Annotated in this window: 59 protein-coding genes and 2 pseudogenes (1 of these 61 running past the window's edge); 24 read left to right on the forward strand and 37 right to left on the reverse strand. The window is 73.0% G+C overall.

The genetic code is table 11. The features are described 5' to 3' along the window. Window positions 1-215 precede the first annotated feature (215 nt). Window positions 216-2,039, reverse strand: a complete 1,824-nt coding sequence (locus ABZX67_RS24385) for an IucA/IucC family siderophore biosynthesis protein (protein WP_355363591.1) — start codon at window positions 2,037-2,039, stop codon at window positions 216-218. Between the two features lie 211 nt (window positions 2,040-2,250). Between ABZX67_RS24385 and ABZX67_RS24390 the strand changes: the two genes are divergently transcribed. After that, window positions 2,251-3,786 carry an MFS transporter gene (locus ABZX67_RS24390; RefSeq protein WP_355363593.1) on the forward strand — a complete coding sequence of 512 codons (1,536 nt, stop codon included), beginning with the start codon at window positions 2,251-2,253 and terminating at the stop codon, window positions 3,784-3,786. 171 nt (window positions 3,787-3,957) lie between these two features. Here the strand turns inward: ABZX67_RS24390 and ABZX67_RS24395 are convergent, their stop codons facing one another. Together ABZX67_RS24395 and ABZX67_RS24400 are read right to left on the reverse strand one after the other, a co-directional pair. After that, window positions 3,958-4,437 carry a hypothetical protein gene (locus ABZX67_RS24395; RefSeq protein ID WP_355363595.1) on the reverse strand — a complete coding sequence of 160 codons (480 nt, stop codon included), beginning with the start codon at window positions 4,435-4,437 and terminating at the stop codon, window positions 3,958-3,960. Continuing rightward, window positions 4,434-4,676: a hypothetical protein gene (locus ABZX67_RS24400; protein WP_355363597.1), complete on the reverse strand. Its 243-nt coding sequence runs from the start codon at window positions 4,674-4,676 to the stop codon at window positions 4,434-4,436. Before ABZX67_RS24400 ends, ABZX67_RS24395 begins: the two co-directional genes overlap by 4 nt. Window positions 4,677-4,784: 108 nt before the next feature. Between ABZX67_RS24400 and ABZX67_RS24405 the strand changes: the two genes are divergently transcribed. From ABZX67_RS24405 to ABZX67_RS24415, 3 genes and pseudogenes are all read left to right on the forward strand, one after another. Continuing rightward, window positions 4,785-5,543: a GntR family transcriptional regulator gene (locus ABZX67_RS24405; RefSeq protein ID WP_355363599.1), complete on the forward strand. Its 759-nt coding sequence runs from the start codon at window positions 4,785-4,787 to the stop codon at window positions 5,541-5,543. 88 nt (window positions 5,544-5,631) lie between these two features. After that, a pseudogene (locus ABZX67_RS24410) lies at window positions 5,632-6,158 on the forward strand (HD domain-containing protein); the annotation flags it as partial. 13 nt (window positions 6,159-6,171) lie between these two features. Beyond that, window positions 6,172-6,315 (forward strand): DUF6879 family protein, encoded by a 144-nt coding sequence (locus ABZX67_RS24415; RefSeq protein WP_355363758.1) that lies wholly within the window; start codon window positions 6,172-6,174, stop codon window positions 6,313-6,315. A 406-nt stretch (window positions 6,316-6,721) separates the two neighbouring features. Here ABZX67_RS24415 and ABZX67_RS24420 read toward each other — a convergent pair whose 3' ends face one another. Beyond that, complete coding sequence (locus ABZX67_RS24420) at window positions 6,722-6,997, reverse strand: hypothetical protein (RefSeq protein ID WP_355363601.1); 276 nt, start codon at window positions 6,995-6,997, stop codon at window positions 6,722-6,724. Between the two features lie 263 nt (window positions 6,998-7,260). Between ABZX67_RS24420 and ABZX67_RS24425 the strand changes: the two genes are divergently transcribed. After that, on the forward strand, window positions 7,261-7,578 hold the full coding sequence (locus ABZX67_RS24425) for an Imm51 family immunity protein (protein WP_355363603.1): 318 nt from the start codon (window positions 7,261-7,263) through the stop codon (window positions 7,576-7,578). A 26-nt stretch (window positions 7,579-7,604) separates the two neighbouring features. On the opposite strand, the pseudogene ABZX67_RS24430 reads toward ABZX67_RS24425, so the two are convergent. From ABZX67_RS24430 to ABZX67_RS24455, 6 genes and pseudogenes are all read right to left on the reverse strand, one after another. Continuing rightward, window positions 7,605-7,715 (reverse strand): annotated as a pseudogene (locus tag ABZX67_RS24430) (IS630 family transposase); the annotation flags it as partial. Between the two features lie 161 nt (window positions 7,716-7,876). Beyond that, complete coding sequence (locus ABZX67_RS24435) at window positions 7,877-8,335, reverse strand: hypothetical protein (RefSeq protein ID WP_355363605.1); 459 nt, start codon at window positions 8,333-8,335, stop codon at window positions 7,877-7,879. Between the two features lie 143 nt (window positions 8,336-8,478). Then, window positions 8,479-8,787 (reverse strand): hypothetical protein, encoded by a 309-nt coding sequence (locus ABZX67_RS24440; RefSeq protein ID WP_355363607.1) that lies wholly within the window; start codon window positions 8,785-8,787, stop codon window positions 8,479-8,481. Window positions 8,788-8,797: 10 nt separating this feature from the next. Continuing rightward, window positions 8,798-10,894 carry an iron ABC transporter permease gene (locus ABZX67_RS24445; protein WP_355363609.1) on the reverse strand — a complete coding sequence of 699 codons (2,097 nt, stop codon included), beginning with the start codon at window positions 10,892-10,894 and terminating at the stop codon, window positions 8,798-8,800. Further along, complete coding sequence (locus ABZX67_RS24450) at window positions 10,894-11,898, reverse strand: iron-siderophore ABC transporter substrate-binding protein (RefSeq protein ID WP_355363611.1); 1,005 nt, start codon at window positions 11,896-11,898, stop codon at window positions 10,894-10,896. The genes ABZX67_RS24445 and ABZX67_RS24450 overlap by 1 nt, the downstream gene beginning before the upstream one ends. 61 nt (window positions 11,899-11,959) lie before the next feature. Then, window positions 11,960-12,778: an ABC transporter ATP-binding protein gene (locus tag ABZX67_RS24455; RefSeq protein ID WP_355363613.1), complete on the reverse strand. Its 819-nt coding sequence runs from the start codon at window positions 12,776-12,778 to the stop codon at window positions 11,960-11,962. Window positions 12,779-13,030: 252 nt separating this feature from the next. On the opposite strand from ABZX67_RS24455, the gene ABZX67_RS24460 reads away from it, so the two are divergent. From ABZX67_RS24460 to ABZX67_RS24475, 4 genes are all read left to right on the forward strand, one after another. Continuing rightward, on the forward strand, window positions 13,031-13,474 hold the full coding sequence (locus tag ABZX67_RS24460) for a hypothetical protein (protein WP_355363615.1): 444 nt from the start codon (window positions 13,031-13,033) through the stop codon (window positions 13,472-13,474). A gap of 162 nt (window positions 13,475-13,636) precedes the next feature. Further along, window positions 13,637-13,993, forward strand: coding sequence for a PRC-barrel domain-containing protein (locus tag ABZX67_RS24465; RefSeq protein ID WP_355363617.1), 357 nt, complete (start codon window positions 13,637-13,639; stop codon window positions 13,991-13,993). A 33-nt stretch (window positions 13,994-14,026) separates the two neighbouring features. Next, window positions 14,027-14,197, forward strand: coding sequence for a hypothetical protein (locus tag ABZX67_RS24470; RefSeq protein WP_355363619.1), 171 nt, complete (start codon window positions 14,027-14,029; stop codon window positions 14,195-14,197). Window positions 14,198-14,245: 48 nt separating this feature from the next. Then, window positions 14,246-14,695, forward strand: a complete 450-nt coding sequence (locus ABZX67_RS24475) for a hypothetical protein (RefSeq protein ID WP_355363621.1) — start codon at window positions 14,246-14,248, stop codon at window positions 14,693-14,695. Between the two features lie 7 nt (window positions 14,696-14,702). Here the strand turns inward: ABZX67_RS24475 and ABZX67_RS24480 are convergent, their stop codons facing one another. Together ABZX67_RS24480 and ABZX67_RS24485 are read right to left on the reverse strand one after the other, a co-directional pair. After that, window positions 14,703-15,587: a universal stress protein gene (locus ABZX67_RS24480; RefSeq protein WP_355363623.1), complete on the reverse strand. Its 885-nt coding sequence runs from the start codon at window positions 15,585-15,587 to the stop codon at window positions 14,703-14,705. A gap of 44 nt (window positions 15,588-15,631) precedes the next feature. Continuing rightward, window positions 15,632-15,811 (reverse strand): hypothetical protein, encoded by a 180-nt coding sequence (locus ABZX67_RS24485; protein ID WP_355363625.1) that lies wholly within the window; start codon window positions 15,809-15,811, stop codon window positions 15,632-15,634. A gap of 104 nt (window positions 15,812-15,915) precedes the next feature. Here ABZX67_RS24485 and ABZX67_RS24490 point away from each other — a divergent pair, with 104 nt between their 5' ends. Then, window positions 15,916-16,266: a J domain-containing protein gene (locus ABZX67_RS24490; protein WP_355363627.1), complete on the forward strand. Its 351-nt coding sequence runs from the start codon at window positions 15,916-15,918 to the stop codon at window positions 16,264-16,266. A 14-nt stretch (window positions 16,267-16,280) separates the two neighbouring features. Here ABZX67_RS24490 and ABZX67_RS24495 read toward each other — a convergent pair whose 3' ends face one another. The 8 genes from ABZX67_RS24495 to ABZX67_RS24530 all read right to left on the reverse strand — a co-directional run bounded on the left by ABZX67_RS24495 (window position 16,281) and on the right by ABZX67_RS24530 (window position 23,219). Next, complete coding sequence (locus ABZX67_RS24495; RefSeq protein WP_355363629.1) at window positions 16,281-16,862, reverse strand: YdeI/OmpD-associated family protein; 582 nt, start codon at window positions 16,860-16,862, stop codon at window positions 16,281-16,283. 44 nt (window positions 16,863-16,906) lie between these two features. Further along, on the reverse strand, window positions 16,907-18,295 hold the full coding sequence (locus ABZX67_RS24500; RefSeq protein ID WP_355363631.1) for an NAD(P)/FAD-dependent oxidoreductase: 1,389 nt from the start codon (window positions 18,293-18,295) through the stop codon (window positions 16,907-16,909). A 14-nt stretch (window positions 18,296-18,309) separates the two neighbouring features. Then, complete coding sequence (locus ABZX67_RS24505; protein ID WP_355363633.1) at window positions 18,310-19,080, reverse strand: TrkA family potassium uptake protein; 771 nt, start codon at window positions 19,078-19,080, stop codon at window positions 18,310-18,312. After that, window positions 19,073-20,428 (reverse strand): potassium transporter TrkG, encoded by a 1,356-nt coding sequence (locus ABZX67_RS24510; protein ID WP_355363635.1) that lies wholly within the window; start codon window positions 20,426-20,428, stop codon window positions 19,073-19,075. Before ABZX67_RS24510 ends, ABZX67_RS24505 begins: the two co-directional genes overlap by 8 nt. Window positions 20,429-20,448: 20 nt before the next feature. Further along, window positions 20,449-21,306 (reverse strand): GNAT family N-acetyltransferase, encoded by an 858-nt coding sequence (locus ABZX67_RS24515; protein WP_355363637.1) that lies wholly within the window; start codon window positions 21,304-21,306, stop codon window positions 20,449-20,451. A gap of 95 nt (window positions 21,307-21,401) precedes the next feature. Beyond that, window positions 21,402-21,647: a hypothetical protein gene (locus ABZX67_RS24520; protein ID WP_355363639.1), complete on the reverse strand. Its 246-nt coding sequence runs from the start codon at window positions 21,645-21,647 to the stop codon at window positions 21,402-21,404. A gap of 68 nt (window positions 21,648-21,715) precedes the next feature. Beyond that, complete coding sequence (locus ABZX67_RS24525; protein WP_355363641.1) at window positions 21,716-22,786, reverse strand: saccharopine dehydrogenase NADP-binding domain-containing protein; 1,071 nt, start codon at window positions 22,784-22,786, stop codon at window positions 21,716-21,718. Further along, on the reverse strand, window positions 22,773-23,219 hold the full coding sequence (locus ABZX67_RS24530; RefSeq protein WP_355363643.1) for a MarR family transcriptional regulator: 447 nt from the start codon (window positions 23,217-23,219) through the stop codon (window positions 22,773-22,775). The genes ABZX67_RS24525 and ABZX67_RS24530 overlap by 14 nt, the downstream gene beginning before the upstream one ends. 160 nt (window positions 23,220-23,379) lie before the next feature. On the opposite strand from ABZX67_RS24530, the gene ABZX67_RS24535 reads away from it, so the two are divergent. Continuing rightward, window positions 23,380-23,745 (forward strand): PH domain-containing protein, encoded by a 366-nt coding sequence (locus ABZX67_RS24535; protein WP_355363645.1) that lies wholly within the window; start codon window positions 23,380-23,382, stop codon window positions 23,743-23,745. Between the two features lie 110 nt (window positions 23,746-23,855). Here the strand turns inward: ABZX67_RS24535 and ABZX67_RS24540 are convergent, their stop codons facing one another. Continuing rightward, window positions 23,856-25,139, reverse strand: coding sequence for an extracellular solute-binding protein (locus ABZX67_RS24540; protein ID WP_355363647.1), 1,284 nt, complete (start codon window positions 25,137-25,139; stop codon window positions 23,856-23,858). 374 nt (window positions 25,140-25,513) lie between these two features. On the opposite strand from ABZX67_RS24540, the gene ABZX67_RS24545 reads away from it, so the two are divergent. After that, window positions 25,514-26,200: a DUF4232 domain-containing protein gene (locus tag ABZX67_RS24545; RefSeq protein WP_355363649.1), complete on the forward strand. Its 687-nt coding sequence runs from the start codon at window positions 25,514-25,516 to the stop codon at window positions 26,198-26,200. 45 nt (window positions 26,201-26,245) lie between these two features. Here ABZX67_RS24545 and ABZX67_RS24550 read toward each other — a convergent pair whose 3' ends face one another. The 3 genes from ABZX67_RS24550 to ABZX67_RS24560 all read right to left on the reverse strand — a co-directional run bounded on the left by ABZX67_RS24550 (window position 26,246) and on the right by ABZX67_RS24560 (window position 28,136). Continuing rightward, a complete protein-coding gene (locus ABZX67_RS24550) occupies window positions 26,246-26,821 on the reverse strand; it encodes a GNAT family N-acetyltransferase (RefSeq protein ID WP_355363651.1) in 576 nt (191 codons plus the stop codon). Window positions 26,822-26,904: 83 nt separating this feature from the next. Then, entirely contained in the window at window positions 26,905-27,273 is a 369-nt protein-coding gene (locus ABZX67_RS24555) for a DUF397 domain-containing protein (RefSeq protein ID WP_355363653.1), read from the reverse strand. An 11-nt stretch (window positions 27,274-27,284) separates the two neighbouring features. Further along, window positions 27,285-28,136: a helix-turn-helix transcriptional regulator gene (locus ABZX67_RS24560; protein WP_355363654.1), complete on the reverse strand. Its 852-nt coding sequence runs from the start codon at window positions 28,134-28,136 to the stop codon at window positions 27,285-27,287. A gap of 160 nt (window positions 28,137-28,296) precedes the next feature. Here ABZX67_RS24560 and ABZX67_RS24565 point away from each other — a divergent pair, with 160 nt between their 5' ends. From ABZX67_RS24565 to ABZX67_RS24580, 4 genes are all read left to right on the forward strand, one after another. After that, on the forward strand, window positions 28,297-28,722 hold the full coding sequence (locus tag ABZX67_RS24565; protein WP_355363656.1) for an ATP-binding protein: 426 nt from the start codon (window positions 28,297-28,299) through the stop codon (window positions 28,720-28,722). A gap of 42 nt (window positions 28,723-28,764) precedes the next feature. Then, window positions 28,765-29,550, forward strand: coding sequence for a DUF72 domain-containing protein (locus tag ABZX67_RS24570; RefSeq protein WP_355363658.1), 786 nt, complete (start codon window positions 28,765-28,767; stop codon window positions 29,548-29,550). A 72-nt stretch (window positions 29,551-29,622) separates the two neighbouring features. After that, window positions 29,623-30,273: an NAD(P)-binding domain-containing protein gene (locus tag ABZX67_RS24575; RefSeq protein WP_355363660.1), complete on the forward strand. Its 651-nt coding sequence runs from the start codon at window positions 29,623-29,625 to the stop codon at window positions 30,271-30,273. A 158-nt stretch (window positions 30,274-30,431) separates the two neighbouring features. Beyond that, window positions 30,432-32,399, forward strand: coding sequence for a protein-arginine deiminase domain-containing protein (locus tag ABZX67_RS24580; protein WP_355363662.1), 1,968 nt, complete (start codon window positions 30,432-30,434; stop codon window positions 32,397-32,399). Between the two features lie 64 nt (window positions 32,400-32,463). Here ABZX67_RS24580 and ABZX67_RS24585 read toward each other — a convergent pair whose 3' ends face one another. From ABZX67_RS24585 to ABZX67_RS24605, 5 genes are all read right to left on the reverse strand, one after another. Beyond that, entirely contained in the window at window positions 32,464-33,087 is a 624-nt protein-coding gene (locus ABZX67_RS24585; protein ID WP_355363664.1) for a DUF1326 domain-containing protein, read from the reverse strand. A gap of 39 nt (window positions 33,088-33,126) precedes the next feature. Continuing rightward, window positions 33,127-35,256 carry a SpoIIE family protein phosphatase gene (locus ABZX67_RS24590; RefSeq protein ID WP_355363666.1) on the reverse strand — a complete coding sequence of 710 codons (2,130 nt, stop codon included), beginning with the start codon at window positions 35,254-35,256 and terminating at the stop codon, window positions 33,127-33,129. A gap of 76 nt (window positions 35,257-35,332) precedes the next feature. After that, window positions 35,333-35,827: a flavoprotein gene (locus ABZX67_RS24595; RefSeq protein ID WP_355363761.1), complete on the reverse strand. Its 495-nt coding sequence runs from the start codon at window positions 35,825-35,827 to the stop codon at window positions 35,333-35,335. 43 nt (window positions 35,828-35,870) lie between these two features. Continuing rightward, on the reverse strand, window positions 35,871-36,644 hold the full coding sequence (locus ABZX67_RS24600) for a hypothetical protein (RefSeq protein WP_355363668.1): 774 nt from the start codon (window positions 36,642-36,644) through the stop codon (window positions 35,871-35,873). A gap of 37 nt (window positions 36,645-36,681) precedes the next feature. Continuing rightward, on the reverse strand, window positions 36,682-38,820 hold the full coding sequence (locus ABZX67_RS24605) for a hypothetical protein (RefSeq protein WP_355363670.1): 2,139 nt from the start codon (window positions 38,818-38,820) through the stop codon (window positions 36,682-36,684). A 209-nt stretch (window positions 38,821-39,029) separates the two neighbouring features. On the opposite strand from ABZX67_RS24605, the gene ABZX67_RS24610 reads away from it, so the two are divergent. Beyond that, window positions 39,030-40,265 (forward strand): serine/threonine-protein kinase, encoded by a 1,236-nt coding sequence (locus tag ABZX67_RS24610; RefSeq protein WP_355363672.1) that lies wholly within the window; start codon window positions 39,030-39,032, stop codon window positions 40,263-40,265. A 67-nt stretch (window positions 40,266-40,332) separates the two neighbouring features. Here the strand turns inward: ABZX67_RS24610 and ABZX67_RS24615 are convergent, their stop codons facing one another. Continuing rightward, window positions 40,333-41,142, reverse strand: a complete 810-nt coding sequence (locus tag ABZX67_RS24615) for a VOC family protein (RefSeq protein WP_355363674.1) — start codon at window positions 41,140-41,142, stop codon at window positions 40,333-40,335. 448 nt (window positions 41,143-41,590) lie between these two features. On the opposite strand from ABZX67_RS24615, the gene ABZX67_RS24620 reads away from it, so the two are divergent. The 4 genes from ABZX67_RS24620 to ABZX67_RS24635 all read left to right on the forward strand — a co-directional run bounded on the left by ABZX67_RS24620 (window position 41,591) and on the right by ABZX67_RS24635 (window position 44,523). Further along, window positions 41,591-42,034, forward strand: coding sequence for a hypothetical protein (locus ABZX67_RS24620; protein ID WP_355363676.1), 444 nt, complete (start codon window positions 41,591-41,593; stop codon window positions 42,032-42,034). Window positions 42,035-42,109: 75 nt separating this feature from the next. Beyond that, window positions 42,110-42,682, forward strand: coding sequence for a toxin (locus ABZX67_RS24625; protein ID WP_355363678.1), 573 nt, complete (start codon window positions 42,110-42,112; stop codon window positions 42,680-42,682). A gap of 24 nt (window positions 42,683-42,706) precedes the next feature. Then, window positions 42,707-43,936, forward strand: coding sequence for an MAB_1171c family putative transporter (locus ABZX67_RS24630; RefSeq protein ID WP_355363680.1), 1,230 nt, complete (start codon window positions 42,707-42,709; stop codon window positions 43,934-43,936). After that, a complete protein-coding gene (locus ABZX67_RS24635) occupies window positions 43,933-44,523 on the forward strand; it encodes a hypothetical protein (protein WP_355363682.1) in 591 nt (196 codons plus the stop codon). Before ABZX67_RS24630 ends, ABZX67_RS24635 begins: the two co-directional genes overlap by 4 nt. Window positions 44,524-44,526: 3 nt before the next feature. Here the strand turns inward: ABZX67_RS24635 and ABZX67_RS24640 are convergent, their stop codons facing one another. From ABZX67_RS24640 to ABZX67_RS24655, 4 genes are all read right to left on the reverse strand, one after another. Next, on the reverse strand, window positions 44,527-45,309 hold the full coding sequence (locus tag ABZX67_RS24640) for a (2Fe-2S)-binding protein (RefSeq protein WP_355363684.1): 783 nt from the start codon (window positions 45,307-45,309) through the stop codon (window positions 44,527-44,529). A gap of 114 nt (window positions 45,310-45,423) precedes the next feature. Beyond that, the gene (crcB, locus tag ABZX67_RS24645; protein ID WP_355363686.1) at window positions 45,424-45,768 is read right to left on the reverse strand and encodes a fluoride efflux transporter CrcB; all 345 of its coding nucleotides are present in this window, start codon (window positions 45,766-45,768) and stop codon (window positions 45,424-45,426) included. Next, complete coding sequence (locus tag ABZX67_RS24650; protein ID WP_355363688.1) at window positions 45,765-46,199, reverse strand: CrcB family protein; 435 nt, start codon at window positions 46,197-46,199, stop codon at window positions 45,765-45,767. The genes crcB and ABZX67_RS24650 overlap by 4 nt, the downstream gene beginning before the upstream one ends. Before the next feature lie 20 nt (window positions 46,200-46,219). Beyond that, window positions 46,220-46,642 (reverse strand): SsgA family sporulation/cell division regulator, encoded by a 423-nt coding sequence (locus ABZX67_RS24655; RefSeq protein ID WP_355363690.1) that lies wholly within the window; start codon window positions 46,640-46,642, stop codon window positions 46,220-46,222. A 210-nt stretch (window positions 46,643-46,852) separates the two neighbouring features. Here ABZX67_RS24655 and ABZX67_RS24660 point away from each other — a divergent pair, with 210 nt between their 5' ends. From ABZX67_RS24660 to ABZX67_RS24670, 3 genes are all read left to right on the forward strand, one after another. Beyond that, the gene (locus ABZX67_RS24660) at window positions 46,853-48,064 is read left to right on the forward strand and encodes a serine hydrolase (RefSeq protein WP_355363692.1); all 1,212 of its coding nucleotides are present in this window, start codon (window positions 46,853-46,855) and stop codon (window positions 48,062-48,064) included. 62 nt (window positions 48,065-48,126) lie between these two features. After that, window positions 48,127-48,513 (forward strand): hypothetical protein, encoded by a 387-nt coding sequence (locus ABZX67_RS24665; protein ID WP_355363694.1) that lies wholly within the window; start codon window positions 48,127-48,129, stop codon window positions 48,511-48,513. An 84-nt stretch (window positions 48,514-48,597) separates the two neighbouring features. Continuing rightward, a complete protein-coding gene (locus ABZX67_RS24670) occupies window positions 48,598-49,533 on the forward strand; it encodes a nucleoside hydrolase (RefSeq protein WP_355363696.1) in 936 nt (311 codons plus the stop codon). A gap of 11 nt (window positions 49,534-49,544) precedes the next feature. Here the strand turns inward: ABZX67_RS24670 and ABZX67_RS24675 are convergent, their stop codons facing one another. From ABZX67_RS24675 to cobN, 3 genes are all read right to left on the reverse strand, one after another. Continuing rightward, window positions 49,545-50,723, reverse strand: coding sequence for a DUF418 domain-containing protein (locus ABZX67_RS24675; protein WP_355363698.1), 1,179 nt, complete (start codon window positions 50,721-50,723; stop codon window positions 49,545-49,547). Window positions 50,724-50,846: 123 nt separating this feature from the next. Beyond that, window positions 50,847-51,563: a GNAT family N-acetyltransferase gene (locus ABZX67_RS24680; RefSeq protein ID WP_355363700.1), complete on the reverse strand. Its 717-nt coding sequence runs from the start codon at window positions 51,561-51,563 to the stop codon at window positions 50,847-50,849. Further along, window positions 51,560-54,023: the 3' portion of a cobaltochelatase subunit CobN gene (gene cobN, locus ABZX67_RS24685; protein ID WP_355363702.1), read on the reverse strand. Its footprint extends 1,130 nt past the window's final position; the window shows 2,464 of its 3,594 coding nt (coding positions 1,131-3,594); its start codon lies beyond the right edge, outside the window; its stop codon occupies window positions 51,560-51,562. Before cobN ends, ABZX67_RS24680 begins: the two co-directional genes overlap by 4 nt.

The following is a 54,023-nucleotide window of genomic DNA, read 5'->3' on the forward strand; positions in this document are numbered from 1 at the left end:
CGGCCCTGGCCTCGGCGACCCCGGCCTCGCGCCGGGGCGCCCGCCGGGAGGGGCCCGGCGGGGCGGCGGGCGGCGCCGGCGGCGTCGACCGCCTCGGTGAGGGTGGCGAGGACCTCGGCGAGGCCCTCGTGGGAGGCGGCGAGCACGGACGGCGGGAAGGGAGAGAGCAAGGGACGAGTGGGTCGGGTCTGGGCCAACGGGGTCACGCTGCCTCCTCAGTCCTCGGCGAGCGGGTTGGGGTGCGTGCCGTTCGGGTACAGCGCGTGGCGCAGGGCGCGGTCGGTGTACCGGGTGACCACGATCCGGTCGCGGTTGAGGCCGTACCGGGGGATCTCCGGGGTGAGCAGGTCGTACTCGGCGAACCGCCCGGCGAGCTCGGGGAACCGCTTCCGGAACTCCGTCTGGAAGTCGAGGATCGTCTGCCGGACCAGCCGCCAGAACGTTTTCTCGGGTACGCCGAGCTGGTCGGCGCAGAGCGGCGCGAGGTAGCGGAAGTGGCCGACGAAGACCTGGTCCATGACGTGCTGCTTGATGATCGAGGGGTGCTTGCGCGGCAGCACGTGGTCGTGCCCGTCGGGCTCGGGGCCGCGCTCCGGCACGTCGGTGAACGACACGCACACGTCGTCCACGAAGTCCTTGAGGTAGAGCCGGACCGGTACGTCGTTCTCGTCGTACCCGAGCAGCGTGTTCTGGCCGTGCGGGTTGAAGGTGACGCCGTACCGGTACAGCACGTGCAGGATCGGCGTGAGCAGCGTGTCGAAGAGGCGCCGCAGCCACTCCTGCGGGTCCAGGCCGGAGGCGCGGACGAGCTCGGCGACGAACGCGTCGCCCGCGCTGTCGACGTGCAGCAGCGAGGCGAAGGTACGCACCCGCTCGCCCTGGTCCTTGCGCGCGGAGACGGAGTCGCGCCAGATGCAGCCGAGGGTCTCCAGGTGCTGGTAGGGCGCGTCCTGGAGTTTCGACAGGTAGGGGTGCTGGACGGTGACGGAGGCGACCTCGCCGAGGAAGACCGTGCGGCAGGTCTCGGTCAGGAACGGGTCGCGCTCGACGAGCCCGCGCAGCCACTGCGTGACGACCGGGGCGCCCATGGTGCAGTGCGGCGGTATGCCGCGCCAGACCAGGGTGTTGAGGATTTTCAGCGGCAGTTTGACGTCGTACCGCTCGGGCGTGGTGGCGTTGGCCATCGTACGGATCGACTGGCCGGGCAGGTACGAGTCCGTGCTCTGTCCCAGCGGGATGATGCGGCGCTGCGCGACGTCGGCGGCGTGCGTGATCTGCACGGCGTGGTCCCACTGCCAGGGGTGCACGGGCATCCACACGTAGCCCTGCGGGTCGACGCCGGCGTCCTCCAGGACGGCGGTGAACCGGGCCCGGGTCTCCGGGTCCAACTCCTTTTCCAGGATGGTCGTTTCGGACAGTTCGGAGGTGCCCCGGAACTCGGCGAGGCCGCGGTGGACGGCGACCCACTGGAGTGTCAGCGGCTGCGCGGACTCGGGGGCGTACTGGCGTACGTCGGTGGCGGAGAAGCCGATCCGGCCCTTGTTGGCGACGAGGAGGTTGTGGCCGGTCATCCGGCACTCCAGCTCCGTGTGGCCCAGGGCGCGCAGCTCGGCCACGGTCTCGCCGCCGTGGGTGAGGCGCGCGGCGTCGACGGCGAGGGTGGCGGAGAGCTCGGTGAAGTAGGTGGCGATGGTGGAGGGGTCGCTGCCGATGGTGGAGGCCGCCTCCATCAGGAACTGCTGGGCGTCCCAGGCCGGTTGGGCGATGGAGTTGCCGAGCATGCTGGTGGCGGTGCGGGTGATCGAGTCCGGGTCGACGCGCAGCCAGCCGAAGGCGCCGGGCGTGGCGTCGAACGCGTACGTGGTGCCGCTGTCGAGGTCGACGCGGTAGCCGCCTTCGCCGGTCTCGACCGCTTTCAGCATGTCCTCGAAACACCACTCGCCGAGCGCTTTGGCGAGGAGGCGGCGGTTGGCCTCGCGCCAGGCCGCGGGGGCCACGTCGGGCAGAGCGGGCACGGGATGGTCGGCGGAAAGGGGCATCAGGCAGCTCCGATGTCTGGCCGGATCATTGCGCTCGAACGTCTGGACGTCCGGGCGGGGCTAGATTAGGTTAGGCTTACCTTACGGACAAGGTCAACTTTCAGCCACGCGGCACGCCACGGGAGTTGACGGTTCGTCAGGTCTGGTTCGTTGCCGCCGCCACGTGGGCTTCCACCCCCCGCCCGGACCCGAATTTTGGAGGTGCTCAGCGGTGCCTTCCCGCCGACGCACGCCCCGATGGACCTTCGCCCTCGTCAGCGCGGGTGGCGTGATGATGACCCTGGACGTGACGGTGGTGAACGTCGCCCTGTCCGGTATCGCCCGCGACCTGGAGAGCGGGCTCGGCCAGGTCCAGTGGACCGTCTCCGCGTACTCGCTGGCCTTCGGCGCCCTGCTGCTCAGCTCGGGCGCGCTGTCCGACCGCATCGGGCGCCGAACCGTCTTCACCGCCGGGATGGCGCTTTTCACCCTCGCTTCGGCCGGATGTGGTCTTGCGCCCGACGTCGGCACGCTCATCGCCGCCCGCGCCGCGCAGGGAGTCGGCGGCGCGCTCGTCTTCGCGCCCACGCTGGCGCTGATCGCCGCCGCCTATCCCGAAGGGGCCCGCCGCCAGGGCGCGATAGCGGCGTTCGCCGCCATCGCCTCCGCGGCGGGGGCCCTCGGGCCCGTGGTCGGCGGGGTCCTCGTCGACCTGCTCGGCTGGCGGTGGATCTTCCTCGTCAACGTGCCCATCGGGGTACTGGTGGTGGCCGGCGCGCTGGCCCGCATGCCCGAGTCGGCCGCCCCACGCGACACCCGGCGCCGCATCGACCCGCTCGGCGCGCTCCTCGGCGTCGGGGCACTGCTGGCGCTGCACTACCCGCTGGTCGCCGGGCCGGAGGCGGGGTGGGCGTCGCCGCAGGTGGTGCTCTCGGCGGCCGTCGGCGTCGGTCTCGCCCTCGCGCTGGTGGCCAGCCAGCGGCGCGGCGACGGCCTCATCGACCTGGCGCTGCTGCGGGTACGGGCCTTCTCGGGCGCGGCCCTGCTGGGGTTCCTCGCCCGGCTGACGAGCCTGGGCGTGCTCGCCTTCGTCACGCTGTGGCTCCAGTCGACGCACGCGTACACGCCGCTCGAAGTGGGCCTGCACCTCCTGCCGTTGACCGGCAGCCTGCTGATCGCGGGTCTCTTCGTGGCACGCCTCCAGCGCCGCTTCGCGGCGGACGCGCTGGTGGCGGGGGGCTTCGCGGCGCAGGGCGCGGGGCTGGTGCTGCTGGCGGTGGCGGGCGCTTGGGGTTCGGCGGGGCCGGGCTCTCCGACGGCGGGCGCGGCCACGGTCATCGGCCTGGTGCTGCTCGGCATCGGCGGGGCGGTCATCTTCCCGCCCCTGATGGGCGTGGCCGTGAGCGCCGTCCCGGCCGACCGCGCCGGCATGGCCTCGGGCCTCACCAACGCCTGCTACCCCCTCGGCACCGCGACCGGCATCGCCGTCTTCGGCGCCCTGTTCTCGGCCCGCGTGGGCGAGGGCCTCGGCCCGGAGGCGGGCGTGCGGGCCGCCGTCGAAACCGGCCGCTTCGAACTCGTCCCCGCCGCCCTCCAGCCCCTGGCCCGCTCGGCCTTCTCGGGCGGCTTCACCGCGGTGTGCCTCGCCGCGGCGCTGGTCTGCGCGGTGGGGGTGCTGGCGGCGCGGACGCTGCGGCCGGAGCCGGAGGTGCCCGTGGACGCCGCCGCCCAGGAGACGCCGTCGGCCCGGATGGCGGAGGCGTCGTGATCAGGCTGTCGTGGCCGGACACGGGGGCGCCCGTGCGCGGGCCGCAGGTCTCGTGCCGGTAGTTGTCCGGGTGGACACCAGATCCAGCCTCGATGGGCTCGATCCGGACGGCCTCGCCCCAGATCGGGCGGTCGCAGTGCACGCAGAACACCCGGCCGGACGCCGCCGCCGTCATGACCGCCCCCGCGCGTACGCCCGCAGCAGGTGGGCACGCAGCAGATCGGAGTCCGTGAGTACGCCGTCGCCGACGGGCGGGTACAACCACGTCCGGCCGCGGCGGCTCATACCCGGCGCCGGGCAGAGCAGCGCGCCGCCGCGCCCGGCGCACACGGTGCCGCGCAACGGCTCCCAGGTGGCAGCGGTGCCGACCGGAACAAGGAACTCGACGGCCTGACGCGGGCGGCAGTACAGCACCGGCCCCAGCGACACAGCCGCGTTGGCCAAGGCATCAAGGGCGCGCACACCCAGGCACTCGGTGGCGCGCACGACGTCGAACCGCACGCCGAGCGGCACCTCCGCGAGGGAGTAGGCGCTGTCGGCCCACGCGGTCAGGATGATCGACGGCGGATCCTTCACGGAGGCGAGCCACATGGCTCCGGGCTCCTCTGCTTGCGGAATCGCCGGCTGGGTGCGGCACGCAGGATCACTCATCGGTCCACCTTGTCCAGTTCGGCCCATACGGTCGTGCGGTTCTCGCGCCGTTCGTGCCCATACCGGTCGGCGCGGTCGAGGGCGAGGAGGATCGCCCGTCTCTGCGTGCCGCCCAGGTGATCGGGAAGGGCGGCCTCGATGCGCACGCGCCCGGGCGCGTCTTCGATGGTCGGCTCGACGCCTGTGGCGGCAATGAGCATGCCGACGATGGCGGCGGTCTTCGCCTTGTCGCTGGGCACAGCTCTCCCTGCAATCAAGGCATCACGCTTCGTGATGCTGAGTATTCAGCTTCGACCTGATGCATTAGCTTTGTCAACATCGACGTGTACGACCCCGGAGCCGCGCATATGCCCCGCGAGACCCACTACCTTCAGGTGGCCGACCAGCTGCGCGCCCGGATCAAGTCCGGCGAGTGGGCCGTCGGCGCCAAGCTCCCCAGCCGCGCCCGCATCGCCGCCGAGTACGGCGTGGGCCAGAACGTGGCCCAACGCGCGATGGAGCGGCTCATCATCGAAGGCCTTCTCGAAGGCCGAGCTGGGTCCGGCACCTATGTTCGTCGTCCGCGTGAGCGCCTCCGGATGGTGCGGTCACGACACCGCGAGCAGCGAGGCGGTAGCCCGTTCCGCGCCGACATGCAGGAACAAGGAAGGGCGGGTACGTGGGAGTCGCACAGCACCGCGCGCGTTCCGGCGCCCGAGCACATCGCCGAGCGGCTCGCCATCGCCCCGGGCGACCTCACCGTGCACACCCACTACGAGTTCCTCGCCGACGGCCAGCCCGTGCAGCTCTCCGAGTCCTGGGAGCCGATGGCCATCACCGACGGAACCCCCATCGTGCTGCCTGAGATGGGCCCGCACGCGGGTGCCGGGGTCGTGGAGCGGATGAGGTCGATCGGCGTCATCATCGACGTGGCCGTCGAAGTACCACGCCCGGCGCGGGCCACGCAGGAGCAGGCCAACCTGCTGGGCATCTCCGTCGGCGATCTGATCACCCAGATCGAGCGCACCTACTACGACGCGGAAGGTCGCCCGGTCGAAACCGCGGACATCATCGTGGCCGATGTGCGATGGGAGATCGCGTACGAGATCGGCATTCAGCACGACTGACCGCGCCCGGCAATGAGGTTGGATGGGCGGGAGCTGGACGGCATCCGGTACGCGATCCGCCTCGCCGAGGCGTGAGAGGAGACGGACGGTGGCTGAAGACCTGTCCGCGGTGGCCCGCTTCCTGTACGAAGCGGGGACGCTCAAGCACGCACGACGCACCGGCTGGTGGATGGCGGGCGTGCGGACCCGGAGAGCGTCGCGGAACACGCCTGGCGCACCTCCCTCATCGCCTCGGTCATCGCCAAGCTGGAAGGCGCCGATCCGGCGCGCGCCGCTCTGCTCGCGGTGTGGCACGACTCGCAGGAGACGCGCACGGGGGACGTCAACTACCTCGGACGGAAGTACGCGCCGCAAGCCGATCCGCAGGCGGTCACTGCCGACCAGCTGACCGGCATGCCAGAGGTGCTCGCCTCGGCGGTACGGGAGCTGGTCGCGGAGTACGAGGGCAAGGAAAGCCGCGAGGCGGTGTGCGCCCGCGATGCCGACAAGCTGGAGTGCATGCTCCAGGGCCTGGAGTACAAGGAGCAGGGGTACGGCAACGCGCAGCGCTGGGTCGACAACAGCCGCGACCGGCTGGTCACCGACACGGCCAAGCGCTTGGCGGAGGAACTGCTGGGCCAGAACGGACCTGCGCTGGAACCACTTCACCGGCGACGGCGCATCAGCCGGGCCGGAGGAGACAGAAGATCCGGTTTGCGCGGAACTATGCGCCTCGGCATTCGAGGCGGTGTGGGAGCGGGCCATCCCGCACGAGCAGTACGAGATCCACTGATCACCGGACAGGCCGGCTCATGCCCATCTCTCCGCCCTCGTCGGCACAGGCAGCGCGCGAAGTAGTCGCGCGACGCCTGCGTGACCTGCGTAAAGAGGCAGCCCCGGACGCCACAGGGCCAAGGAGGTGTCTGGTTAATCGATCTCGTGGCCGGTCGCGGGGAGCTCACGTATGTGGGTGGGAGCAGACCTTTGGCGCGCCGACCGCACCAGCCCGCGGAACGGTCGGAAGCATGGGCCGGCGCCGCCGGGTTCGTCCCGGAATCCGGCAAGCACGAGGAGCTGCCGTCCTGCTCGCCGATGTAGAAATACTCCGCCACTGCGGTCGAGGACACCAGGGCGGTGGGGGCGCGCTCGGTCAACTCATCGGCGAGTGACCGGGCCATCCCACCGTCCTCGGTGTCGTACTACGTTGCGGTGAAGTAGCGGGCGGCTCCGTCGTGCCGCCCCGCGAAGCGGTAGGGCAGGTAACAGTCCGACGGATCGGCCGAGTACAGCGCCTGGATGGCACTGCCGAGGCTTTGCTGGGTGCGAGGGTCGGCGGCGAAGGTCCGGTGCGCTTGGGGACTGGTCCATTGGGCGAAGTTGAGGATGGTCCGGCCGTCGGACCCTGCCAGACAGTGCCGCGCAAGGTACGCGGCTGGCAGCCGGGCCTTCTCCCAGGCATCCATGACGCCGGACATGACCTTCTACTGTTGTTCGAGCCCGCTGATGTGCCATAGCGACGCCAGGATGAGGCCCGCGTCCGGACGGGCAGGATCGGGCAGTGCGACCGGCCGGAGGCCGTCGGCGAGGGCAGTCATGACCCCAGCCTCCATCGACGCGGACCTTGGGTGGGTTCACGGAGCCACAGTCAGCTCACCACGCCCCACCGCAAGATCAATGGAGCGGACAAGGGGTTTTACGGGCCGGTCAGCCTGTGCACCGGGCATGGGAAGATTCCGCCGTGTCTCTCAGACTGAATGACTTTGACGGCGAGCACTCGCTGACACTCGCTGCAGGCGACCTGGCCGCCGATGCTGCAGTAGTTGCCGCCGGGCACGAACCGAATGGGTACTTCTGGGAAGGTCTTGTGCGGTTCGCCTGGCCGGATCTCGCTGAGTGCCTCGACTTCGACAGCGAGGGCGGCATGTTCTGTGCGCTCGGGAGCTTGAGTGACCTCACGCAGCTCAAAGCTGCCCTGGAGCCCGTGATCTCCCATTCCCACGCAGTTCGCGAGATCGTTGCCCGTGCCGAGGCGGCAGGCTTCGAGTTCGACGACTAATGCTGTGACCAGCAGGTCTGCCGGGTTCAGGCCGCAAGCTGGAAAGGTCTGCCGCCCCAGCGGATGTGTTTCTCGCTGCGGGTGCGCGCGCGTTCGCGTCGTTGGGCGGCGAGGACGTCGGGATGTCGGGCGTTCTCAGGAACTGGCGCTTCCCCACCGAACGATCTGCTGCAGCTTCTGCCCCTCCTGCTCGGTCAGCCGGCGAACTCGCACCGGTGCTGCCCTGCCGCCCCCTGCCACAGGCCGTCACCGACACCCAGCACAACGAGCGACCCGGCAAAGGTCCCCGGCCACAACACTAGGAAGCCCCGCGGCGGAAGAAGCGCGCCAGAGTCCGAGGGGACCCGGCGACGACGGCGAGCGCCACGCGCCCGTGCCGCCGGAGCTGGGAGGGGCCCAGAAGCGGTGCCCGCATCACCCACAGGGCGAAGACAACGTGGCCCGTGGCGGGGAAGAGCAGGAGCGGCGGGAAGAAAAACAGAAACCACAGGGGGAGCATCAGGAGCCCCACGAGCGGTCCTCGGAAAGCCATGCCGGTGCGGGTGTTGGCCAGCCCGTAGACGAAGCTGATGAGGAGGGAGGGGGCTCCGATCACTAGGGCGAAGGACGCCCAGTCCTGGAGGATGCCCGGCTCTCCCGGCAGCGAGGCTTCCATGGCCCACAAGGTGAGCGCGAAGACGAGGGCGTAGCGGACCACCAGGTCGACAAACCGCAGCCCGATGACCCCCAGGTTCCGCCACGGTGTACTCGCGTCCACGGATCGCCCCCCTGATGGCATGCCTCGTCGGGGCCACCCGCCAGTGCGGAGCGGCCGTCGGCCTCCATCCTGCCAGCCATATTGAACGCGTTCAATTAGGAGCGTGCACGGACCGCCATCGGCGTACCCTCCTGGGACCGAGGTCAGTGGAGTGCGCACTCCCACGGCTCGAAGTCCGGCTCGCCCGGCGGCAGCTCCCCCGTGCAGTACCGGTAGAGCCAGGCCGCGGCCCGGCGCCCGGCATGGTCCTCGTTGACCGGCTCCCCCTCCTCGTCCAGTTCGAGGACGTGGGCGAAGACGGCGAAGCAGATCTCCATCTGGGAGGGCGACTCGCGCAGTTCCTGCCAGTAGTCGACGCCCTCCGGCATCGGGTGACCCACCGAGCCACGGGTGAGCCACCCGGCGAAGCGCCGGATGGCTCCCGAGGCACCGCGGCTGAGGCGTGCGGGCATGCGGAGAGCCTCACACCTCCCGCGTCCGCCGCAGCAGCCACACCAGGTACGGCGCTCCCACCAGCGCGGTGACGATGCCCACCGGGATCTCCGTCGGGGCCAGCAGCCACCGGCCCAGCGCGTCCGAGGAGACCACCAGGACGGAGCCGAGCACCGCCGCCATCGGCACCATGCGGGTCGTGCCGCTGCCGACGACCCGCCGGGCGAGGTGCGGGGCGACCAGGCCGACGAAGCCGACCGCGCCGACCGCCGCAGCCGTGCCCGCCGCGAGGACCGCGCCGGCGCCGAGGACCAGCAGCCGGGCGCGGCCCAGTTCCAGGCCGAGGGCGCGCGGCAGTTCGTCGCCGAGCGACAGCAGGTTCACCGGCCGCGCGGCGGCCACCAGCGCCACCGCGACCAGCGCGGGCACCGCGAGCCAGGCCAGCGCCGAGAAGTCGCGGGCGTACGTGCTGCCAGCGAGCCAGCCGAGCGCCGCGGAGATGTTCATCTGCGCGCCGACGACCATGATGTTGACCAGGGCCATCGCGGTGGCGGCCGCGCCCAGGCCGACCAGCACCACCCGGGTCGGGTCGAGCCCGCCCCGCCCGCCCTTGGCGCTGCCCCGCGCCACCAGCAGCACGACCGCGAGCATCAGCACGCCGCCGACCGCGGCCGCCGCCGGCAGCGCCACCAGCGGCGCCGACGGTACGACGAGGATGACGGCGACCGCGCCCAGCGAGGCCCCGCCGGTCACGCCGACGAGTCCCGGTTCCGCCAGCGGGTTGCGGACGACGGCCTGGACGGCGGCGCCGGCGACGGCCAGGCAGGCCCCGGCCAGGGCGGCGACCAGGACGCGCGGCAGCCGGTAGGCCACCACGGACTCGGTGATCTGGTCGGCGGTGGAGAACAGCGCGGTGACGAGCCCGCCCCAGCTGATCTGTACGTCGCCGACGCGCAGCGAGACCGCGATCGCCAGCGCCAGCGCGGCCAGCCCGCCGCCGAGGACGACGGCGTACGCCGGAGCGCGCCGCTGGTCGGAGACCGCGACCGCCGCGCCCGTGTCGGCGTCTCCGGTGCTGACCCGGCGCGCGAGCAGCATGAAGACCGGGCCGCCGATCAGCGCCGTGACCACGCCGACCGGGATCTCGGCGGGCTGCGTCGCGGACGGCCGCACGATCAGCTGCGCCGCCGCGTCCGCGCCGAGCACCAGCGCCGACGCCAGCAGCGCCGCCATGGGCATCATCGCCGCGTGCGCGCGGACGCCCAACTGCCGTACGACGACGGGCGCGATCAACCCGACGAAGCCGATCGGACCGGCGAGCGAGACGGCGGCCGCGGACAGCAGCACCGCGACGAGGAAGGCCGCCGGGCGGACGCGCTCGACGCGTACGCCCATGGCCTGGGCGGTCTCGTCGCCGAGCGACAGCAGGTCCAACGGCCGGGCCAGCAGCGGAGCGATCAGCGCGCCGGCGACGACGACCGCGCCGAGGACGAGCGGCCGTTCCAGACCGGACTGCATCAGGGTGCCGTTGCCCCAGAAGAACAGCCCGCGCGTGGCGTTCACGTCGAGCATCTGGAGGAACTCGGCCCCCGCGGTGGCGGCCAGCGCCACCGTCGCACCGGCGAGCAGCACCTTGCCGGGCGTCATGACGCCGCCGCTGCTGAGCGCGTACACGACGGCGACCGCGACGAGACCGCCGAGGAACGCCGCCGCGCCGCCGGGCAGCGGGCCGAGGCTGATGCCGGTGAAGGCGACGAGCACGACGGCGAGGTACGCGCCCGCGTTGACGCCGAGGGTGTCGGGCGCGGCGAGCGGATTGCGGGTGGCGCCCTGGACGAGCACGCCGGAGACGCCGAGGGCGATGCCGACGACGAGGCCGGTCAGCGTGCGCGGCAGACGGCTGCCCATCAGCACGTCGTGGGTGCGCGCGTCGCCGTGGCCGAGGAGCAGGTCCACGATGTCGCCGATGCCCACGCCGGACACCCCGAGACCGAGGTGCACCACGGCGACCAGGCACAGGAGCAGCGACAGGGCGCCGCCCACGAGCAGGGCCCGTGGGCGGCGGCTGCCGAGCGGACGCGGACGCGGACGGGCGGGTGCGTCCGCCGTCAGTCCTTCCCGAGCCATCAGACCTTCAGGGCCTTGCCGGTCTCGTCGAGGATGTGCAGCGCCGACAGCGGGCCACCGAAGAGCCAGGTGCCCGGGTCGAGCGGCAGCGCCTTGTCGTTCGTGACGAACGGCAGGCCCTTCCAGACGGCGTTGTCCTTGAACGCGCCGGTGAAGGGGTTGTCGTTGTCGGCGGCGACGTAGAGGAAGGTGGCGTCCTTCTCGACCTGGGTCAGGCCCTCGACGCCGACGGTGGTCATGCCCCACGCGTCCGGCTGGCCCTTCCAGCCGTTCTTCATCCCGGCCAGGTTGAGCACCTGCGGCGCGATGGCGTCGTCCGTGAGCATGCGGATCGAGGCGGTGCCGTTGGCGGTGAAGCCCTGCGCGAGCGCGTATTTCATGCCGCCCTTGCCGGCCTTGTCGAGGCGCGCCTTGAGGTCGGCGGCCTTGGTGTCGATCTGCTTGGTCACCTCGGCGGCCTTGTCCTCCTTGCCGACCGCCTTCGCCAGCTCGCCGAAGTTCTTCTTCATCGTCTCGAGCTGCGGCTTGGTGGTGTACGTGAACGACAGCACCGGCGCGATGTCCTGGAGCTGCTTGAGGTTCGCCTTGGACCGGTCGTTGTCGATCACGATGAGGTCCGGCTGGAGGGCGCGGATCTTCTCCAGGCTGGGCTCGTTGCGGTTGCCGACGTCGGTGACCTTGCCGGGGAGGGCCGCGCCCTTGGCGGTGATCCAGGTGCCGTAGCCGGCGTTGTCGGCGTTGCCGGCGGGGGTGACGCCGAGGGCGACGAGCTCCTCGGTGTACGTCCACTCCAGCGCCACGACCTTGGTGGCGGGCTTGTCGAGGGTGACCTTGCCCTGCGCGGTGTCGACGGTGATCTTGCCGCCGGCGGCCTTGTCGGCCCCGCCGGTCTTCTTGTCTCCGCCCGCGGTGTCCCCGACCGTGCCGCCGCCGCAGCCGGTCGCGGTGAGTATGAGGGCCACGGCGGTACCGCCGGTCGCGAGGGCGCGCAGCATTCTCTGCATGGTCGAACTCTCCTTGTGCCTTGGGTAAGGGATGACGCGGGCGGTTGAGGAAGCGGCGCTCTCAGGAAGCGGCGGACTCCCCGAGGGACGCCTCGGACCGCTGCGGGAAGCAGGCGAGGTAGCCGGTCTCCGGATCGCGTACGACGCTGACGCGCAGGCCGAAGGCGCGCTCGATGACGTCCGGGGTGAGTACGTCGTCGGCCGCGCCCGCCGCGGCGATCCCGCCGTCCGCGACCACCACGACGTCGTCGGCGTACGCCGCCGCCTGCGTCAGGTCGTGCAGCACGACGCCGCAGGCGATGCCGTGTTCGCGGGCGAGGCGCCGTACCACGTCCAGCACCTCGAACTGGTGGCGCATGTCGAGGTACGTGGTCGGCTCGTCCAGCAGCAGGACCCCGGCCCGCTGGGCCAGCACCATCGCCAGCCAGGCGCGCTGGCGCTCGCCGCCGGACAGTTCGTCGAGCCGGCGCTCGACGAGCGGCGCGGCGTCCGTGACCTCCAGGGCCCAGTCGATGGCCTCGGTGTCCTCGCCGGTGTGCCGGGCGAGGGCGCCCCGGTGGGCGTAGCGCCCGTGCCGTACGAGCTCACGGACGGTCACTCCGGCGGGGGCCTGCGAGGTCTGCGGCAGGAAGGCGAGGCGCTGGGACAGGGTGCGGCGCGCGAACGAGTCGAGCGGCGCGTCGTCGATGCGTATCTCGCCGGCGAGCGGCGGCAGCAGGCCCGCGACAGTGCGCAACAGGGTCGATTTTCCGCAACCGTTGGGCCCGACGAGCACGGTGATCGCACCGGCCCGCAGCGAGAGGTCCACCTGCTTCAGGACCGGACGGCCGCCACCATGCCCGACCTCAAGGTTTTTCGCCACCAGGCGGACATCGCCCATGGACTCCACGTCCCTTCCCCTCGGCCGGACCAACGGCGCCACCATACAACTTAGGTAAGGCACACCTTAGAGATGTCACATGAATCCGGCCGCTTGTGACCATGTCGAAATCTCCCGCACCCCCACGCGCCCCCTCCTCGCCCGTCACCACGCTTGCCCCGCCCGGAACTTGGGTATACGCGGGCGACGGATCGAGCCGCCGTCGCCCAGGGCGCCTGCCGCCGGGACGGCCGGGATTGTAGGGTCGGCCGCATGACGAAGCCTGATGACCTGCTCGTGGACGTCGCGGCCACGGTGGAGTCCCAGCGGTCCAATCAGATGTCGCTGACCGTCGTGGTGAACGGCGCCGTGATCACGGGGCGGCTCGCCCCCGAGGCCGTGTGGCGCGAGCGCGTCGCCGAGGTCCTGCGGGACTCGGACCGGCTGGGCGCGTTCGCCGGCGTGTTCGGCGACGCGGCCGCCACACGCGCCGAAGCCGAAGCCGAGGCCGAGACCGACACCGAGACCGAGACCGAGACCGATGGTGCCGGTGGCTCCGGTGGCTCCCGCGGCTCCGCCCCCTCGCACCTGCACTTCCACGTCGCCCGGATCCTCCAGGGCACGGTCGGCATCCCGGAGACCGGCGGGATGTACCGGGTGGCCATCGAGGACGTCAGCGCGTGGACGGTGGGCGACTTCAGCTACACCGACGGCTGAACGCGCGCTCCGGGCGGGCGCCGCCGGGCTCCGTGTGGCGGCGCCCGGCGCGCCGGGGCAGGCTGGACAGGGAGAGAGCGGCCGTCACGAGCGGGTGCCCGGCACCCGCGTGTCGCGTGGTCGTTCGCCCATGGCCCAGCATCCGCGCAGAGGGCGGCACGCATGATTCGGTCAGCAGACATACGCGAGTGGCGCAACCACGACGTCGTCGACCTCAAGGGCCACAAGATCGGTGTGCTGGAGGCGGTCTACGTGGACACCGGCACCGACGAACCGGCCATGGCCACCGTACGCACCGGCCTGCCCACCCGGCAGCGCCTGGTGTTCGTGCCCCTCGGCGAAGCGATCGCCGGACCGGACTACGTCAAGGTCCCGTACGCCAAGGGCGAGGTCCGCAAGGCCCCGTCCATCGACATGGACGGCGTGCTCCCGGCCGACGGCGAGGAAGCGATCTTCCAGCACTACGGCCTGCCCTACGCGGCGGGCGCCAACGGCGAACGCAGACTCGCCCGCCGCTGACGCCGCCGATCTCCACCAGGAGGTGCTCCACCCATGGCGTTGTTCCTGTTCCTGATCCTGATCGCCATCATCCTCGGCCTCATCGGCGTCGTCGTCGAGGGCCTGATGTGGCTGCTGATCATCGGCATCGTCGTGCTCGTCGTCGACGTCATCTTCTTCGCCGTCCGCTGGTCCCGCCGGGGCCGTACGCGCCCCATCAGATAGGGCAGGCAGGGCATGGAGGGCAGGTAGGCAAAGGCAGGGCTCGGGGCGATGGCCGCGCCGCATCGCCACCGCTTCCACCTCGACCAGGAGGGCCACTCCATCACCGTCCTGCTCGGGCGGGCCGCGCACGACGTCGAGGTCCTGGTCGACGGCAAGGTGGTCGCCGTCCGGCACGAGCACGGCCGCGGCGGCCTCGGCGGCCGGGGCGTCCGCGAGCTGGCCGCCGAGCTCCCCGGCGAGCAGCCCGGCGACCCGCCGCGGCCCTTCACCGTGCTCGTGGAGGACGTGGACGGCACGCCGCTGTGCGTCATGGTGCGCGGCGGCATCCGCTACCTGATGCCGCGCGTGCCCCTGCTGCCCGAGCCGCCGCCGTACGGCCCACCCGGCGCGGCCCACCCCCTGCGGCGGATGCGCGGCCGGGTGCGCCGCTGGGTGCGGCGGCTCCTGCGGCCGGTACGGCGCGGGGTCCGGCACGCGCTCCGGCGCCTGCGGCGCTGAGAACTCCCTAGCCCTCGGCGTCGGCGTCCGCCGTCGGGACCACCAGCACCGGGCAGTGCGCCGTGTGCAGGACCTCCGCGCTGACCGAGCCGAGCAGGAGCCTGCGCAGCCCGGTGCGGCCGCGGGTGCCGACGACGAGCAGCGAGGCGTCGCGCGCGGCCTCCACCAGGAGGCTCGCGGGGCGGGTGTGCTCGATGCGCACGTCGGCCTCCACCCCCGGGTGGCGGTCGCGGCGCAGCTCGGTCTCCTTGCGGAGGAAGGCCTCGGCGCCGTCGTCCATGACCGAGAAGTCGGGCGGCACCATGCCGACCGGCCCGGTCGGGACCATGCCGGGGTGGTACGCGCCGTGCACGACCTCCAGCCGCGCCCCGCGCAACTCCGCCTCCGTGTACGCCAGGTCGAGCGCGGCCAGCGACGCCTCCTCGGTGTCCACACCGACCACGACCCGGTTCTCCCGGGGACCCCCGAGGCCCCCGGACTCCCCGGTCTCGCCCGCCTCTCCCGGGCGTACGACGATGACCGGGCACTCGGCGTGCGTGGCGACCTGCCAGCTGACCGACCCCAGGGGCAGCCTCGGGAAGCCGCCGCTGCCCCGGTGGCCGATGACGATCATCGCGGCCTCGGCGGAGCGCTCGACCAGCACGGCGGCGGCGTGCCCGCGGGGCAGCTCACCGGCCACGGTGAGCTCCGGGAACTCGGACCGCACGGTCCGCTCGTACCGCTGGACGAGTTCCTCCTCCGTCCGGGTGACGGCGTCGCCGTCGGCCCGCACCACGTGGACGATGCGCAGCGCGGCGCCGTGCAGCACCGCCTGGCCCGCCGCGAACCGTATGAGGTCCTCCTGGCCGGGCGAGTCCTCCACGCCGACGACGACCGTGTTCGTGTCGCTCATGTCTGCTCCGTTCTCCATCGAGGACGAGACGGAACGCGTACCCGCTAAGCCCGGCGGGTAAGGCCGGGCCGGCGGGGCGAGCTGCTGAGGCCGGCGCGCAGCCGGTCGTACCGCTCGACGTCGGTCCAGAGGTCGAGCGAGTTCGGGCGCGAGACGTACCAGGCCCAGACGCCGACGCCGACCGCGGCCATCAGGGGAACGAGCAGCCAGACCAGTGCCTCCATGGACGGACTCCCTTCTCACGCGGACTGACACTTGACAAGGGCTCGCTCAATTTTTATATCCCGGAAGTGAGCAGGATGGAACCCGGGACGGGAGGTGAGGGGCGGTGGCGACACCCCCGCGGCGCAATCCCTACACGGTCCTCGGCGTCCCGCCGACGGCGTCGGACGCACGGGTCACCGCCGCTTTCCGGAGGCTCGTCCGCACCCTCCACCCGGACGCGGCCCCCGACGATGGCCCCGACCAGCCGGGCGCCCGCGAGGAGCTGGACCGCGTGGTGGCGGCGTACGCCCTGCTGCACGACCCGCAGCGGCGGGCGGCGTACGACGCCGCTCACGCGCGACCGGCCGCCCGCCCCCGGCCCGTGCTCCGTACCGACCCGCTCGACGAGCCGCCGCTGCGCGCGGGCCCCGTGCGGGTGGAGCCGCTCCGGGACCTCCGTCGAAGAGGCCGGTGAAGCGGTCGGGCCGGTCAGGCCGGTGAGGCGCCCGCCGTACGCAGCGAGGCGAGCGCCTTGTCGAGCCGGGCCCGCCGGCTCTCCGGGGTGGCGGCCTGGAGCAGCGGCAGGATCAGCAGGTACCGGCCCGTCTTGTCGAGCGCCTCGAAGGCGCGCCGGGCGTCGGGGTCCGCGTCGAGCGCGGCCGCGAGGTCCGGCGGAACGGTGGCCGTACGCTGCGACGCGTACGCCGCCTCCCACCGCCCGTCGGCCTGGGCCTTGCGCACCTCCGCCAGGCCCGGCTCGCGCATCCGCCCGGCGGCGATCAGCGCTTCCACCTTCTCGACGTTCACGCGCGACCACAGGCTCCGGGGCCGGCGGGGCACGTACTTCTGGAGGTAGTGGCGCGCGTCGAGGGACCGCCGCCGGCCGGAGATCCAGCCGTAGCAGAGGCCGATGTCGACCAGTTCGTCGGAGGTGACCGACGGAACGCCGGAGCCCTTCTTCGCCACCCTGATCCACACGCCCTCGTGGCGGGTGTGGTGCTCGGCCAGCCAGCGCTCGAACGCCTCGCCGTCCGCGCACGCGATGATCTCGACCCCGTTGATTTCTTCCATGCCTCAGGCTATCCCCGGCCGCGCTCCGCCATGGTGACGGTCCGTCAGCTCATATGGAGGTCGGCGAGCGCACTCTCCACCGCCCGGTGGAAGGTCGGGTACGCGAACATCATGTGGCGCAGCCGCGCCACCTCCACTTCCGCCTCCACCGCGACCGCGAGGCCGTACAGCACCTCGCCGCCCGCCGGGCCCGCCGAGGTCGCGCCGACCAGGACGCCCCGGTCGGCGTCGGCCACCACCTTGACGAACCCTTCGTTGCCCGCCTTGTGGATCCAGCCGCGCGTCGACGACTCCACCCGCGCCATTCCCGTGCGCACCCGCAGGCCGCGCTCGCGCGCCGCGTGCTCCGTGAGCCCCACCGAGCCGACCTCGGGGTCGGTGAACGTCACGCGCGGCACGGCCCGGTAGTCGGCCTCCGGACCCGGTTCGCCGAGGATGTCGCGTACGGCGATCTCCGCCTGGTACATCGCCACGTGCGTGAAGGCGCCGCGCCCGGTGACGTCGCCGACGGCCCACACGCCGTCGGCTCCGACCGCCCGCATGCGCCCGTCGGCCTCCAGCGCGCGGGCGCCCTCCGTGTCGATCCCGACGGTCTCCAGGCCGAGGCCGCCCAGGACGGCCCGCCGCCCGGTGGCCACCAGCAGCCGCCGCGCGTCCACCTCCTCACCCCCGTCGAGCGCGAGCCGGAAGCCGTCCCCGTCATGGCGCACGCCCGTGGCGCGCGCCCCGGTGCGCACGGTGAGCCCCTGCTCCCGCAAGACCCCCGCGACGAGCTCGCCCGCCTCCGGCTCCTCCGCCGGCAGCAGCCGGTCCGCCGCCTCCACCACCGTCACCGCCGTACCGAACCGGGCGAACGCCTGCGCCAGCTCCACGCCGACGGCGCCGCCGCCGAGCACCAGCAGGGAGTCCGGGGCCTCCTTCGCGGAGACGGCGTCGCGGTTCGTCCAGTACGGGACCGCGTCCAGCCCGGGCACGGGCGGCGCCTGCGGGCGGCTGCCGGTCGCCACCACGACCCCGCGCCGGGCGGTGTAGGTCTCGCCGCCCCTGCCCTCGCCGTCGACCTCCACACGGCCCGGCGCGGTGATCCGGGCCCGTCCGCGGACGAAACGGCCGCCCTTGCCGGTGAAGCGGTCCACGGCCGCGCGGTCGTCCCAGTCGTCGGTCGCCTCGTCCCGGATGCGCGCCGCGACCTGACCGAAGTCGGGAGCCGCCGACGCCGTTCCGGCCATGCCGGGGACGCGGCCGGCCTCGGCGAGGAGGTTCCCGGCGCGGATCATCATCTTGCTCGGGATGCACGCCCAGTACGGGCACTCCCCGCCGACCAGCTCCGCCTCCACGCCGACGACGTCGAGCCCCGCCTCCGCCAGCCGCCCCGCGACGTGCTCGCCGCCCACGCCCATCCCGATCACCACGACGTCCGTCTCACGCGCCATGCGATGCCTCCCAGTCAGCTCAGTTCCGCGAAGGTCTCCACCGCCTGCGTACGGCCGGTGACGACGATGACGTCGCCGCGCTCCATGACCGTCTCGGCGGTGGCGTACGTGAAGTCCTGCCCCGGCCGCTTGATGCCGACGACCGTGACGCCGTACCGGCTGCGCACCTGGCTCTCGCCGAGGGGGATCCCGGTGGCGCTGGCGGGGGCCACGGTCTTGACGAGCGCGTAGTCGTCGTCGAACTGGATGAAGTCGAGCATCCGCCCCGTGACGAGGTGGGCGACGCGCTCGCCCATCTCGTGCTCCGGCAGCACCACATGGTGGGCGCCGAGCCGTTCGAGGATCTTGCCGTGCAGGCGGCTGATCGCCTTGGCCCACAGGTTGGGCACGCCGACGTCCAGGAGGTTGGAGGTCACCAGGATGCTCGCCTCGACGTCGGTGCCGATGGCGACGACCGCGCTGGGGAACTCGTCCATGCCGAGCTGGTACAGCACCTCGGGGTCGGTGCAGTCGGCGACGGCGGCGTGGGTGAGGGTGTCGCTGTGCTGCTGGACCAGGTGCGGGTCGGTGTCGACGCCGAGGACGTCCCAGCCGCGCCGCGTCAGCTCGTGCGCGAGCGAGCTGCCGAAGCGGCCCAGGCCGATCACGGCCACGCGCTGGTCGCGCGGCGGCCCGGCCGGACGCCGGTCCGCCCCGGCGGTGTGCCGGGCTTCGGCGGTGTCGCGCGAGGCGAGCCGTTCGCGGCGCCGTCGGCGCCGGTCGAGGAAGTGAAGGCGCTCAGCCAATGACGGGTCGCTCCTCCGGTAGCTGGTAGCGGCGGGTGCGCTCGCGCAGGGCGAGGGCCGAGACGAGCGTGATGGGCCCGAGCCGCCCCACGAACATGAGCATGATCAGGATGAGCCGGCCCGGGGTCGAGAAGTCCGCCGTGATGCCCGTGGTCAGCCCGACGGTCGCGAACGCCGACACCGCCTCGAAGAGCACCGCCTCCAGCGGCGCCGCGTGCAGCGACTCCAGGGCCAGCGCCGAGGCGACGACCAGCCCCACGCCCAGCAGCGCCACGGTCAGCGCCTGGCGCAGCGTGTGCGGGGCGAGCCGGCGGCCCATCGCCTCGGAGTGCGGCTCGCCGCGCACCTCGGCGAGCATCGCCACGCCGAGCACCGCGAAGGTGGTCACCTTGATGCCGCCGGCGGTGCCCGCGCTGCCGCCGCCGATGAACATCAGCATGCAGCTCAGCAGCAGCGTGGAGGCCCCCAGGCCGCCGATGTCGAGGGCGTTGAAGCCCGCGGTGCGGGTCATCGCGGAGTGGAAGAAGCCGTTCAGCACCCGCTCGCCCGTGTCGAGCGGCCCCAGAGTCGCGGGGTTGTTCCACTCCAGCAGGCAGGTCAGCACCGTACCGACGACCAGCAGCAGGGCCGTGGTGAGCAGCGTCAGCTTGGTGTGCAGCGACCAGCGCCGCCGCCCCGTCGTACGCCGCCGGCGGCGGTGGCGCACCACCTCCAGCAGCACCGGGAAGCCGAGGCCGCCGAGGATGACGGCGGCCGCGACGGGCAGCGTCACCCACGGATCGCGGGCGTACGGCGTGAGGTTGTCGGCGTGCAGCCCGAACCCCGCGTTGTTGAACGCCGACACCGCGTGGAAGAACCCCGAGTACACCGCCTCGCCGACGCCCCGGTCGTACCCCAACCGCAGCCGCAGGGCCAGGACGGCCCCGATCGCCAGCTCCACGACGAGCGTGGAGACCGCCACGCCGAACAGCACGCGGCGTACGTCGCCGATGCCGAGGCTCTTCGTCTCCGCCGCCGCGGTCAGCTGCATCCGCAGGCGCAGCCGGCCCGACACGAGCAGGGCGAGCAGCGAGGCCAGGGTCATGATGCCGAAGCCGCCGACCTGGATGAGCGCCAGGATGACGCCCTCGCCGAAGCCGCTCCAGTACGTGCCGGTGTCGACGACCACGAGCCCGGTCACGCACACGGCGGAGGTGGCGGTGAACAGCGCGGTGACGGCGTCCGTGGCGTGGCCGTCCTGGGTGGCGGGCGGCAGGGCCAGCAGCGCCGTACCGGCGAGGACGGCGACGGCGAAGGCCACGACGACCGTACGGGCCGGGTGCCTGGTGAACGTGCGCCGCCGGTACACGGGAGTCGTCGTCGGCGCCGTCAGTACAGGATGGAGGGGAGGTAGGCGCCGTCCGGTTCGTTGTAGAGACCGATGGTCATCAGGCTCATCAGCTGCACCACGCGCAGTTTGTGCCCCAGGCACCACTGGAGCAGCGCGCTGTTGCGCGCGGGGACGAGGATGCCGGGGCCGCCGAAGGCCTCGGCCGCGCCGATGAGCGCGCGGATGTCCTCGGTCGTCTCGCCCACGGCGTGGGCGAAGAAGGCCAGGTCGGTGGCGTAGCCGGTGATGCGGCCCTCGTGCTCGACGACGCGGGCGGTGCCCTGGGTGACGGCGTCGGCGAGTTCGCCGCCGCGGTCGACGCCGTGGACGCGGCGGCACAGGTCGTCGCAGGCGGGGCGGTCCTCCTCGCGCGCGGGCCGCACCAGGTAGCCGGGCACGGCGACGCCGATCGGCGCGCCCTGGAGGCAGGCCACCGTCTCGCGGAACTGGAAGCCGAGGCCCGCGTACAGCGCGAACGAGCGGGAGTGGTAGCCGCTCTGGAGCAGCCGGATGCCGGGGGCGCCGCGCTCGGCGGTCCGGTCCATGACGTCGCGCATCAGGCGGCGGCCGACGCCGCCGTCCTGGACCTCGCAGTCGACGGTGATGGGACCGACGCCGACGACCGGGGAGCGCTCGTCGAGGAAGTTGCTGCCCACGACGCGGCCGTCGAGCTCGGCGACCACGCTGTAGAAGCCGGGGTGGTTCAGCAGCATCTCGGCGGTGCCCACCCCGACCTCAGGGGTGGCGAAGTCGGGCGGGAAGCCGTGCTCGCGGGCGATGGCCGCGAAGGCCTCGTAGCAGATCCGGCCGCATGCGGCGGCGTCGTCGGGCCTTCCGGGACGCAGTACGAGATCCACGGCTGGTCTCCTCGGGAGAGGCGGTTCGGGGGCGGTGCGGTCGGTCCGTGCCTGTCCCCATCAAACGCCGGGCCCGCCGACCCCACAATCGGGCTTCACCCGGCCGCGACGGCCATCAGCGCTCCCCACAGGATGGTGACGACGGCCAGCACGAGCATCACCGTGCGCCAGGCGGCGGGGACCGACACCCGGAATGACGGCCGGTACGACAGCCGCAACGGCAGCCCGGGGAGCTTGGGGAGCCTGGGAAGCCTCCGCGTGTACCGCTCGCACGCCCGCAGGAGCGCGTGGGCGAGGGCGCCGGGCACGCCGCCGCCCTCCCGCATCTCGAAACCGCTCACACCCCCGGCAACGACCTGCGGCGACGCAAAGTACGCGGATCGCCGCCACCGCAATCAAATCGTCATGATCATCGCAGCTCGTGAAGTTTCACCCCAAGATCACCGGCATCGGCGGCCACGGCTTCCACAATCCCGGCGAAGGCGGGCAGCTGCTCGATGTGGTGCACCCCGGGCGCCGACGGCCCGCCGGTGAGCAGCTCGCGCGCGACATGGGCGGCCACGAGCCCGGTGACGCGGCTCTGCTCCCGCCCGGTGAGGGCGTACGCCACCCGCCGCGCGTGCGGCCCGTGCCCGCGCGCGTCGACGCGTACCGCGAAGCCGTCCCCGCCGCCGAGGCGTACGCGGTGCAGGGCGGCGGCCATCGCGCGCGGCGCGCCGGGGCGGCGCGCCACCGCCCGTACCGCCCCCGTACGGCGCAGGGCGAACAGCGCGGCGGTGAGCGCATGCGAGTCCAGGCACAGGCGGGTGGTGACCGACGGGACGCCGAGGGTGCGGACCAGCGTGAACTGGTCCGAGAAGGGGAACGGGTGCGCGGTGCGGGCGGCTCCGTAGCCGGGCAGCGTGACGCGCAGCGGCCGCGCGCCGGGGGGTTCCGGTTCGGCGAGGTTCGCCAGCGTCCAGCGCAGGGCGTCGACGCCGTGGCGTTCGCCGGAGCCGAAGAGCAGCGTGAGGTCCAGGCGCTCGGCGCCGCCGACGGCCTCGTGGGCGCGGCGGGCCAGCAGGTTCGTCAGCCCGGGCGCGACGCCCACGCTGAGCACCCCGGTGGCGCCGGCCTCCCGCGCCGGGGCGTCCAGCGCGGCCACCGCGTCGAGCAGGCGGAGGCTCGCGCCGACGTCGACGACGTGGACGCCCCGCTCCAGGCAGGCGCGGGCGATACCGGCGTCCGGGGGCTCGACGCAGAACACCACCGCGCCGATGTCGCCGAGCGGTTCCAGCGTCTCCCGTACGAACACCTCGGGCGGCGCGGCCACATCGACCCGTACCCCGCCGAGCCGCCGGGCGCGGGCCTCGTCGCGGCCGGCGGGGACCACGCGCCCCGGAAACCACCGCGCGAGCGCGGACGTCGCGGCCGCCCCGACGGCGCCGTACCCCCCGATGACGAGCACCCTCGGGCGCACGCCGCCACTACCGCTCCTCACGGGAGGCCTCCTCCAACAGGCGCAGCGCTCGGATCACGCCGGGCCGCCGCGCCTTGGGCACCCGGTCGAGCAGCCGGCCCAGCCGGTCGGCGCGCCGCCGCGCCACGTCGGCGGCGACCCGTACGCCCTCCTCGGTCAGCCCGACGAGCTGCGCCCGCCCGTCCCCGGGATCCGGCGCCCGGTCGGCCCACCCGCGCGCCACGAGCTGGTCCACCAGCCGGCTGGTGGTGGACTTCGTCAGACTCAGCCGCTCCCCCAACACGCGCTGCGGAAGGCGCCCTTGGCGCAGCACGGTGAGCGCGTACGCCTCGGCGGTCGGCATGGGCGCGCCGCACGGCGTGCGATCGGGGTCGAGCAGGCCGAAGGCCCGTACGAAGTCGACGAGGGCCTCGGAGAACGCTTCCGCGGAAGCGCCGTCGGAAGAACCGGACATGGTTGCAACCTAGGACTATCCAGTCCCACTCTGCAACTACTTCGCGAGGAGTCCGGCTCGTCGTACCGCCCCTCATCTCCGTGCTCGGCCCCCTGCTGTGAGCCGCGCGCCGGGTATACAGTGCGACGATCACGCGACATCACCATCTGGGGGGCCTGTCATGGCGCTGTTCGGAAACGCCCACACCATCGACCCGACGACGGCGCAGCAGGACTACGCCCGCCTCCTCGGCAACGGCGAGCAGGTGCACGCCGCGTTCCTGCTGATCCGCGACACGATCCTCTTCACGGACCGGCGCCTCATCCTCGTCGACAAGCAGGGCATCACGGGCAAGAAGGTGGAGTACCACTCGATCCCGTACCGGAGCATCACCCACTTCGCCGTCGAGACCGCCGGCACCTTCGACCTCGACGCGGAACTCAAGCTCTGGGTCTCGGGCAGCCCGACCCCGATCCAGAAGACCTTCACCAAGGGCGTCGACATCTACGAGGTCCAGGCCATCCTGACGCAGTTCGTGGCCCGCTAGCGAGACGCCCCGGCCCCGGGTACGGGGCGGGGACGGCCGTCGCCCCGCGCGCCTTGTGAGCGCTCCGCGGGCGACGGGCGGCCGGGCGTCGGTCGACGCCGTACACCCCTTTACTTCTGCTTCGCCGCCTCCCGGGCCTGCTGGGCGATGTCCTCCAGCACGGCCTTCGGGTCGGCGGACGGCGCGACGGCCTTGCCGATGTTCCGCTTGATGATGTTGCTGACCTGCAGCCAGGACGGTTCGTTGACCGGGTAGAGCCGGGCACCGCGCAGCGCGGTCAGGAACTGCTCGCCGCTCGGGTCCGCCGCCGCGTCCTTGTTGGTCTGCGTCGCGGACACCGTCGAGGGCAGCAGGTGGTAGCGCCCGGCGAACTCGTTGAGGTTCTTGTCCTCGTAGACGAACTCCAGGAAGTCGCCCGCCAGTTCGCGATTGTCCTCGTGCTTGAACGCCATCATCCAGTCGGCGACGCCGACCGACGGCGGAACCCGCCCTTCGCCCAGGGTGTCCGACACCGGCATGTTCAGGGTGCCGACCTTGATGCCCTTCGCCCTCGCCTCGTGGAGGAGCGAGGGGTAGCCGTTGAGCATGCCGACCTCACCGCGCAGGAAGGCGGCGAAGGCGTCCTGCCGGTTGAGCTCGGCCGGCGGGACCGGGCCGGTCAGGCCGGGCGCGACCAGCTTGTCCTTGATCCAGCGGAACGTCTGCGTGTTCTCCTCGGACGCGATGCTGTAGCCACCGCCGTCGTCGGCGTACCCCCCGCCGTTGCTCAGCTCCCAGATCAGGGCCTCGGCGTGCGCCTCCTCGGGGCCGAGCGGCAGCGCGTACGGGAAGCGCACGCCCTCGCTCTTCAGCGCCCGGGCCGCCTCCTCCAGATCCGACCACGTCTTCGGCGGCTTCGCCCCGGCCTTGTCGAACAGCTCCTCGTTGTAGAAGAGCAGTCGGCTGCTGGCCACGAAGGGCAGGCCGTAGAGGGTGTGGTTGACCGAACCCGCCTCCGCGAGCGGCGGCAGGAAGTTCGCCTCCGTCCTGATCGGCAGCAGCTCACTGGCGGCGTAGAGGCGGCCCTGCGCGGCGAAGTCGGAGTACGCGCCCATCAGGGCCACGTCCGGGGCGTTGCCCTCCTTGACCATGCGGGTGACCTCGCGGTCGACGTCGGCCCACGGGTAGAGCGTCACCTCGACCTTCTTGCCGGGGTGCGCGGCGGTGAAGGCGGTGGTCAGCTTGTCCCAGTACGCCTTGGAACTGGTCGACGGGCTGGTGCCGTACTCGGCGGCCACCAGGCGCAGCGTCGTCTTACCGTCGCCACCCCCGGACGAGCCGCAGCCGGTGACGAGGGAGCCCAGCAGTCCGAGTGCGGCCACGGAGGCGGTCGCGCCGAAGAATCTTGGTCGCACAGATGTTTCCTCTTGCTTTTTTGGACGGTGCGGCCGGAATTCTCCCCCGGGTCGGGAGGTATTGCGCCCCCTACTCAACGGTTGTAGCCATTGCTCCAACTGCGGCCGTTGCGACTGGTGTTTTCCCCTAGGGCGACGCGAAAAGCGACGCGCGTAGACCCTTCCGCGGTGTCCAACGCGACTCCCGTACGGAGCATTGACCGGGCCGCCACGGCCGGGGTCCGCGGAGCTGTGTCACAAGCGCGTGACGGGACCGTCCTGGGCGTGAGACGGCATGAACCGCCGGTCGGGAGTGGCACGTCTTCCCGATCGTCAACGCGCCGTACCGAGCACCTGGCGCCCTCGCAACTGTCGCCCCGGAAGGAACATCCGCGATGAATCGCCGTCTGCGCACCACTCTTGCCGCCACCGCCGCACTCAGTGCGGGCCTGTTGATGACAGCGTGCGAGGGCGGTGACACGTCGTCGGCGCGAGGCTCGTCGAAGCCGTCCGGCCAGGCCAGCCCGACGGCGTCCAGCGGCGGCGAGAGTGGGAACAAGGCCGGCGGAAGCAGCGGCTCCGGCGCTTCGAAGCCTTCCGGGGGCGGGACGGCGGGAAGCGGCTCAACGGCCGGCTCCGGTACGACCGGCGGCGACACGGCCGCGGACAAGAGCGGCTACGGGCAGAGCTGCGGCACCAACGACATCTCCTGGAGCGTGAGCTCCCAGTCCCAGGCAGGCGGCTACTTCCTGATCAAGGCGACGGCCAAGCCCGGCATCACCTGCGTCCTGCCCGCCGCGCTGCCGGTCGTGGCCTTCGGATCGGACGGAACGGCCGCCAAGCCCGCGGAGCAGTCCGTGGGTCAGGAGATCACGCTGCGCAAGGGGGTCGCCGCCTACGCCGGTGTGAACCCGAAGACCACCAAGGAGGATGGCGGCAAGGAGCTGACCAGCCTCATCGTCTCCGTCTCCAACGACGACCCGCACCCGGTGTCCCTGAACGTCGGCTCGTTCGTCGTCGACCAGCCGATCGTCACCAACTGGCACACCTCCGCCGCTGATGCCGTTCCCTTCTCGGACTGACCCGGCTCGTCGCGTTCCGGCGCACGGCCCGCGCAGGGCACTGCTTCAGCGCAGGTCGAGCAGCATCACGTCATGGAGGTCCGCGCCCGTCCCCCACGGCCGCGCCTCGCCGACCTTGCGGTATCCCCACGCCCGGTAGGCAGCCGAAGCCGCCTCGCTGCCCGGGTGGACGTTCAGCAGCACCCGCTCGGCCTCCACGCCGTCGAGCAGCGTCTCGTGCAGACGCCGCGCGACGCCCTGCCCGCGCCACGGACCGCGCACGGCGAGCTCCATCAGCCCGAAGGTGCGGCGCCCGTCCTCCCGTCGCATGTCGTCGGGCACGGGCTCGGTCAGTTCGTCCCACCAGCCCGTGTCGGGCGCGAGCGGGAAGCCGTACGCCATGCCGACCGGCTCGCCGTCCTCGGTACGGGCCAAGGCAGCGAGGAAGCCGTCCCGCCCGGCCTGGGAGGGGAAGCGCTGGAACGCGGCGGCGACGTCGTCCTCGGTCTCGTTGTAGGGAGGCTCGGCGAACGCCTCGGCATAGATCAGCCTGAACGCGCCCTCGGCCCGCGCTGCGGCTGATCCGTCCATGCGCTGTATGGCGATGGTCCCCTGCTGCGTCAGGTGCGAGAAGACATGCATGCGGCGATCTTGCCCACCGGTGGCCGACCCGGCCACCGGTTATCCGACCCGGGCCCGTCTCAGGGCGGCCCCGCGCCCTCACCTCACGCGGACGCCCGCGCCCCGGAAGCCCGCTCCTCCGCGAAGTGGTCGAACTCGCCCGCCACCGCGCCCTTCACGAAGGCGTCCCACCGCGCCCGGCTCGTCGTCACGACCGCGTCCCCGTCGCCCGCCGCACGCAGACGGACCTGGTCCCCGGGGCCGTACGACAGCTCGAACCCCGGTGCGGAGTCGCTACCAACCCTCAGGGCTCGGAGGAGCTCGCGGAAGTCGCCCGCCGTGGTGGTGACTATGGACCCGCTCGGGTCCGCGCTTTCCCTGATCTTGACGAGGCCGTCCGTTGTCGCGGTCACGTGGACGCACGAGTCGCCCTGGGCGCAGTAGGAGGACTTCTGCCAGGCGGTCGCGGTCATGCGCTTTCCCTTCACAGGCTGCGGCTGATGCTGTGGATGAGGTCGCGGCTGTCGGCCGCCGAAAGGGCGACCGCTTCAATGCGGTCGAACAGGGCCCGGTACTTCTCCAGTTGAGCCTCGGCATCGAGGAAGGCAAGCCCGTGCGACTGGTCGAGGTGAACGGTGTCCAGCTGCGGGACCGGCCCGTACGCGTAGTAGATCGACTGGCCGGAGCCAGGCACCGCACCGGCCTTGAACGGGACGACCTGGATAGTGATGTGGTCCCGCTCGCTCATGTCCAGCAGGTGCTGCAACTGGGCGCGAGCCACAGCGGGTCCACCGACCTCGATACGCAGCGCGGCCTCATGGATGAGTGCCTGGTACGGATGCGGCGCTGGTCCGTACAGGACGGCTTGGCGCTTGATCCGGAACGAGACGCGGTGCTCGATCTCCGGAGGCGGCATCTCCGGCACGGCCTGCCGGAAGATCTCCCGGGCGTGGTCGATGGTCTGGAGCAGCCCAGGAACGTGTGCGGTGATCGCGCCGCGCAGCCCGTGCGCGTGGTGCTCCAGCTCGGCGAGGTCGATGAGGTCGGTGGGCAGGATGCTCCGGTACTCCTCCCACCAGCCCTTGCGCCTGTCCTCGCTCATGCCCACGAGTGCCTCGACGAAGGCGTGGTTGCAACAGGAGTACGCCTGGGCCATGGCGCGGATGCGGTCGCCGCTGACGCCGAAGCGGGCCGTCTCCACATTGCTGAGCTGCCCCTGGCTGGTGCCGAGCAGGCGTGCCGCCTCGGTGGCCGTCAGACCGGCGCGTTCGCGTAGTTTGCGCAGCTCGGTGGCGACACGGGTGCGCCGTGCGGTAGGTGCGGACCGGCGGGCCATGCACCGCCCCCTCCCGGAATCCCAGTTCGTACGCTCACTCACACGAGCGGTTGTTCAAAGTACTTAGTGCGCTCTGTGCAAATACAACTTGCACAGAGCCTAGCCTCCTCACAGGAGCCACCAGGCACCAACCAACTCACCTCCGTGATCGGAGACTTCCATGGCAACCGTATCGCCGTCCTGGGCCTACACCCTCCACCTCCCGCACGATCCCCGCGCCCCGCGCGTGGCCCGTCACACCCTGCGTACCGTCCTCGCCGCGCACGGCATGGCCGGGCTCCTCGACACCGCCGAGCTCCTCGCGAGCGAGCTCGTGACGAACGCGCACCGGTACTCCGCCGAGCCCTACACCCTGCGCCTGCGCGCGCTCGAGGAGCCCGTACGGCTGAGGCTCAGCGTGTGGGACGCCAATCCGCACATCCCGGCGCCCTTCAGAGGGATCGCGCCCAGCCCCCGTGAGGACGACGAGCGCGGGCGCGGGCTGCACCTCGTGCAGAGCTGCGCCGACAACTGGGGCGCCTACGAGTTGCAGGGCGGGCTGCACGGGAGGCCCGGGAAGCTGCTCTGGGTGGAGTGCGGGCGATAGGGACCCGATAGGGAACGGGGCCGGGCGGGCAGGGATGGGGGCATGGCCCTGCTCGTCGGAACCTCGGGGTGGCAGTACAAGGACTGGCGCGGCGTCCTCTACCCCGACAAGCTGCCGCAGCGGCTGTGGCTGGAGGAGTACGCGCGCCACTTCGCCACCGTGGAGAACAACAACGCCTTCTACCGGCTGCCCAGCACGGAGGTCTTCGGCTCCTGGCGGGAGCGGACGCCGGAGGGCTTCGTCATGGCGGTCAAGGCCAGCCGGTACCTGACCCACATCAAGCGGCTGCGGGAGCCCGAGGAGCCGGTGGCGCGGCTCATGGGGCGGGCGGCGGGGCTCGGGGAGCGGATGGGGCCCGTGCTGGTGCAGCTGCCGCCGAACTTCCAGGCCGACGTCGAGGCGCTCGACGCCTGCCTGCGCTGCTTCCCCGGCGGCGTACGGGTGGCCGTCGAGCTGCGGCACGTGTCGTGGTGGCGGGACGAGCCCGCACTGCGGGCGGTACTGGAGCGGTACGGCGCCGCGCTGTGCTGGGCGGACCGGTGGTCCAGGCCCGTGACGCCGCTGTGGCGGACGGCGCCCTGGGGGTACGTACGCTTCCACGCCGGTCTCGCCGATCCGCCGCCGCGCTACGGGCGGCAGGCGCTCGCGTCGTGGGCGCGGCGCATCGCGGACGCCTGGACGGACGCGGAGGACGTGTACGTGTACTTCAACAACGACCCGGGCGGCGCTGCCGTCGTCGACGCGGCCAAGTTCGCGCGGGCGGCCGCCGCGCTGGGGCGCACGGTCAGTCGTACGCCCTCGGTGCTGTCAGCGGACCCTTCGGCGTAGGGCCGATGGGGTAACGGGGACCGGGGCCTTTGGCCGACGCCACGGCACACCGGCCCGCCGTAGCGTCGAGGCATGAAGATCGGAATTCTCGGAACAGGCCATGTCGGCAAGGCACTTGCCGCCGCGTGGGCGGCGGCGGGCCACGACATCGTGTTCGGCTCGCGACGGGCGGACGACACGGAGCTGCGGGCTGAACTGGCGACCGCGATCAACGGAAAGGTCGCGGTCATGGACCCGGCCGGGGCGGTCGCGGCCGCCGACGTGGTGGTCAACGCGACACCGGGCACGGCGTCCGTACCGCTGCTGGAGACGGTCGGGGCCCCGGCCCTCGCGGGCAAGGTGGTACTCGACGTGGCGGTCGGGTTCCGGGAGGACAACACCCTCTCCCACCCGGTGGAGAGCCTCGGCGAGGAGATCCAGCGGACCTTCCCGGAGGCCAGGGTCGTCAAGACGCTGTGCACGGTCGACGCGATAGTCATGGTCGCGCCCGGCTCGCTGGAGGGGCCGAGCACGGTCTTCCTCTCCGGTGACGACGCCGACGCCAAGCACACGGTCTCCGGGCTGCTGCACGACCTGGGCTGGCCCCCGGAGGCGCTGCTCGACCTCGGCGGCATCGACACCGCCCGGGGCCAGGAGCACTACAGCATGCTGTTCATCGCGCTCGCGGGCGCCCTGTCGTCGTACGGCTTCGGCATGAGGGTGGTCCTGCCTGGGAAGTCCTAGACCAGCGCGCCGGATTCGTCGTCATGCCCGAGGCGGATCCTCGGGCATGCCCTGGTCATCCTCCGGTCGGGAACCGGCCAGACCCGGCGATCTCAGGCAACGCGCCGACGCCACGCGGCCTCTTCCGGCTCGACAAGCCATCCCCCATGGAAGGACGCATGGTGCGTACGAGCCACGCGAGACGCGCGAGCCTCGCCATATCCGTCATCGGCGCCGTACTGGCGCCCGTCGCCCTCGCCGCGCCGGTGTTCGCGGCGGAGGCCCCGTCCCGGGCCGACCTGCGGGCGGACGTGAACCGGGACGGCCGGGTGGACGTCACCGGGGCGAGCGACAACGCCGGGGAGGACACCTGGACCGCCGCCCGGGGCGCGGTCGTCCTGCCGAACATCGACGACGACACCAAGCGCTGCGCGACCAGCGGGCCCGGCGGCAGGCCGCTGTCCGACGCCAAGCTCGCCGCCTGCAACGACGCCGCCGACACCGTCGTGAACGGCACCGCCGACGCCGCCGACCTCGCGCGCGTGCGGTCCGCGCCCATGCGGAAGGTGCCCAACGGCGCGACCGGCACCCTGAGCGTCGTCAGCGGCGCCAAGAACACCCGTGTCTTCGTCAAGCGCGGCACCGCCTGGGTTCGGGTGACGGCCACGACCCGGCTGACCGCGCCCGAGCTGCGCGCCGGTGTCGAGTTCGGCGTCGAGGCCACCGACGTGATCCGCGACAACACCCGCTGGGGCGGCCGCGCCGTCCTGCGCCTCACCGTCACCGCCGGCAAGAAGAGCACCTCGGACGACATCACGCTGCGCGTGGCGCCGCTGCTCACCCACCATCACCTCCAAAGCGCCCAGCAGGTGATGGTCACCAAGGTCCCCGGCAGGGACCCGTTCGCGCGCAGCCAGCAGGCCTTCGTGGCGGGGCTGGCCAAGGAGGCGAAGGCGGCCGGGATCACGAAGCCGCTCGTCACCTTCGACAAGTACCAGGACATCTGGGCCCAGGACTTCGTCGAGCCGGGATACGTCAGCATGACCGGGCCCGACGGGCGGCGCCAGGTCATCCGCGTGATGCTGCGCTCCGCCCAGCCGGACCGCGAGTCCGGGCGCGAGCTGTTCGAGAAGCTGCGGGGCGACGGCGTCGGCGTCGTCCAGGTGTCGGGGGTCCGCGACTCGGAGGAGTGGACCCTCAACTCCATGGGGAACCTGGAGACCATTCCGCCGTACGCGCACGGCGGGCGCTCCTTCCCGGCCGGGCGCATCATCATGGGCGAGCGCAAGGACGACGGCTCCAAGCCGGCCGTCGCCATGCGCACGCTGTTGACGTCGCAGGGCTTCCAGGATCCGCTGTTGCTGGACACGTCGTGGCTGCACGTGGGCCACGTCGACGAGTTCGTGCAGTTCCTCCCGGCGCCGGGCACCGCGCGCGGCTGGACCATCGCCGTCGCCGACCCCGAGGCGGGGCTGAAGCTGCTGCGCGACGCGCGGGACGCCGGGCACGGCAAGACCCGGATGTTCTCGGTGCCGGGGAGCCCGGACCTGCCCGCGCCGAAGGAGACCATCGAGCAGGCGCTCGCCTCCAAGTGGCTGGTGGCCGACAACACGATGGCCGCGCGGCGCATCGCGGCGAACCTGGAGACGCTCAAGCGCGAGACCGGCGTCACCGACGCCGAGGTCGTCCGCGTCCCCGCGCTCTACACGCGCGGCACGGAGGCGGAGGCCACGGAGGAGGGCGAGCGCGGCGAGCGCGTGCCGCGCCTGAAGCGGCTGGGCGCGGGCGAGGTGCCCGACGCGGTCGACGAGTACGGCCAGCAGAAGCGCATCCCCCGCGAGGGGCGGCCCGGGGGCGAGCGCGCCGCGGGCCCCGGCGGCCAGGAGACCGTCATGACCAGCGCGTACGTCCCCGGCGCCGTCAACGGCGTGCTCCTCGGGCGTGACCGGTACCTGGCCCCGAAGCAGTGGGGCCCGGTCATCGGCGGCAAGGACGTCTTCACGGACGCCGTCACCGCCGCGTACACCCGCGCCGGGCTGAAGGTGTCGTACATCGACGACTGGGACACCTACCACCTCGGCATGGGCGAGGTGCACTGCGGCACCAACACGCTGCGGGACGCCTCCGGGGCGTGGTGGAAGCAGTGAACGAGGCGTGACCCGGGACGCGGGAGGGGGTCCGACGGCCTCCTCCCGTGTCGTCTCGGAGCGGCTAGCCGCGGCCGGTGGGTGCGCCCTCGGGCGGCTCGCCGGCGAAGGTGTAGTCGGACATCTCGCCGTACGACGCCTCGAAGGACAGCCCGAAGGCGTCCGACTCGCCGGTGGTGCGGCCCAGGGTGAACTCGGGGGCGAATCCGAACATCGCGTTCTTCATCGTCGTGGGCGTGCCGTCGGGCCCCCGCAGCGGCTCGAAGCCGATGCGGGTCTTGCCCTCGACCTCCAGCCGGGGGGTGTCCCCGTCCGACAGGGAGATGGCCGCCCGTTCGACGCCGAGGTACTCGCCGTAGAACTGCGAGAGCTCGCCGAAGGCGCCCCCTTCCCGGCCGGACAGGATGCGGTCGAGCGCGTCGGCCTGCGCGTCGCTCGCGCCCGAGTCGACCACCACGCCGACCTTCCAGTCGCCGGCGGTCAGGTGGGAGGGGAATTCGTTGTAGAAGGCGAAGTCCACCCCGGACAGGTCCACGTCGTCCAGACGCCCGTCGGCCACGTGGAAGACGGCGCAGCCGACGCAGCGCTCGCGCCCTTCCGCGTCGCGCGGCGGGGCGTCGACGGGACACCCGCACAGGATCGCGCACGAGCAACCAGCCAGGTAGTTGCCCGAAATGCTCCAGGTCATGACTGCTCCTGATGCTGGCTGGGCTTCCTGTCTTCCAGGCTAGTCCCGGAGGGAAGAACCGCGGGTCGGCCCTCCTGAAGGGCACGCCATCAGCAGCGCCACGTCATCGTGGTCCCCCGGGTGCCGCAGCTCCCGCAGCAGCCGGTCGCAGGACTCCTCCAGCGACCGGTCCCCCAGGGTGGCGAGCAGCGCCAGCAGGGCGTCCAGGCGTACGTCGATGTCGTGCTCCCGCGTCTCGATCAGCCCGTCGGTGTAGAGGACCAGCCGGTCGCCGGGCTCCAGGTCCACCGTGACCTCCCGGAACGGGATGCCGCCGACGCCCAGCGGGGGCGCGGTGGGCAGGTCGAGCAGCACGGGGGTGTGCCCACCGCGCACCACCACCGGCGGGAGGTGGCCCGCCGTGCACAGGCGGCACTCCGCCCGGTGCGGGTCGTACACCGCGTACACGCAGGTCGCGAGGGACGGCTCCATGCCGGCGGTGATCTCGTCCAGGTGCCGCAGCACCTCGGCCGGTTCCAGGTCCAGCCGGGCCAGCGTCTGCGTCGCCGTGCGCAGCCGGCCCATGCTGGTCGCGGCGTTGATGCCGCTGCCCATGACGTCGCCCACCACCAGGGCCGTGCGCTCGTCGGACAGCGGGATGATGTCGAACCAGTCGCCGCCGACCTCGCTGCGCGCCCCGGCCGGCTGGTAGCGGGAGGCGACCTCCAGGCCGACGAGGTCGCGGGGCGTCTCCGGCAGCATGCTGCGCTGGAGCGTCAGCGCGGTCTCCCGCTGCTGCCGGTACAGGCGGGCGTTGTCGATGCACACCGCCGCGCGGGCGGCCAGCTCGCACGCGAGCAGCGTGTCGTCCTCGCTGAACGGCACCGGGTTGCGGGCCCGCTTGAGGTCGAGCGCGCCCAGCACCTCGCCGCGCGCGATCAGCGGCACCGCCAGGTACGAGTGGACGCCCGCCTCGGCCAGCAGGTCCGCCGCCCGGCGGTCCCGGGCCACGCACGACAGCGTCCGCTCGTCCAGCTGCGCCTCGCGGACCGGGCGGGCGGTGCGTACGCAGCGGGTGACGAGCCGGTCGGCGCCGTAGCGTGCCAGCTCGCCCGGCGGGTCCGCCGCCTCCACAGCGGGCGTCGGGTACGCCGCCGAGACCGCCAGCGCCCGGAAGACCGCCGGGCCGTCCTCGTCGGCCATGGCCGACATCCGGTTCGGGCGGCCCTCCAGCACCGTGTCCAGGACGTCGACGGCGGCGATGTCCGCGAGCTCCGGCACGGCGACGTCCGCCAGCTCGCGCGCGGTCTGCTCCAGGTCGAGCGTGGTGCCGATCCGTACGGACGCGTCCGCGACCACGGCCAGCCGGTCCCGCGCCCGCTCCGCCTCGGCGGTGGCCCGGTACCGGTCCGTCACGTCGACCACCGAGATCGCCAGGCCGATGGCCCGGCCCGCCACGTCCTCCAGCCGGTACATCGACACCGACCAGGCGTGGTCGTGGTCCGGGTCGGCCGGCGCCCGCCCCACCACCTGCCGGTCCAGCAGCGGTACGCCTGTCTCCAGCACGCGCCGCATCGCCGCCTCCGTGCGGTCGGCGTCGAGGTACGGCAGCACCTCGCCGACCGTGCGGCCCAGGTGCTCCTCGGAGCTCAGGCCGTCGATCCGCTCCAGCGCGGCGTTGACCGCCACGTACCGCAGGTCGGGGCCGAGGACCGCGAGCCCGATCGGCGACTGGTCCACCAGCCGCACCGACAGCGCCAGGTCCCGCTCCACCTGGCGCAGCTTCTCCCGGTCGGTGGCGAGCCCGAGGGCGTAGAAGTCCCCGAGGTCGTCCAGGAGCCGCATGTTGCGGAACTCCAGCCGCCGCTGGGTGCCGTCCTTGCGCCGTACGGGGAAGACGCCCGCCCAGCTCTGGCCCGTCGTCATCACCTGTTCGAAGAGGCGCAGCACCAGCTCGAAGTGCTCCTCTGCGACCAGCAGCCGCGCCGCGTACTTGCCCAGCGCCTCGTGCGCGCTGTACCCGACCAGCTGCTCCGCCTGCGGGGACCACAGGACGATGCGCCCGTCCGCGTCGATGACGATCGCCGCCACGCCGAGCACGTCGAGCAGGCCGCCGGCCGGCGAAGGTCCCACCTCCGCGCCGTCGACCGCTTCCCGCTCGGCCCGCAGCCCACCATCCGCACCGCCCATGCCACCCATCGTCCCTCCACAACGGCGGCACCCGCAGCCGGTGCGCCGCCGCCCGGCGGGCATCCGGCTCACCCGGTCAGGCGAGGAGCTCCAGCGCCTCCTCCCATCGGAAGCCCCCGGCGGCGGCGCTGCCCTCCCCGATCCGCACGCCCATCCCGCGCAGCCGCTCCAGGCTCTGCCGGTACGCCGGGTGGGCGGTCAGCTCCGCGCTCACACACGGCACGACGGCGGTGGGCACGCCCGCGCCGTACGCCTCGCACAGGGTGCCCAGCGCCAGCGTGTCGGCGATGCCCGCCGCCCACTTGTTGATCGTGTTGAACGTCGCCGGGGCGACGGCCATGGCGTCGGCGGGCGGCAGCGGCCGCGGGTCCCCGGGGCGGCGCCAGGCCGACCGGATCGGGTAGCCCGTCTGCGCCTCGATCGACGGTACGTCGAGGAAGGGCACGGCGTGCGGCGTGGCGATGACACCGACGTCCCAGCCGCCGTGCCGGGCGGCGGCTATCAGCCTGCGGACGTCGCCGGCGATGCCGGCGGCACACACGACGACGTACAGGAAGGGCTTCTCGCTCATGGGGGCTGTCACGGAAGCCAGTGTGCCGGGTGCCGCCCAGCGGTCAGGCGCCCGCCGTGGCCGCCCGGGGGAAGTACTCCGTGAACGGGTCCGGCGCCACGCCCATCACCTCCCCGAAGGGGGTCGCGAGGTGGTGGATGAGCACGGCGAGGAAGATTGTCAGCCCCACCATGCCCATCAGCATCACCAGATGGCTCCAGGTGCGGCCCACCCCGTAGAAGAACACGATGCAGAACGAGAGCACCGCCCCCACCGCGAGCCCCGCCCACAGCAGCGGCGACAGCGAGTCCCCGGCGGCCGACTCCCGGCCCCGGCGCGCCTCGTCCAGCACGCTGAGCTGACCGAGCATCTCCAGGGCCGTCACCTCCTGCGCCGGGGTCGCGTCGGGCGGCGCCTCCGACACCGCGCGCAGCTGCTGCAGCAGGGCCCAGCCCTCGTCCCCCAGCGGCTGCTGCGCCTCCAGGCGCGGCCACTCGTCCTGGACCACGTGGACGGCGTACCGCTCGGCCGTGATCTCGATCCGCTTCTGCTGCGCCGGGGGCATGCCGTCCGCCAGCATCGTCATCTGATGCAGCGCGCCCGCCTCGGTGGACGTGTTCGACCCGGCGTCGCCCCGCAGCTCCCATACGGAGACGAGGGCGAGTCCGAGCAGCAGCGCGTAGAGGAGGGCGATCATCATGGAGAGGTACTCGACGACGTCCCCGCCGTCCTCCTCGCCGTCGACGGCGGGCCGGTAGTGGTGCCAGAGGACGACCCCGCCGGCGGCGAGGAGGGCGCCGAACAGCCCGACGGCCAGCGTGCTCACCACATGGTTCATAGGGCTTCCTCGGTTTCTTCGGTTTCCTCGCTCGCTCTCACAGGCGCCGGCCCGCCATCACGGCGACGATCGCCACGGGCAGGAAGAGCAGGAACAGGAACACGGCGAGGCTCGTCTCCTCGTCCTCGGCCAGCAGCGCCCCGGCGCGCGCGATGAGCCCCCGCTCGGTGGACGGCTGGGTCCGCTGCCCCGGAGGCTGTCGCTGCTCCTGTTGCTGGTTCTGTTGCTGGTCCTGTTGCTGGTCCTGTTGCTGGTCCGCCTGCTGTTGTTGCTGCTGCTGTTGTTGTTGCTGTTGTTGCTGCTGCTGTTGCTGTTGCTGTTGTTGCTGCTGCTGTTGTTGCTGCTGCTGTTGCTGTTGCTGTTGTTGCTGCTGCTGTTGCTGTTCTGCCTGTTGTTGCTGCTGTTGCTGCTGTTGCTGTGTGAGGCCGGGCGGGACCGCTGCTCCCGGTGGTACGGCCGCACCGGGCGGGACCGCTGCTCCCGGCGGTACGGCCGCGCCGGGCGGAACCGCCGCACCCGGAGGTACCGCCGCGCCGGGCGGCACCGCTGCCCCCGGCGGTACGGCTCCGGGGGCGACGGCGGTTCCGGGCGGTACGGCCGCGCCGGGCGGCACCGCTGCCCCCGGCGGGACGGCTGCCCCAGGCGGAACCGCCGCACCTGGAGGGACCGCCGCACCCGGTGGCACGGCCGCACCCGGAGGTACGGCCGCACCTGGTGGCACGGCCGCTCCCGGTGCGGCAGCCGCCGCCTCGCCGGGTACCGCAGCGGCTCCCGGCACAGCGGCACCCGCGCCCGCAGCACCCGCACCCGCAGCACCTGCAGCCCCGGCGCCCGCAGCACCCGCACCCGCAGCGCCCGCAGCCCCCGCCCCCGCGCCCTCGCCCGCAGCCGCAGCCGCAGCCGCAGCGGCGAGTGCGGCCGCTCCGAAGCCCGCGCCCGTGGCAGCGGCGGCACCGGCGGCGGCGCCCGTCGCACCGGCGAGGGCACCGACCCCCGTGCCGGCGGCCGCCACCACGCCCGCGGCCGCCCCGGCCCCGCCAGCGGCAGCCCCCGGCACAGCCGGAACACCCGCCGCACCCGCCACCCCCGGCACCAGCCCCGCGATTCCCGGCGGCAGCAGTACCCCCGGCGGCAGCGGCGGCGCTCCCGGCACCGGAACCGGCACCACACCAGGAGGCAGAGGCACCCCGGGCACTCCAGGCACCCCAGGCACCCCCGGAACACCGGGAACCCCCGGCACCCCAGGCGCTCCCGGAGCAGGCCCCGGCGGACCCGGCACACCCGGCGGACCCGGCGCGGGCGGGACCGGGCGGGGCCGGGGGGCCCGTACCGTGAACGGAGCCACCGCACGGGCCACCAGCGTCGGCGGCGGGACCGGCCGCTCGCACGTCGGGCCCAGCGTGAACAGCCGGTCGCTGCCCCGCACCTCGGGCGCGCTCCGGTACGTACCGGGCCGCAGCCCCTCCAGCCGCGCCACGCACACCGCGACGCCCCCCGGCGGCAGCGTCTCCGGCAGGGCAGGGCGGCCCCCGCAGCTCACCGGCGGGTTGCCGAGCGCCGCGTCGGTGAGGCGGGCGCCGTACACGGTCCGGTTGCCGGGGTTCGTGATGGTGTAGCGGACGACCGCGCCCGGTGGCCCCGTACCCGTGTCCCGTACCGCGACGCCGACGGCGAGGGTCAGCGCCCCGCCGACCCCCTGGTAGGCGGCCGCGGCGGACGCCTCGACGCGCATCCCCACCGACGGCACCTGCGCGCGGGCGCGCACGGTGGAGGCGTGCCGCCCCGGCAGGGCCGGCACGCGCGAGATGCAGGTGACGGACGTCAGCCCGCGCATCCAGAAGCCCTGCCCGCCCGGACAGCGGACCGCGCCCGCCGGTACGGCGGGGTCGTGGACGGTCACCCGGTGCAGGTCGGCACCGGAGCGGTTGGTCACCCGGTACCGCTTGACCACCACGTGGCCGACCCGGATGCCGATGCGCTCCGCCTCCGGCACCGGGTGCTTGTTGACGGTCACCGACAGCGTGAGGGCGTGCTTGCCCACCCCGTCCGCGGCCGCCCGCGGGGGCCGCGACGCCAGGGGCCACCCGCTCGCGTGCGCCACCAGGAGCAGGGCTCCGGCCGCGAACAGCAGCGGTCTGGCGCGCGTGGTGGGTCTGGGCCGGGCGGCGTCCGTCACGGCATCAGCGTTCGTCATATGCCGGAGCCCCGAAAGCGGGGCGGCCCCGGGTTGCGCTGTTCGTGCGGCCGGTGCACCGCGATGGACCAGCACGACCGGCACCGGCAACGGCTCGGTACGGCGACCTTGCTGACCGACCCTCATCTCCCGGGTCGGTACCCTGCTCCCAGGGTCGATCGGGTTTGATCGGGATAGAGGTTGGTGCGCACGTGCTGGTGGCGGATCGGTACCGGTTGGAGTCAGCCATCGGCCGTGGCGCAATGGGCGAGGTCTGGCGGGCCACGGACGAGGTGCTCGGCAGGCCGGTGGCCGTCAAGCTGATGCTCGGGGACGACGCCGACTCGCAGGCGGCGGCCCGCTTCCGGCTGGAGGGCCAGACGGCGGCCCGGCTCAGCCACCCCCATGTGGTCGCCGTCTTCGACTTCGGGGCCTGGGAAGGCCGCTTCTATCTGGTGATGGAGTACGTCGAGGGCCGCAGCCTCGCGCAGGAGCTGGCCGCCGAGGGCCGGCTGCGGGCGCCGCGCGTGGCGGCCATCGCCGCGCAGACGGCGGCGGGCCTGGCCGTTGCGCACCGGCAGGGCATCGTCCACCGGGACATCAAGCCCGGCAACCTGATGTCCGACGTGGACGGCACGGTCAAGCTCGGCGACTTCGGCATCGCCCGGTTCGTCGACGACCCGGCGGCCGCGCTCACGACGGCGGGGCAGATCGTCGGCACGAGCCTCTACCTGGCTCCGGAGCGGGCGCTGGGGCGCCCGGCGGGCCCGGCGTCCGACGTGTACTCGCTGGGCTGCGTCCTCTACCAGCTGGTGACGGGCCGCCCGCCGTTCCAGGCGGACACGGCCACCGCCACGCTCTACCAGCACATCGACACGCCCCCGGTGCCGCCGCGCGGGCTGGGCGCGGACGTGCCGCCCGCCTTCGAGGCGTACCTGCTGGGGATGCTGGCCAAGCAGCCGGAGGAGCGGCCCTCGGCGCAACAGGTCGCGGACTGGTTCGGCTCGGGCGCCTGGCAGGTCCGCGCGCAGCCGATGCCCGCGCCCGCGCCGATGCCGGGACCGGCTCCCGCCCCGGCGCGGGGACCGGCACCGGGACGTGCGCAGAGACCCGCGCCCATGCCGGCGCCCCTGCCCGCGTCCTCCCCCATGCCGGCTCCGGCCCCTGCCGCGGCGCAGGCGCCGACCACGTACGCGCTGCCCAGGAACAGCCCCGGCGGTGGTCGGGGGCGCCGGGCCGCGCCCGCGCCGCAGCGGCTCGGCGAGGCGCGGGCGTTCGTCAGCCGGCGGCCCCGGGTGGCGAGCGCCATCGCGGGCGCGGTGGCGTTCGTCGCGGCCGTCCTGGCCGGCATGGCGCTGTTCTCGCCCGACGACAGCTCCGGCGGTACGACCCCGGGCCAGGTGACGATGACACCCGGCGCGCCGGAAGCCGGCGCCGCGGAGGACTGACCCCGGGCCGGGTGCACGGACCGGCTGCACGGACCGGCTGCACGGTCCGGCTGCACGGTCCGGTGTGTCAGGAGACCTCGGTCATCCGCGGCATCTCGCCTTCGGTCCGCTCCATGTCGATGACGGAGAACGCCGCGCCCTGCGGGTCGGTCAGCGACGCGAACCGCCCGAACGGCGTGTCCATCGGCCCCCACCGCAGCACCCCGCCGCGCGCGGTCGCCTTCTCCACCGTCGCGTCGCAGTCGTCGACGGCGAAGTACACGTTGATGTACGGCGGGACCTCCGGCGGGAAGTCGCTCGTCATCCGCATCCGGCCGAGCACGGTGTCGTCGCCGACGTCGAAGACGACGAAGTCGATCTCCTCGGGCGCCTCCATCCTCTTGACCCGGTACGGGAAGACGGAGGCGAAGAAGGCGTCGGCCTTCTCCGGATCGCGCGTGAAGACCTCCGCCCAGCAGTACGCGCCGCGCACGCCCCGCGCGGCGAAGCCCTCGTGGACGCCCGCCTGCCAGACGCCGAAGACGACGCCGCCGGGGTCGCGGGCCAGCACCATCGTGCCGAAGTCGCCCACCTCCATCGGCCCCATCAGCACCTCGCCGCCGCTGTCGCGGATCTTGCGCGCGGTGGCCTCGGCGTCCGGCGACGCGAAGTACAGGCACCACGCCGACGGGGCCGGCTGGCCCTCCTGCCCCGGCATGGGCGGTACGACGGCGGCGACGGCCTTCCCGTCCGCGTACGCCTCCGTGTAGTTGCCGAACTCCGACGACGCCTCGGCGAACGTCCAGCCCAGCACGTCACCGTAGAAACTCTTCGCGCCCTCCAGGTCGGTGAACATCGCGTCCGCCCAGCAGGGGGTGCCTTCAGGTAGTACCGCCATGGTCTTGGTCTCTCTCCGGCTCGACACCTCGAACGTGGTCCCTTTTGTCACGCTAACGAGGCATCCGCCGGGCCGCGCGCCGGGGCGGAAGGTAAACGGCCGCTAATTGTCCGCCGGGGCGCCTGTCCTCCGCGCATGACGAGGTGTCATAATGCCGAGGTAGCCCTTCGTGCATCCCCCGTCGCGAAGGGCTACATCCTTGTACCGGGCACATTCCCCCGGTCCCGGCGACGCGCGCAGCGGTCAACACGGGCAAGGGACTCCCCTCGCGGCCCCCCGCCCGTGTTTTTTCGAGTTAACAGTGACGTAGAGTGCTTGCGCAAGTCCGAATCCGACGCGGAAGCAAGATGCTCCACTTTGTCGCTGATGCAAAGACGCCAACGTTCCGGGTCGGTTACAGTACGAGCCCGTTGACCGCACTCGACTATCGCGCAACGTGGGGACCCGGATGACCAACGGCGAAGAACGCACGCCCGAGCTACGGACGTTGCAGCAGAAGGTCGAGTACATGGTCGAGAAGACCTTCCCCGGCCAGAAGGTCTCGGGGCGCTTCTTCGCGGACCTCGTCAAACAGCGCGGCGGTTCCCTGTCGCACAGTTACTTCTCCAACATCCTGGCCGGGAAGGTCACTCACCCCTCCGAGGACATCCTCAAGGCCCTGGGCCTCGGCTTCGGCGTGGACTGGCGCTTCTTCAAGGACGAGTCCGAGGTCGTGGACGACGTCGTCGCCGGACTGCAGTTCCTCGCCAAGCGCCGCACCGGCGAGATCAGCGGCGTGGCGGCGCGCGGCAACGACGAGGACGGAATCCCGGCGGAACTCCTGGAGTTCGCGCTCTCCCTCCTGGAGGAGACGAAGAAGAAGGAGGACGGGGGCGACGAGCCGGGCCGGTAAACTCGCCGACCGCATGTCACACGCACGCGTGACCCCGGCGCGTGGACAGTCGGACGGACGTAAGAGGCAGCATCCATGTCCCTGCGCAAACTGCGCAAAGAGTGCGAAGCCGGTCTGGCGGACCTGCCCATTCCCGCCCCCTTCACCATCGAGGCGCTCGTCGCCAACATGGAGGCGGCCCGGGGCCGCACCATCGTGCTGCGCGAACTGCCCGACCGCCTCGCCCGCGTCAACGCCGCCTGCGGGCTGCGCCTCACCTCCGGGAACACCAGCTTCGTCCTCTACCGCCGCCGCCCCACCGCGTACCAGACGCAACACGTCATCCTGCACGAGCTGTGCCACGAGTGGTTCGACCACGGCACCACCCTCGACGCCGAGCAGCTGCGCCGTCTCCTCCCCGTCTTCGACACGTCGCTGATCGCGCGCGTCCTCGACGCGGGCGCCACCGTGCAGGCGCGCGCGCAGTACGACACCCATGACGAGCGGGTGGCCGAGTTCGGCGCCTCGCTCATCCCCCGCATGGCGCGGGACGTGACGAGCGACGACATGGTGGGGCGCCTCGCGAACTCGCTCTCCCGGCCCGTCGCCCACCGGCGGCGCGGCCTCTTCCGCCGTACCCCCCGCACCCCCAAGAAGGACTCGCCGTGAAGGACCCGTCGTGAAGGACTCCTCGTGACCGCCCTCGACATCGCCGGCTACCTCATAGCCGGGCTGATGACCGCCGTCGCGCTGTGGCGCATGCCCGCCGCCCTGTGGGGCGACGAGGAGGACAAGCGCCGCCGCGCCCTGTGGGGGTGCTACGCCGGGTTCGCCGCCGCCCTGTGGACCAAGACCCACGCCGTACGCATCGGCCTGAACAACAGCCCGGTCGTCGACCTCGCCGTCCTCATCAAGCACTACACGGCGACCATCGCGATCCTCGCCATCCTCAGCTACATCGTCGCCATCTACGGCCACTACCCGGAGGGCGGGGCCGTGCCGCGGCACGTGCGGTTCGCGCGGATGGTGCAGCACGTGGCGGCGAAGGCGTCCGTCGCCACGCTGGTCCTGCTGACCGTGCTCTTCTTCACCGTCGTGGACCGGTCCGTCCCCTCCGACCGCTTCGTCTCCGACCACGCCGGGCAGTGGGGCGCCACGCTCTACATGAGCGTCTTCTACCTCTACCTGGGCGCGGCGTCCGCCGTCTGCGCGTACCAGTGGGCCCTGGCGACCGCGGGCGCCACGCTGCGCCATCTGCGGGTCGGGCTCGGCATGATGACGTTCGCCATGTTCATCGGCGTCGGCTACACCGTCAGCCGGACGCTGTTCCTGTGGATCAGCGTCGTCGAGCAGCCGAGCCACACCTTCGCGCAGACCTTCGACAAGGTGACGGAGCTCGCGCAGGTCGTGCTCTTCGCCTTCTTCGCGGTCGGCGCGTCCATCCCCGCGTTCAGCAAGGGGTGGCGGCGCGTGAAGCTGTGGCGGGCGCAGGCGAGACTGCACCCGCTGTGGCGGGAGTTGATGGTCGCCTTCCCCGACCAGCCCTTCGAACCGCCGGCCTCGCTCGCGCGCGAGCTGACCCGCTTCGGCACCCCGTCCGACCTGCGGGTGGACCGCTGGGCCGCCGACATCGCGGACGCCGTGGAGAAGCTGCGGCACTACGTCCCCGACGGCCTGGTCGACGCGGCGCGCGACGCGGCGGGCGGTGAGCCGGGCCCGCTGGCGGACGCGTACTGGATCAAGGCGGCCCTCGCCGCGAAGGCGGGCGGCGCGCCCGCCGGGAAGGCCGCGGCCATCGAGGCGAAGCACGCCGCCGACCAGGACGACGAGGTGGCGTGGCTGGTGTGCGTCGCGGCGGCGTACCGGACGGTCGACGGGCAGCGGGCGGCCCGGCTCCTGGAACCGGCGGGGGAGCGCGCGTGAGCACGACGGAACCGATCGAGCGGCAGGCGGTGGCCCGTACCGTCACGGACGTCCTCCAGCCTCGCAACGTCCTGCTGGTCGGCATGACGGCCATCGGCTACGCGTCCGCGGGCCACTGGAGCGGCCTGCTGTGGGGCCTGCTCGGCGCCCTCTGCGCGGGCCTGGTCCCGGCCGGGTACATCGAGTGGGAGCGGGGGCGCGGCACCTGGGGCGACCGGCACGTCGTCGACCGGACCAAGCGGGCGCCGATCTTCTTCGTGATCCTCGGCTCCATCGGAGCCGGTTCGCTGATCATGACGGTGGGCCACGCGCCGACCGGCATCCTCGTCGCGATGCTGGCGCTGTGGGCGATGACGGTGGGCCTGCTGGCGGTCAACACCGTCTGGAAGATCTCCGTCGACTCCGCCGTCGCCTCGGCGGTCGTGGCCCTGCTCTCCGCGGTCCACTCCCCCTGGTGGCTTCTGGCCTACGCCCTGACGACCGCCGTGTGCTGGTCCCGCGTGGCGCTGGGGTACCACACGGTCGCCCAGACCGTGGCGGGCGCGAGCCTGGGCGCGGCGACGGCGGCGGCGTTCCCGCTGGTCTGAGCCCTACACGGAGGTTCGGCGCATGCGCCGCGGGCAGGTCGCGCAGACCTCCTCGGGCCGCACCGTGTACAGCAGGCAGCAGCTCACCCGGGTGCGCGTCGGCTCGCCGCCCGCCTCCGGGGCCGGGTCCGGCCGGAAGGCGGCCGCGCCGGGGAGCGGGGCCGTGCCGCCGGGGAGCAGGGCGTCGGCGGCGCGCGCCGCGGCCCAGGGGTCGCCGAGCCCGCGCCCCAGGTGCCACAGGCCCTGCGCCAGCGCGTCGGTGACCAGGGCCCACATGCCGCGCTCGCCGCGCCGCACGAGCGGCTGGAACGCCTCCAGCACCGGGGCCAGGTGCGCGGCCACCGCCGCGCGCAGCTCGGCCTCCAGGACGGCCCCGGCCGAGGCGGCGACGGTCTCCGTCCCCGGCGCCACCACGAGCCGGCGCGTCCGCCAGCCGTACGTCACGCCGTCGGCCGCCAGGAGCGGCACCCGGCGCTCCAGGTACCAGGGGCCGCTCATGGCGAGCGCGGCGGTGAAGGCGTACCGGTGCAGCACCCAGGTGGGCGCGACGTCGGGGCGGGGCCGTACGCCGTAGGTCTCGCGGATGCGCCGCTCCTCGGCCGCGACGAGGGTCGCCACGGCGTCGGGGTCCTCGGCGAGCCGCCGGGCGCGGACCCAGTCGCCGCCCGGGCCGGGCCGCTCGGCGACCTCCATCCGCAGGTACGGCGAGGCGGCGGCCATCCGGCGGTACGCGTCGGCGACCGGGGCCAGGGCGAGGCGCTGCGGCAGTACGGCGGTGGCGGGCATACGCGTCCTCGGGCGGGCAGACGGACACAAGCAGGCGGCCGGAGTTAGGCAAGCCTTGCCTCATTTTTACCAGGCGTCACACGAGTGCGCGCGCCGAACGCCCCACAGCGGCGGTCACCGCACCAGCGCCGCCCCCGCGAACGCCGCCGCCAGGCCCGCCGCCACGCTCGCCGCCACGTTGACGACCGCGTACCCCTTCGCGCCCGTCTCGGCCAGCCGGAGCGTCTCGTACGAGAAGGTCGAGTACGTCGTCAGCGCCCCGCACAGCCCCGTCCCCAGCAGCAGCTGCACCTGGGACGCGGCGCCGGTCAGCAGCCCGAGGACCAGGCAGCCGGTCACGTTGGCCGCGAAGGTGCCCCAGGGGAAGACCGCGTCGTGGCGGGCGCGCACGGCCCGGTCGGTCAGGTACCGCAGCGGCGCGCCGACGGCGCCGCCGACGATCACGAGAAGCCAGTTCACGGCGCCGCCCTCCGCGCCGGGGCCCTCCGCGCCAGCGCCCCGAGCGTCAGCCGGGCCGCCGACCAGACCGCCGCGAGCGCCACCAGCACCGTCGCCCCCAGGTAGGACAGCGCGGTCGCGGTCTCGCCGCGCCGCAGCAGCCGCTCGACGTCCACGGCGTACGTCGAGAACGTCGTGAACCCGCCCAGCACGCCCGTACCGAGGAACGGCCGCACCAGCCGGTACGCCGGGACGCCGCCCTCCGTGATCACCACCATCAGGACACCGATGAGCGCGCAGCCCACGCCGTTGACCCCCAGCGTGGCCCACGGGAAGCCGCCCGGCGGCGTCGGCCACGCCAGCGACACCCCGTACCGGGCGGCGGCCCCCAGCGCGCCGCCGGCCGCCACCGCTCCGACGACGGCGAGCTCCTCACCTCGTACGACACCCATGCCCCCAGGGTGTCAGGAGGTCACCGGCTGCCGGAGCTCAGCACCTCTTCCAGGAACGCGTCCAGCTCGACGTGCTCCTCACCCGCCGGCACGGCCGCGTACGTCCGGTCCAGGAAGCCGCGCAGCGACGGCGCCCACACGGTGAACACCGCGCTGTGCATCAGCTCGATGCACAGCTCCTCGCGCGTGCCGTTCACCTCCGGCCACACGCGTACGTCCCCTTCGCCGACCGCCCCGCCGCGCACGCCCTCCAGCGCGTCGCGCAGCATGTCGCGGTCGAGGCGCCACTCGGCGTAGGTCCAGCCGCCGTGCGTGAAATTCACGGTGACGGCGTAGGGATCCTGGGGGTCGTACGCCATGTGTGCCAGTACGGGGATCTCCTGGCCCGTCTGCGGGAGCAGCCGCATGAAGACCTTGTCGCGCAGGACCGCGTCCGCTTGCATGTCGTCCCTCCGGGAGAGCTCGTCCGGTCGGCTGGGTGCCCGGTCGGTTCGGTGCCGGCCGGGTCCGTACCGGTCGGTTGGGTGCCGGTCGGTTGGGTGCCCGAGCTTTCCCAGTGCCCGCCCAGCGTCGATTGATGCGGCCGGGTCACGCTGTCGTCCGTACGGCGCACTCGCCCTGCGGGGCTGACGGCAGCTTTTTAACGTGACTGAATGATCGTCAGCTCGCTCGCGGCCGCCGCCCTCTACCTGGGGCCTTCCCTGCTTCCGGCCCTGCCGCCCTCCGCGCCGCCGTTCCCGGTGGAGCCCGTCCCGCCGCGCCCCGCCGCGGCCGTCGACGCGTCCGTCCTGCAACGCTCCGGCACCCAGGTGCGCCTGCCGCCCGGCGTGGCCCGGCCGCCGGTGCTGAGCGCCCGCTCCTGGCTGGTCGCGGACGCCCGCAGCGGTGCGGTGCTCGCCGCGCACGACGCGCACAAGCGGCTGCCGCCCGCCTCCACGCTCAAGGTCCTCTTCGCCCTGGCCGCGCTGCCGGGGCTGTCGCCGGAGCGGCCGCACACGGTCAGCAGGCACGAGCTGACCGGGATCGGCGACGGCAGCAGCCTGGTCGGCATCCAGGAGGAGACCACCTACCGGGTGGCGGACCTGTGGCGCGGGGTGTTCCTCAGCTCCGGCAACGACGCCGTGCGCGTGCTGGCGGGCCTCAACGGCGGCTGGGCGGCCACCGTCCGCGAGATGCAGGCCACCGCCGAGGCGCTCGGCGCCCGCGACACCCGCGTCGTCTCCCCCGACGGCTACGACGCGCCGGGCCAGGTCTCGTCCGCGTACGACCTCGCCGTCTTCGCCCGCGCGGGCCTGCGCGACCCGGACTTCGCCCGGTACTGCGCGACGCCGTACGCGAAGTTCCCGGCGCGCGGCTGGTCGTACGGCATCCGCAACACCAACCGGCTCCTCACCGGGGACGACGGCGTCGCCCGCTACCCCGGCATCCTCGGCGTGAAGAACGGCTACACCAGCGGCGCCGGGCACACCCTGGTCGCCGCCGCCCGCCGGGACGGGCGCACGCTCGTCGTCACGGTGATGAACCCGCGCGCGGGCGGCGCGTACGCCGTCTACGAGGAGGCGCGCAAGCTCCTCGACTGGGGCTTCGCCGCCGCCCCGCGCGCCCACCCCGTCGGCTCCCTGCTGCCGCCGGCGAAGCAGCGCCCCGACGCCTCCGCGGTGCCCGCGGTCCCCGCGGCGGCCGGCGCCCCGGCCGCCCCGAAGGACCGGGCCGAGACCGCGGCCACCGCCTCCGCCCCCGCACGGGACGACGGCCCGCGCCTCTTCCTCCCGCTCACCTTCGTTGGCTCGGCGTGCCTCGCGGCGGCGACGCTGTGGTGGGTACGCAGACGCGTGGACACTCCGATCGACACTCCGATGGAGTAATGATCTGCGGGAGGGGCTACACATGACGTGCTCGGGGGCCTCCCCACGGAAGGGCCGATGCCATGCGTGTGTCCCGCCACCTGATCACCACCGCCTGCGCCGGCGCGCTCGCCCTCGGCGCCGCGTTCGCCGCCCCGGCCGCCGCCGCCCCGGGGGGGCCGTACGCGCCCACGCCCACGCCGTCGCCCACCTACCGCGTCGGCGAGGCCATCACCAGCGTCAAGGGGCTGCCGTTCTGCGGCCTGCAGAAGGGCAACGCGTTCGTGATCATCGACCAGGGCCGCGCGGTCATCGTCGACGGCACCGGGCACTTCGTCCAGGCCGTCCACAAGCCGGGCGAGACCAACCGCGAGTACAAGGTGACCTTCCACCGCGACGGCAAGACGGTCACGTACACCCCCGACGGCTCCACCAAGCCGGTCACCGAGGTGTGCAAGCCGCTGAAGTGAGCGGCGCAGGCGCGCGGGGTCCGTGACACGGCGGCCCCGGACGCGGGAGCGTGGTCCCGTACGCACCCGCGTCTGGAGGCCGCCATGCCCATCCCCGTGATCCTGGACTGCGACCCCGGCCACGACGACGCCTTCGCGATCATGCTCGCCGCCGCCCACCCGGCGGTCCGGCTGCTCGGCATCACCACCGTCGCCGGGAACCAGACGGTGGAGAAGACCACCCTCAACGCCCGCCGCGTCTGCACCGCCGCCGGGATCGAGGGCGTGCCCATCGCCGCCGGGCTGGCGGGGCCGCTGCACGGCAGGGGGATCGTCGCCGGGAACATCCACGGCGAGTCGGGGCTCGACGGGCCCGGGTTCGGGGAGCCGACCGTGCCGGTCGACGGAAGGGACGCCGTGACGTTCCTCCGCGACACGATCCTCTCCCACCCCGAGCCCGTCACGCTCGTCCCGACCGGCCCGCTCAGCAACATCGCCGCGCTCCTGCTCGCCCACCCCGAGCTGGGCGGGCGGATCGAGCGGATCGTGCTGATGGGCGGGTCGACGGAGCGCGGCAACAGGACCCCGGCGGCCGAGTTCAACGTCCTGTCCGACCCGGAGGCCGCCGACATCGTCTTCAGCAGCGGCCTGCCCGTCACCATGATCGGCCTGAACGTCAGCCACAAGGCGCTCGCCACCCCCGACGTCGTCGCCCGCGTCGACGCCCTCGGTACACCGCTCGCGCGCCTGTGCACCGAGCTGCTGACGTACTTCGGCAGCACCTACCGCGCGGTCTTCGGCTTCCCCGCCCCGCCGCTGCACGACCCGCTGACCGTCGCGCACCTCATCGACCCGGACCTGATCACGCTCGTCCACGTGCCTGTCGCCGTCGAGCTCACCGGCACGCACACGCGCGGGGCGACCGTCGTCGACCTCGACGGCGTCACGGGCGACCCGCCCAACGCGTACGTCGGCGTCGACGTGGACGTCCCCGCCTACTGGGACCTCATCGTCGACGCCGTACGCGTCCTCGGGGGTTAGGGGGTGTCCCCCTAGGTCCTTCGCAGCGCCCACTTCTGCACCGACTCCAGCGGCCCGTTGGCAAAGCGGCGCAGCCACAGCGTGGAGGCCACCATCAGCACCGCGCACACCACCGCCCACAGGCCCATCACCCACCACGGCCGCCAGGTGTCGCCCAGCCGGGCGGCCAGGCCGAGGCCGATGCCGTACGAGGCGAGCATGCACAGCAGGTTCTGCAGGACGTAGCCGGACAGGGCGGTCCGGCCCACGGAGGTCAGCCCGGTCATCAGGGGCCCGGGGCGGCGCACCCGGTCCACCAGCGCGCCGATCAGGCCGATGTAGCCGACGGCCATCAGCGGCGCCGCGCCGTACCGGCCCAGCAGGAAGTAGTCCGGGCCGGCCAGCGCCACCACCACGTTGAGCGGCACACCGAGCCCGAGGCCCCAGCCCAGCAGCCGCGCCCGCAGCCGCCGCGCCGCCTCGTCCGCGCCGAAGGCGCCCGCCCGGAAGAGCCGTACGCCCAGCAGGAAGAGGAACAGCAGCAGGAAGAAGCTCAAGCCCGGCTCCAGGCGCAGCACGATGGCGTTCTCCAGCCGGAAGGCGACCTGGTCGAGGTAGCCGCCGTGGGCGTACAGCTCCGCGACGGCCGGGGAGACCCCGTCGCCGCTGCCCGGGTCGTTGTCGGCGGTGGCCAGCACCGCCGTCAGCAGCCCCATGACCGTCAGGTGCACGCCGGCCGCCCACCACATCACACGGCGCCGCGCCCGCTCGGAGCGCGTCAGCAGCCACGCCACCAGCAGCGCGGTCACGGCGTACCCCATGAGCACGTCCCACGCGAAGACCAGCACGAAGTGCACGGTGCCCTCGGCGAAGAGGAACAGCGCCCGCCACTTGTACCGCCCCGGCCACGGCTGCCCGCGCCGCGCCGCCGAGGCGTACTGGATGGCGAGCCCGGCCCCGAAGAGGATCGTCAGCAGCGACAGGAACTTCCCGTCCGCCAGCAGCCGGAACACCCCCTCGGCGGCCTCGGGGAAGGACCCGAACGTCACCTGGCCGAGGGCGCCCTGCAGCACGCCCCACTCGGAGCCGCGGGTCGTGAAGACCCACACGTTGGTCATGAGGGTGCCGAGGATGGCCGCTCCGCGCAGGACGTCGAGGAGGGCGAGCCGTTTCGTGCCGGTCCGTACGGGAGCGCGCAGTGTGTCGGTCATGCGTTCCATCGTTCCGGCGCGGCCCGCCGGAATCGTCGTGAGACCGGACGAACCGGCACTACATCGAAGGATGCAGCCGCCCGAGGATCGGTCGTACTCCTCGGCCCCGTCGTACACCTCGGCTCAGTCGTACACCTCGCCGACCTCCAGCACCCGCGCCGTGACGCGCCCGTCCGGTGTGCGCTCCGGGTCCGCCAGGAAAGCGCGGTAGGCGTCCTCCGACGGGAAGGTCAGCAGGTGCACCTCCGACCGGCCGTCCGCCGTGCGCAGCCGCCGCTCCAGCCGGCCGCCGTGGCGGGGCAGCAGGGCGAGCGTGCGCTCCTCGTGGGCGAGGGCGTCGTCGACGGCGTCCGCCGGGTAGTCCAGCACCACCGCCACCTGGAACAGCGGGGCCGGCGCCGACGGCTCCAGCGGCTTCTCGAAGTACACGTCCACGTGGCCGCCCGGGACGCCCCGGACGCGGCCCGTCTCGACGTACCCGAGGCGCCGGTAGAAGGGCGGCGCCTGGAAGGTGTACGAGGAGACGGTCATGCGGCCGCAGCCGCGCCGCCGCGCCTCGTCCTCGGCGGCACGCATCAGCCGGCTGCCGAGGCCGGTGCCCCGCTGGTCCTCGCGGACCCACAGCATGTCGACCGCGCCGAGGCCGCCCCACGTCCAGCCGGTGAGCCCGCCGACGACCTCGCCGGTCTCGGCGTCCGTGGCGCGGATGTACACCTCGGTGTGGTCGTCGGCGCCGGTGGCCGCCGTGTTGAACGCCGTCAGCTCCCGGTCGAGGAGCTTGTCCAGCTCCTCGTCCTCGGTGGAGACCGTGAGCTCGACTCCGCGGCTCACCTGGCTCACTTGTCCTCCAGTTCGCCCTCGGTCTCCAGGAAGACCTGCTTCAGCTGCTCCAGGACCTGCGGGTCGGGCTTGGCCCACATGCCGCGCGACTCGGCCTCCAGGAGGCGCTCGGCGATGCCGTGCAGGGCCCATGGGTTGGCCTCCTGGAGGAAGGCGCGGTTCTCCGGGTCGAGGACGTACGCCTCTGTGAGCTTGTCGTACATCCAGTCGGCGACGACGCCGGTCGTGGCGTCGTACCCGAAGAGGTAGTCGACGGTCGCCGCCAGCTCGAACGCGCCCTTGTAGCCGTGGCGGCGCATCGCCTCGATCCAGCGCGGGTTGACCACGCGGGCGCGGAAGACGCGCGAGGTCTCCTCGACGAGCGTGCGGGTGCGGACGCTCTCCGGGCGGGTCGAGTCGCCGATGTACGCCTCCGGGGCCGTGCCCTTGAGCGCGCGGACGGTCGCGACCATGCCGCCGTGGTACTGGAAGTAGTCGTCGGAGTCCGCGATGTCGTGCTCGCGGGTGTCGGTGTTCTTGGCCGCCACCGCGATGCGCTTGTACGCCGTCTCCATCTCGGTGCGGGCGGGCTTGCCCTCCAGGCCGCGCCCGTACGCGTAACCGCCCCAGACCGTGTACACCTCGGCGAGGTCCGCGTCGGTGCGCCAGTCGCGCGAGTCGATCAGCTGGAGGATGCCCGCGCCGTACGTGCCCGGCCGGGAGCCGAAGATGCGGGTGGTGGCGCGGCGTTCGTCGCCGTGCTCGGCGAGGTCGGCCTGCGCGTGGGCGCGGACGAAGTTGTCCTCGGCCGGCTCGTCGAGGGAGGCCGCGAGGCGCACAGCGTCGTCCAGCAGGCCGATGGTGTGCGGGAAGGCGTCCCGGAAGAAGCCGGAGATGCGCAGCGTCACGTCGATACGCGGGCGGCCCAGCTCGGCGAGCGGGATGGGCTCCAGGCCGGTGACGCGGCGCGAGGCGTCGTCCCAGACGGGGCGGATGCCGAGGAGGGCGAGCGCCTCGGCGACGTCGTCGCCGGCGGTGCGCATCGCGCTCGTACCCCACAGGGACAGGCCGACGGAGGTGGGCCAGTCGCCGTTGTCGGCGCGGTAGCGCTGGAGGAGGGAGTCGGCGAGCGCCTGGCCGGTCTCCCAGGCGAGGCGGGAGGGGACGGCCTTGGGGTCGACGGAGTAGAAGTTGCGGCCCGTCGGCAGGACGTTGACCAGGCCCCGGAGGGGTGAACCGGAGGGGCCGGCCGGGACGAAGCCGCCGTTGAGGGCGTGGACGGCGTGGTCGAGCTCGTCGGTGGTGGCGGCGAGGCGCGGGACGACCTGGCGGGCGGCGAAGTCGAGGATCCGCGCCACGTCCGGGCCGTGGCCCTCGGCGACCGACGGCACGGCGGCCGGGTTCCAGTCGGCGGCCTCCATCGCCTCGACCAGGGCGCGGGCCGTGGCCTCGGCCTCGTCGGCGGTGGTGCGGGTGGCGGCGGACTCGTCGAGCCCGAGGGCCTCGCGCAGGCCGGGCAGGGACTGCGTACCGCCCCAGATCTGGCGGGCGCGGAGGATGGAGAGGACCAGGTTGACGCGCTCGGGGCCGGTCGGGGCGCCGCCCAGCACGTGCAGGCCGTCGCGGATCTGCGCGTCCTTGACCTCGCAGAGCCAGCCGTCGACGTGGAGCAGGAAGTCGTCGAAGCCGTCGTCGTCCGGCCGGTCCTCCAGGCCCAGGTCGTGGTCGAGCCGGGCGGCCTGGATCAGCGTCCAGATCTGGGCGCGGATGGCGGGCAGCTTGGCCGGGTCCATGGCGGAGATCTGCGCGTACTCGTCGAGCAGCTGCTCCAGGCGCGTGATGTCGCCGTACGACTCGGCGCGCGCCATCGGCGGCACCAGGTGGTCGATGAGCGTGGCGTGGGCGCGGCGCTTGGCCTGGGTGCCCTCGCCCGGGTCGTTCACCAGGAACGGGTAGATCAGCGGCAGGTCGCCGAGGGCGGCGTCCGGGCCGCAGGCGGCGGACAGGCCGGCGTTCTTGCCGGGCAGCCACTCCAGGTTGCCGTGCTTGCCGAGGTGGACCATGGCGTCCGCGCCGAAGCCGCCGTCGTCCTCGGACGTGGCGATCCAGCGGTAGGCGGCCAGGTAGTGGTGCGACGGCGGCAGATCGGGGTCGTGGTAGATCGCGATCGGGTTCTCGCCGAAGCCGCGCGGCGGCTGGATGAGGATGAGGAGGTTCCCACGCCGCAGGGCGGCGAGGACGATGTCGCCCTCGGGGTTGCGGGAGCGGTCGAGGAACATCTCGCCGGGCGGCGGGCCCCAGTGCTGCTCGACGCTCTCGCGCAGCTCCTCGGGGAGCGTGGCGTACCAGCGCTTGTAGTCGGCGGCCGGGATGCGCACCGGGTTGCGGGCGAGCTGCTCCTCGGTGAGCCACTCCTGGTCGTGGCCGCCGGCCTCGATGAGCGCGTAGATCAGCTCGTCGCCGTCGCCGGAGGCCAGGCCG

Origin of the sequence: Streptomyces sp. NPDC003036 (assembly GCF_040611175.1) — a bacterium.
Classification (GTDB): Bacteria; Actinomycetota; Actinomycetes; order Streptomycetales; family Streptomycetaceae; genus Streptomyces.

Excerpts from the sequence above, each read along its gene's own strand:
- ABZX67_RS24440 (WP_355363607.1), bottom strand. The coding sequence starts at position 8,787 with ATGCCCGCACGCCTCAGCCGCGGTGCCTCGGGAGCCATCCGGCGCTTC.
- ABZX67_RS24580 (WP_355363662.1), top strand. The coding sequence starts at position 30,432 with ATGGTGCGTACGAGCCACGCGAGACGCGCGAGCCTCGCCATATCCGTC.
- ABZX67_RS24590 (WP_355363666.1), bottom strand. The coding sequence starts at position 35,256 with ATGGGCGGTGCGGATGGTGGGCTGCGGGCCGAGCGGGAAGCGGTCGAC.
- ABZX67_RS24535 (WP_355363645.1), top strand. The coding sequence starts at position 23,380 with ATGGCGCTGTTCGGAAACGCCCACACCATCGACCCGACGACGGCGCAG.
- ABZX67_RS24640 (WP_355363684.1), bottom strand. The coding sequence starts at position 45,309 with ATGCCCGCCACCGCCGTACTGCCGCAGCGCCTCGCCCTGGCCCCGGTC.
- ABZX67_RS24570 (WP_355363658.1), top strand. The coding sequence starts at position 28,765 with ATGGCCCTGCTCGTCGGAACCTCGGGGTGGCAGTACAAGGACTGGCGC.
- ABZX67_RS24585 (WP_355363664.1), bottom strand. The coding sequence starts at position 33,087 with ATGACCTGGAGCATTTCGGGCAACTACCTGGCTGGTTGCTCGTGCGCG.
- ABZX67_RS24545 (WP_355363649.1), top strand. The coding sequence starts at position 25,514 with ATGAATCGCCGTCTGCGCACCACTCTTGCCGCCACCGCCGCACTCAGT.
- ABZX67_RS24395 (WP_355363595.1), bottom strand. The coding sequence starts at position 4,437 with ATGAGTGATCCTGCGTGCCGCACCCAGCCGGCGATTCCGCAAGCAGAG.
- ABZX67_RS24615 (WP_355363674.1), bottom strand. The coding sequence starts at position 41,142 with ATGGCGGTACTACCTGAAGGCACCCCCTGCTGGGCGGACGCGATGTTC.
- ABZX67_RS24555 (WP_355363653.1), bottom strand. The coding sequence starts at position 27,273 with ATGACCGCGACCGCCTGGCAGAAGTCCTCCTACTGCGCCCAGGGCGAC.
- ABZX67_RS24495 (WP_355363629.1), bottom strand. The coding sequence starts at position 16,862 with ATGGAAGAAATCAACGGGGTCGAGATCATCGCGTGCGCGGACGGCGAG.
- ABZX67_RS24650 (WP_355363688.1), bottom strand. The coding sequence starts at position 46,199 with ATGGGTGTCGTACGAGGTGAGGAGCTCGCCGTCGTCGGAGCGGTGGCG.
- ABZX67_RS24655 (WP_355363690.1), bottom strand. The coding sequence starts at position 46,642 with ATGCAAGCGGACGCGGTCCTGCGCGACAAGGTCTTCATGCGGCTGCTC.
- ABZX67_RS24565 (WP_355363656.1), top strand. The coding sequence starts at position 28,297 with ATGGCAACCGTATCGCCGTCCTGGGCCTACACCCTCCACCTCCCGCAC.
- ABZX67_RS24550 (WP_355363651.1), bottom strand. The coding sequence starts at position 26,821 with ATGCATGTCTTCTCGCACCTGACGCAGCAGGGGACCATCGCCATACAG.
- ABZX67_RS24480 (WP_355363623.1), bottom strand. The coding sequence starts at position 15,587 with ATGAGCGACACGAACACGGTCGTCGTCGGCGTGGAGGACTCGCCCGGC.
- ABZX67_RS24470 (WP_355363619.1), top strand. The coding sequence starts at position 14,027 with ATGGCGTTGTTCCTGTTCCTGATCCTGATCGCCATCATCCTCGGCCTC.
- ABZX67_RS24420 (WP_355363601.1), bottom strand. The coding sequence starts at position 6,997 with ATGTCCGGCGTCATGGATGCCTGGGAGAAGGCCCGGCTGCCAGCCGCG.
- ABZX67_RS24575 (WP_355363660.1), top strand. The coding sequence starts at position 29,623 with ATGAAGATCGGAATTCTCGGAACAGGCCATGTCGGCAAGGCACTTGCC.
- ABZX67_RS24675 (WP_355363698.1), bottom strand. The coding sequence starts at position 50,723 with ATGACCGACACACTGCGCGCTCCCGTACGGACCGGCACGAAACGGCTC.
- ABZX67_RS24665 (WP_355363694.1), top strand. The coding sequence starts at position 48,127 with ATGCGTGTGTCCCGCCACCTGATCACCACCGCCTGCGCCGGCGCGCTC.
- ABZX67_RS24450 (WP_355363611.1), bottom strand. The coding sequence starts at position 11,898 with ATGCAGAGAATGCTGCGCGCCCTCGCGACCGGCGGTACCGCCGTGGCC.
- ABZX67_RS24465 (WP_355363617.1), top strand. The coding sequence starts at position 13,637 with ATGATTCGGTCAGCAGACATACGCGAGTGGCGCAACCACGACGTCGTC.
- ABZX67_RS24485 (WP_355363625.1), bottom strand. The coding sequence starts at position 15,811 with ATGGAGGCACTGGTCTGGCTGCTCGTTCCCCTGATGGCCGCGGTCGGC.
- ABZX67_RS24405 (WP_355363599.1), top strand. The coding sequence starts at position 4,785 with ATGCCCCGCGAGACCCACTACCTTCAGGTGGCCGACCAGCTGCGCGCC.
- ABZX67_RS24445 (WP_355363609.1), bottom strand. The coding sequence starts at position 10,894 with ATGGCTCGGGAAGGACTGACGGCGGACGCACCCGCCCGTCCGCGTCCG.
- ABZX67_RS24670 (WP_355363696.1), top strand. The coding sequence starts at position 48,598 with ATGCCCATCCCCGTGATCCTGGACTGCGACCCCGGCCACGACGACGCC.
- ABZX67_RS24600 (WP_355363668.1), bottom strand. The coding sequence starts at position 36,644 with ATGAACCATGTGGTGAGCACGCTGGCCGTCGGGCTGTTCGGCGCCCTC.
- ABZX67_RS24530 (WP_355363643.1), bottom strand. The coding sequence starts at position 23,219 with ATGTCCGGTTCTTCCGACGGCGCTTCCGCGGAAGCGTTCTCCGAGGCC.
- ABZX67_RS24475 (WP_355363621.1), top strand. The coding sequence starts at position 14,246 with ATGGCCGCGCCGCATCGCCACCGCTTCCACCTCGACCAGGAGGGCCAC.
- ABZX67_RS24460 (WP_355363615.1), top strand. The coding sequence starts at position 13,031 with ATGACGAAGCCTGATGACCTGCTCGTGGACGTCGCGGCCACGGTGGAG.
- ABZX67_RS24660 (WP_355363692.1), top strand. The coding sequence starts at position 46,853 with ATGATCGTCAGCTCGCTCGCGGCCGCCGCCCTCTACCTGGGGCCTTCC.
- ABZX67_RS24500 (WP_355363631.1), bottom strand. The coding sequence starts at position 18,295 with ATGGCGCGTGAGACGGACGTCGTGGTGATCGGGATGGGCGTGGGCGGC.
- ABZX67_RS24620 (WP_355363676.1), top strand. The coding sequence starts at position 41,591 with ATGACCAACGGCGAAGAACGCACGCCCGAGCTACGGACGTTGCAGCAG.
- ABZX67_RS24455 (WP_355363613.1), bottom strand. The coding sequence starts at position 12,778 with ATGGGCGATGTCCGCCTGGTGGCGAAAAACCTTGAGGTCGGGCATGGT.
- ABZX67_RS24595 (WP_355363761.1), bottom strand. The coding sequence starts at position 35,827 with ATGAGCGAGAAGCCCTTCCTGTACGTCGTCGTGTGTGCCGCCGGCATC.
- ABZX67_RS24560 (WP_355363654.1), bottom strand. The coding sequence starts at position 28,136 with ATGGCCCGCCGGTCCGCACCTACCGCACGGCGCACCCGTGTCGCCACC.
- ABZX67_RS24385 (WP_355363591.1), bottom strand. The coding sequence starts at position 2,039 with ATGCCCCTTTCCGCCGACCATCCCGTGCCCGCTCTGCCCGACGTGGCC.
- ABZX67_RS24625 (WP_355363678.1), top strand. The coding sequence starts at position 42,110 with ATGTCCCTGCGCAAACTGCGCAAAGAGTGCGAAGCCGGTCTGGCGGAC.